Annotated in this window: 56 protein-coding genes and 6 pseudogenes (2 of these 62 cut by a window edge); 39 read left to right on the top strand and 23 right to left on the bottom strand. The window is 71.2% G+C overall.

The features are described from left to right. The 12 genes and pseudogenes from OG524_RS05025 to OG524_RS04970 all read left to right on the top strand — a co-directional run. Nucleotides 1-356 (top strand): annotated as a pseudogene (locus OG524_RS05025) (class II 3-deoxy-7-phosphoheptulonate synthase); its annotated part reaches 994 nt to the left of the window's first position; the annotation flags it as partial. 83 nt (nt 357-439) lie between these two features. Further along, a complete protein-coding gene (locus OG524_RS05020) occupies nt 440-718 on the top strand; it encodes a hypothetical protein (RefSeq protein WP_405392147.1) in 279 nt (92 codons plus the stop codon). After that, entirely contained in the window at nt 715-1,929 is a 1,215-nt protein-coding gene (gene aroC / locus OG524_RS05015; protein ID WP_405392148.1) for a chorismate synthase, read from the top strand. Before OG524_RS05020 ends, aroC begins: the two co-directional genes overlap by 4 nt. After that, complete coding sequence (locus OG524_RS05010) at nt 1,926-2,555, top strand: hypothetical protein (RefSeq protein WP_405392149.1); 630 nt, start codon at nt 1,926-1,928, stop codon at nt 2,553-2,555. Before aroC ends, OG524_RS05010 begins: the two co-directional genes overlap by 4 nt. Continuing rightward, nucleotides 2,552-4,252, top strand: a complete 1,701-nt coding sequence (locus OG524_RS05005) for a GH3 auxin-responsive promoter family protein (RefSeq protein ID WP_405809247.1) — start codon at nt 2,552-2,554, stop codon at nt 4,250-4,252. The genes OG524_RS05010 and OG524_RS05005 overlap by 4 nt, the downstream gene beginning before the upstream one ends. Next, complete coding sequence (locus tag OG524_RS05000) at nt 4,249-5,115, top strand: class I SAM-dependent methyltransferase (protein WP_405392151.1); 867 nt, start codon at nt 4,249-4,251, stop codon at nt 5,113-5,115. The genes OG524_RS05005 and OG524_RS05000 overlap by 4 nt, the downstream gene beginning before the upstream one ends. Continuing rightward, nucleotides 5,112-6,548, top strand: a complete 1,437-nt coding sequence (locus OG524_RS04995) for an FAD-dependent oxidoreductase (RefSeq protein ID WP_405392152.1) — start codon at nt 5,112-5,114, stop codon at nt 6,546-6,548. Before OG524_RS05000 ends, OG524_RS04995 begins: the two co-directional genes overlap by 4 nt. Beyond that, nucleotides 6,545-7,684 carry a hypothetical protein gene (locus OG524_RS04990; protein WP_405392153.1) on the top strand — a complete coding sequence of 380 codons (1,140 nt, stop codon included), beginning with the start codon at nt 6,545-6,547 and terminating at the stop codon, nt 7,682-7,684. Before OG524_RS04995 ends, OG524_RS04990 begins: the two co-directional genes overlap by 4 nt. Continuing rightward, nucleotides 7,681-8,421 (top strand): DUF6182 family protein, encoded by a 741-nt coding sequence (locus tag OG524_RS04985; RefSeq protein ID WP_405392154.1) that lies wholly within the window; start codon nt 7,681-7,683, stop codon nt 8,419-8,421. The genes OG524_RS04990 and OG524_RS04985 overlap by 4 nt, the downstream gene beginning before the upstream one ends. Continuing rightward, the gene (locus tag OG524_RS04980; protein ID WP_405392155.1) at nt 8,422-9,057 is read left to right on the top strand and encodes a LysR substrate-binding domain-containing protein; all 636 of its coding nucleotides are present in this window, start codon (nt 8,422-8,424) and stop codon (nt 9,055-9,057) included. It begins immediately after the preceding gene. Next, a complete protein-coding gene (locus OG524_RS04975) occupies nt 9,054-9,845 on the top strand; it encodes an alpha/beta fold hydrolase (protein WP_405809243.1) in 792 nt (263 codons plus the stop codon). Before OG524_RS04980 ends, OG524_RS04975 begins: the two co-directional genes overlap by 4 nt. 2 nt (nt 9,846-9,847) lie before the next feature. Next, nucleotides 9,848-10,702 carry a class I SAM-dependent methyltransferase gene (locus OG524_RS04970; protein WP_405809242.1) on the top strand — a complete coding sequence of 285 codons (855 nt, stop codon included), beginning with the start codon at nt 9,848-9,850 and terminating at the stop codon, nt 10,700-10,702. A gap of 34 nt (nt 10,703-10,736) precedes the next feature. Here OG524_RS04970 and OG524_RS04965 read toward each other — a convergent pair whose 3' ends face one another. Together OG524_RS04965 and OG524_RS04960 are read right to left on the bottom strand one after the other, a co-directional pair. After that, on the bottom strand, nt 10,737-11,051 hold the full coding sequence (locus tag OG524_RS04965) for an ArsR/SmtB family transcription factor (RefSeq protein WP_405392158.1): 315 nt from the start codon (nt 11,049-11,051) through the stop codon (nt 10,737-10,739). A gap of 145 nt (nt 11,052-11,196) precedes the next feature. Further along, the gene (locus OG524_RS04960) at nt 11,197-11,748 is read right to left on the bottom strand and encodes a nitroreductase family protein (protein WP_405809239.1); all 552 of its coding nucleotides are present in this window, start codon (nt 11,746-11,748) and stop codon (nt 11,197-11,199) included. Between the two features lie 252 nt (nt 11,749-12,000). Here OG524_RS04960 and OG524_RS04955 point away from each other — a divergent pair, with 252 nt between their 5' ends. From OG524_RS04955 to OG524_RS04935, 5 genes are all read left to right on the top strand, one after another. Further along, nucleotides 12,001-13,236 carry a serine hydrolase domain-containing protein gene (locus tag OG524_RS04955; protein WP_405809237.1) on the top strand — a complete coding sequence of 412 codons (1,236 nt, stop codon included), beginning with the start codon at nt 12,001-12,003 and terminating at the stop codon, nt 13,234-13,236. Nucleotides 13,237-13,250: 14 nt separating this feature from the next. Next, complete coding sequence (locus OG524_RS04950) at nt 13,251-14,063, top strand: cyclase family protein (RefSeq protein ID WP_405809235.1); 813 nt, start codon at nt 13,251-13,253, stop codon at nt 14,061-14,063. Between the two features lie 55 nt (nt 14,064-14,118). Then, nucleotides 14,119-14,961, top strand: a complete 843-nt coding sequence (locus tag OG524_RS04945; protein ID WP_405809233.1) for a class I SAM-dependent methyltransferase — start codon at nt 14,119-14,121, stop codon at nt 14,959-14,961. A 262-nt stretch (nt 14,962-15,223) separates the two neighbouring features. Further along, nucleotides 15,224-16,666 (top strand): MFS transporter, encoded by a 1,443-nt coding sequence (locus tag OG524_RS04940; protein ID WP_405809231.1) that lies wholly within the window; start codon nt 15,224-15,226, stop codon nt 16,664-16,666. Beyond that, a complete protein-coding gene (locus tag OG524_RS04935; protein ID WP_405392164.1) occupies nt 16,663-17,739 on the top strand; it encodes a GDSL-type esterase/lipase family protein in 1,077 nt (358 codons plus the stop codon). The genes OG524_RS04940 and OG524_RS04935 overlap by 4 nt, the downstream gene beginning before the upstream one ends. Nucleotides 17,740-17,852: 113 nt before the next feature. Here OG524_RS04935 and OG524_RS04930 read toward each other — a convergent pair whose 3' ends face one another. Continuing rightward, nucleotides 17,853-18,266 (bottom strand): hypothetical protein, encoded by a 414-nt coding sequence (locus OG524_RS04930; protein ID WP_405809229.1) that lies wholly within the window; start codon nt 18,264-18,266, stop codon nt 17,853-17,855. Between the two features lie 328 nt (nt 18,267-18,594). Here OG524_RS04930 and OG524_RS04925 point away from each other — a divergent pair, with 328 nt between their 5' ends. The 4 genes and pseudogenes from OG524_RS04925 (at nt 18,595) to OG524_RS04910 (ending at nt 20,869) form a co-directional block, all read left to right on the top strand. Next, nucleotides 18,595-19,110, top strand: coding sequence for a shikimate kinase (locus tag OG524_RS04925; protein WP_405809227.1), 516 nt, complete (start codon nt 18,595-18,597; stop codon nt 19,108-19,110). Nucleotides 19,111-19,153: 43 nt separating this feature from the next. Next, nucleotides 19,154-19,696, top strand: a pseudogene (locus tag OG524_RS04920) (SDR family NAD(P)-dependent oxidoreductase); the annotation flags it as partial. Nucleotides 19,697-19,887: 191 nt separating this feature from the next. Beyond that, complete coding sequence (locus OG524_RS04915) at nt 19,888-20,319, top strand: acyl carrier protein (RefSeq protein WP_405809225.1); 432 nt, start codon at nt 19,888-19,890, stop codon at nt 20,317-20,319. A 91-nt stretch (nt 20,320-20,410) separates the two neighbouring features. Beyond that, on the top strand, nt 20,411-20,869 hold the full coding sequence (locus OG524_RS04910) for a hypothetical protein (RefSeq protein ID WP_405393428.1): 459 nt from the start codon (nt 20,411-20,413) through the stop codon (nt 20,867-20,869). Here OG524_RS04910 and OG524_RS04905 read toward each other — a convergent pair. Further along, entirely contained in the window at nt 20,803-21,630 is an 828-nt protein-coding gene (locus OG524_RS04905) for an alpha/beta fold hydrolase (RefSeq protein ID WP_405392167.1), read from the bottom strand. The genes OG524_RS04910 and OG524_RS04905 overlap by 67 nt on opposite strands. A 505-nt stretch (nt 21,631-22,135) precedes the next feature. On the opposite strand from OG524_RS04905, the gene OG524_RS04900 reads away from it, so the two are divergent. Further along, nucleotides 22,136-23,023: a LysR family transcriptional regulator gene (locus tag OG524_RS04900; RefSeq protein WP_405392168.1), complete on the top strand. Its 888-nt coding sequence runs from the start codon at nt 22,136-22,138 to the stop codon at nt 23,021-23,023. A gap of 279 nt (nt 23,024-23,302) precedes the next feature. Here the strand turns inward: OG524_RS04900 and OG524_RS04895 are convergent, their stop codons facing one another. Beyond that, nucleotides 23,303-23,662 (bottom strand): hypothetical protein, encoded by a 360-nt coding sequence (locus OG524_RS04895; protein WP_405809222.1) that lies wholly within the window; start codon nt 23,660-23,662, stop codon nt 23,303-23,305. Here OG524_RS04895 and OG524_RS04890 point away from each other — a divergent pair. Continuing rightward, nucleotides 23,661-24,194, top strand: a complete 534-nt coding sequence (locus OG524_RS04890) for a hypothetical protein (RefSeq protein ID WP_405809220.1) — start codon at nt 23,661-23,663, stop codon at nt 24,192-24,194. The two genes, OG524_RS04895 and OG524_RS04890, sit on opposite strands and share 2 nt — an antisense overlap. Before the next feature lie 25 nt (nt 24,195-24,219). On the opposite strand, the gene OG524_RS04885 is transcribed toward OG524_RS04890, so the two are convergent. Beyond that, nucleotides 24,220-25,092, bottom strand: coding sequence for an undecaprenyl-diphosphate phosphatase (locus OG524_RS04885; RefSeq protein ID WP_405392171.1), 873 nt, complete (start codon nt 25,090-25,092; stop codon nt 24,220-24,222). 170 nt (nt 25,093-25,262) lie between these two features. Further along, complete coding sequence (locus tag OG524_RS04880) at nt 25,263-25,985, bottom strand: TVP38/TMEM64 family protein (RefSeq protein ID WP_405809219.1); 723 nt, start codon at nt 25,983-25,985, stop codon at nt 25,263-25,265. A gap of 49 nt (nt 25,986-26,034) precedes the next feature. Between OG524_RS04880 and OG524_RS04875 the strand changes: the two genes are divergently transcribed. From OG524_RS04875 to OG524_RS04865, 3 genes are all read left to right on the top strand, one after another. Beyond that, nucleotides 26,035-26,754, top strand: a complete 720-nt coding sequence (locus OG524_RS04875) for a DNA alkylation repair protein (protein WP_405809217.1) — start codon at nt 26,035-26,037, stop codon at nt 26,752-26,754. A 381-nt stretch (nt 26,755-27,135) separates the two neighbouring features. Continuing rightward, nucleotides 27,136-28,305: an elongation factor Tu gene (gene tuf, locus OG524_RS04870; protein WP_405392174.1), complete on the top strand. Its 1,170-nt coding sequence runs from the start codon at nt 27,136-27,138 to the stop codon at nt 28,303-28,305. A gap of 93 nt (nt 28,306-28,398) precedes the next feature. After that, a complete protein-coding gene (locus tag OG524_RS04865) occupies nt 28,399-29,244 on the top strand; it encodes a spermidine synthase (protein WP_405809214.1) in 846 nt (281 codons plus the stop codon). Here the strand turns inward: OG524_RS04865 and OG524_RS04860 are convergent. Both OG524_RS04860 and OG524_RS04855 read right to left on the bottom strand, forming a co-directional pair. Beyond that, nucleotides 29,206-30,558 (bottom strand): MFS transporter, encoded by a 1,353-nt coding sequence (locus OG524_RS04860; protein WP_405392176.1) that lies wholly within the window; start codon nt 30,556-30,558, stop codon nt 29,206-29,208. The genes OG524_RS04865 and OG524_RS04860 overlap by 39 nt on opposite strands. Nucleotides 30,559-30,624: 66 nt before the next feature. Continuing rightward, entirely contained in the window at nt 30,625-31,680 is a 1,056-nt protein-coding gene (locus tag OG524_RS04855; protein WP_405392177.1) for a hypothetical protein, read from the bottom strand. A gap of 109 nt (nt 31,681-31,789) precedes the next feature. Between OG524_RS04855 and OG524_RS04850 the strand changes: the two genes are divergently transcribed. Both OG524_RS04850 and OG524_RS04845 read left to right on the top strand, forming a co-directional pair. Continuing rightward, nucleotides 31,790-32,227, top strand: coding sequence for a DUF4442 domain-containing protein (locus tag OG524_RS04850; protein WP_405393317.1), 438 nt, complete (start codon nt 31,790-31,792; stop codon nt 32,225-32,227). 141 nt (nt 32,228-32,368) lie between these two features. Beyond that, complete coding sequence (locus tag OG524_RS04845; RefSeq protein WP_405392178.1) at nt 32,369-33,034, top strand: DedA family protein; 666 nt, start codon at nt 32,369-32,371, stop codon at nt 33,032-33,034. A gap of 96 nt (nt 33,035-33,130) precedes the next feature. Here OG524_RS04845 and OG524_RS04840 read toward each other — a convergent pair whose 3' ends face one another. Next, nucleotides 33,131-33,661, bottom strand: coding sequence for a gamma carbonic anhydrase family protein (locus OG524_RS04840; protein WP_405392179.1), 531 nt, complete (start codon nt 33,659-33,661; stop codon nt 33,131-33,133). Between the two features lie 155 nt (nt 33,662-33,816). On the opposite strand from OG524_RS04840, the gene OG524_RS04835 reads away from it, so the two are divergent. Beyond that, a complete protein-coding gene (locus OG524_RS04835) occupies nt 33,817-34,569 on the top strand; it encodes an acyltransferase (RefSeq protein WP_405812428.1) in 753 nt (250 codons plus the stop codon). 7 nt (nt 34,570-34,576) lie between these two features. Here the strand turns inward: OG524_RS04835 and OG524_RS04830 are convergent, their stop codons facing one another. Next, entirely contained in the window at nt 34,577-35,443 is an 867-nt protein-coding gene (locus OG524_RS04830; RefSeq protein ID WP_405392180.1) for an EamA family transporter, read from the bottom strand. A gap of 93 nt (nt 35,444-35,536) precedes the next feature. On the opposite strand from OG524_RS04830, the gene OG524_RS04825 reads away from it, so the two are divergent. Continuing rightward, nucleotides 35,537-36,121, top strand: coding sequence for a helix-turn-helix domain-containing protein (locus OG524_RS04825; protein ID WP_405809211.1), 585 nt, complete (start codon nt 35,537-35,539; stop codon nt 36,119-36,121). A gap of 31 nt (nt 36,122-36,152) precedes the next feature. Then, a complete protein-coding gene (locus OG524_RS04820; protein ID WP_405809209.1) occupies nt 36,153-36,707 on the top strand; it encodes a YbaK/EbsC family protein in 555 nt (184 codons plus the stop codon). A 103-nt stretch (nt 36,708-36,810) separates the two neighbouring features. Here the strand turns inward: OG524_RS04820 and OG524_RS04815 are convergent, their stop codons facing one another. Then, complete coding sequence (locus OG524_RS04815; RefSeq protein WP_405809207.1) at nt 36,811-37,620, bottom strand: aminoglycoside N(3)-acetyltransferase; 810 nt, start codon at nt 37,618-37,620, stop codon at nt 36,811-36,813. Nucleotides 37,621-37,656: 36 nt separating this feature from the next. Continuing rightward, nucleotides 37,657-38,073, bottom strand: coding sequence for a CoA-binding protein (locus OG524_RS04810; RefSeq protein WP_405809205.1), 417 nt, complete (start codon nt 38,071-38,073; stop codon nt 37,657-37,659). Between the two features lie 82 nt (nt 38,074-38,155). Between OG524_RS04810 and OG524_RS04805 the strand changes: the two genes are divergently transcribed. The 3 genes from OG524_RS04805 to OG524_RS04795 all read left to right on the top strand — a co-directional run bounded on the left by OG524_RS04805 (nt 38,156) and on the right by OG524_RS04795 (nt 43,195). Next, nucleotides 38,156-38,791 (top strand): YigZ family protein, encoded by a 636-nt coding sequence (locus OG524_RS04805; protein ID WP_405392185.1) that lies wholly within the window; start codon nt 38,156-38,158, stop codon nt 38,789-38,791. 142 nt (nt 38,792-38,933) lie between these two features. Continuing rightward, nucleotides 38,934-40,100, top strand: coding sequence for an exonuclease SbcCD subunit D (locus OG524_RS04800; protein ID WP_405392186.1), 1,167 nt, complete (start codon nt 38,934-38,936; stop codon nt 40,098-40,100). Continuing rightward, a complete protein-coding gene (locus OG524_RS04795; protein ID WP_405809203.1) occupies nt 40,097-43,195 on the top strand; it encodes an AAA family ATPase in 3,099 nt (1,032 codons plus the stop codon). The genes OG524_RS04800 and OG524_RS04795 overlap by 4 nt, the downstream gene beginning before the upstream one ends. A 42-nt stretch (nt 43,196-43,237) precedes the next feature. Here OG524_RS04795 and OG524_RS04790 read toward each other — a convergent pair. The 3 genes and pseudogenes from OG524_RS04790 to OG524_RS04780 form a co-directional block, all read right to left on the bottom strand. Continuing rightward, nucleotides 43,238-43,473, bottom strand: a pseudogene (locus OG524_RS04790) (Lrp/AsnC ligand binding domain-containing protein); the annotation flags it as partial. 148 nt (nt 43,474-43,621) lie between these two features. Further along, nucleotides 43,622-45,307, bottom strand: coding sequence for a DUF885 domain-containing protein (locus tag OG524_RS04785; RefSeq protein WP_405809201.1), 1,686 nt, complete (start codon nt 45,305-45,307; stop codon nt 43,622-43,624). Nucleotides 45,308-45,469: 162 nt separating this feature from the next. Further along, entirely contained in the window at nt 45,470-46,000 is a 531-nt protein-coding gene (locus OG524_RS04780) for an Lrp/AsnC family transcriptional regulator (RefSeq protein ID WP_405392189.1), read from the bottom strand. Between the two features lie 59 nt (nt 46,001-46,059). Between OG524_RS04780 and OG524_RS04775 the strand changes: the two genes are divergently transcribed. Then, on the top strand, nt 46,060-47,292 hold the full coding sequence (locus OG524_RS04775) for a trans-sulfuration enzyme family protein (protein WP_405392190.1): 1,233 nt from the start codon (nt 46,060-46,062) through the stop codon (nt 47,290-47,292). Here the strand turns inward: OG524_RS04775 and OG524_RS04770 are convergent. The 5 genes and pseudogenes from OG524_RS04770 to OG524_RS04750 form a co-directional block, all read right to left on the bottom strand. After that, nucleotides 47,210-48,616: a GNAT family N-acetyltransferase gene (locus OG524_RS04770; protein WP_405392191.1), complete on the bottom strand. Its 1,407-nt coding sequence runs from the start codon at nt 48,614-48,616 to the stop codon at nt 47,210-47,212. The genes OG524_RS04775 and OG524_RS04770 overlap by 83 nt on opposite strands. A gap of 109 nt (nt 48,617-48,725) precedes the next feature. Continuing rightward, the gene (locus tag OG524_RS04765; RefSeq protein ID WP_405809199.1) at nt 48,726-49,562 is read right to left on the bottom strand and encodes a hypothetical protein; all 837 of its coding nucleotides are present in this window, start codon (nt 49,560-49,562) and stop codon (nt 48,726-48,728) included. Between the two features lie 166 nt (nt 49,563-49,728). Next, a complete protein-coding gene (locus OG524_RS04760; RefSeq protein ID WP_405392193.1) occupies nt 49,729-49,929 on the bottom strand; it encodes a hypothetical protein in 201 nt (66 codons plus the stop codon). Between the two features lie 364 nt (nt 49,930-50,293). Continuing rightward, nucleotides 50,294-51,901, bottom strand: coding sequence for an alkaline phosphatase D family protein (locus OG524_RS04755; RefSeq protein WP_405809197.1), 1,608 nt, complete (start codon nt 51,899-51,901; stop codon nt 50,294-50,296). 196 nt (nt 51,902-52,097) lie between these two features. Beyond that, nucleotides 52,098-52,406, bottom strand: a pseudogene (locus tag OG524_RS04750) (PLP-dependent aminotransferase family protein); the annotation flags it as partial. On the opposite strand from OG524_RS04750, the pseudogene OG524_RS04745 reads away from it, so the two are divergent. The 4 genes and pseudogenes from OG524_RS04745 to OG524_RS04730 form a co-directional block, all read left to right on the top strand. Beyond that, nucleotides 52,402-52,984, top strand: a pseudogene (locus tag OG524_RS04745) (EamA family transporter); the annotation flags it as partial. The pseudogenes OG524_RS04750 and OG524_RS04745 overlap by 5 nt on opposite strands. A gap of 540 nt (nt 52,985-53,524) precedes the next feature. Continuing rightward, nucleotides 53,525-53,977: a hypothetical protein gene (locus OG524_RS04740; RefSeq protein WP_405809195.1), complete on the top strand. Its 453-nt coding sequence runs from the start codon at nt 53,525-53,527 to the stop codon at nt 53,975-53,977. A 223-nt stretch (nt 53,978-54,200) separates the two neighbouring features. Then, a complete protein-coding gene (locus OG524_RS04735) occupies nt 54,201-54,794 on the top strand; it encodes a hypothetical protein (RefSeq protein ID WP_405809193.1) in 594 nt (197 codons plus the stop codon). A gap of 48 nt (nt 54,795-54,842) precedes the next feature. After that, a pseudogene (locus OG524_RS04730) lies at nt 54,843-55,159 on the top strand (Lrp/AsnC family transcriptional regulator); the annotation flags it as partial. Nucleotides 55,160-55,254: 95 nt separating this feature from the next. Here OG524_RS04730 and OG524_RS04725 read toward each other — a convergent pair. Together OG524_RS04725 and OG524_RS04720 are read right to left on the bottom strand one after the other, a co-directional pair. Continuing rightward, entirely contained in the window at nt 55,255-56,145 is an 891-nt protein-coding gene (locus OG524_RS04725; protein WP_405392197.1) for an NAD(P)-dependent oxidoreductase, read from the bottom strand. Beyond that, on the bottom strand, nt 56,142-56,195 hold the end of the coding sequence (locus OG524_RS04720; RefSeq protein ID WP_405392198.1) for an SRPBCC domain-containing protein. It continues 474 nt past the right edge of the window; the window shows 54 of its 528 coding nt (coding positions 475-528); the start codon falls outside the window, past its right edge; the stop codon is at nt 56,142-56,144. The genes OG524_RS04725 and OG524_RS04720 overlap by 4 nt, the downstream gene beginning before the upstream one ends.

Here is a 56,195-nt window from a genome sequence, read left to right as displayed (position 1 = left end):
ACAAGCTGCCCGAGCTGGTCGAGAAGGTCACGGCGTCGGGTTCGACGGTGGCCTGGATCACCGACCCGATGCACGGCAACACGTACGAGGCGGCCTCCGGTCACAAGACCCGCCGCTTCGACGATGTGCTCGACGAGGTCAAGGGCTTCTTCGAGGTCCACAAGGAGCTGGGTACGCACCCCGGCGGTATCCATGTGGAGCTGACGGGCGACGACGTCACCGAGTGCGTCGGCGGCGGCGACGACATTCTCGTCGACCATCTCCACCAGCGCTACGAGACGGCCTGCGACCCACGCCTGAACCACAGCCAGTCCCTCGACCTGGCATTCCTCGTCGCGGAGATGTACCGCCCGGAGGGAGTGGCCGTACGCCGGGCACTGCGCGAAAAGGGCCGTACGCGGGGCGCGTTCGCGCTCCTGGACGAGAAGGGAGCGACCGGATGATGCCCGGTTCGGTCGCCGTGGTGGGCGGTGGCCCGCTCGCGTCATCAGTGGCAGCGGCCCTGAGCCGGCGCGGCGTCGACGTCCAACTGCTCCCCGAGGACCCGGCGGGCGCAGACCTCGCCGTCCTTCTCCAAGCGTTGGACGGAGTCTCGGCGCCGGCGGCCGGGATCAGGGAGCAGAGCGGGAAGCAGCTGCTGCACCTCCTCGAACGCGGCCACGACGGACACGCGGCGGTCTTCGGGCGCGACGGCGGTCAGGCAGGTGGGGTGCGTTGAGCAGGTTGCGCTGGTTGACCGCGGGGGAGTCCCACGGTCCCGCCCTTGTCGCGACGTTGGAGGGTCTTCCCGCCGGTGTGCCGGTCACCACGGAGCTGGTGGCGGACCATCTGGCGAGGCGGCGGCTCGGCTATGGGCGCGGTGCCCGGATGAAGTTCGAGCAGGACGAGATCACCTTCCTCGGCGGCGTGCGGCATGGTCTGTCGATGGGTTCGCCGGTCGCGGTGATGGTCGGTAACACGGAGTGGCCGAAGTGGGAGCAGGTGATGGCGGCCGACCCGGTGGATCCGGAGATCCTGGCCGGGCTGGCCCGTAACGCGCCGCTGACCCGTCCCCGCCCCGGTCATGCCGACCTCGCGGGGATGCAGAAGTACGGCTTCGCGGAGGCTCGCCCGATCCTGGAGCGTGCCTCGGCGCGGGAGACGGCGGCGCGGGTGGCGCTGGGCGCGGTGGCGCGTTCGTTCCTGAAGGCGGCGGCCGGGATCGAGATCGTCTCGCACGTTGTCGAACTGGCGGCGGCGAAGGCCCCCTACGGCGTCCACCCCAAGCCTTCCGACGTCGAGAGGCTGGACGCGGACCCGGTGCGCTGTCTGGACGCGGACGCGTCGAAGGCGATGGTCGCGGAGATCGACCAGGCGCACAAGGACGGTGACACCCTGGGTGGTGTGGTGGAGGTGCTGGCGTACGGCGTACCCGTGGGCCTGGGCTCGCACGTGCACTGGGACCGGCGCCTGGACGCCCGGCTGGCCGCCGCTCTGATGGGCATCCAGGCCATCAAGGGCGTCGAGGTCGGCGACGGCTTCGACCTGGCGCGGGTGCCGGGCTCGAAGGCGCACGACGAGATCCTCGCCACCGCCGACGGCATCCGGCGCGCGACCGGCCGTTCCGGTGGCACCGAGGGTGGCCTGTCCACGGGCGAGCTGCTGCGCGTACGGGCGGCGATGAAGCCGATCGCGACCGTGCCGCGCGCCCTGCGGACCGTCGATGTCGTGACCGGTGAGGCCACGCAGGCCCACCACCAGCGTTCGGACGTGTGCGCGGTCCCGGCGGCCGGCATCGTCGCCGAGGCGATGGTGGCCCTGGTCCTGGCCGACGCGGTCGTGGAGAAGTTCGGCGGCGACAGCGTGCCCGAGACGCGCCGCAATGTGGAGTCCTACCTCGAACACGTGCGCCGGTACGCAAACGATCCGAAGGCAAGGGGAAACAAGTGACAGACCGTCCGTTCTATGTGCTGTTGGGGCCGGACTGCGCAGGGAAGTCTTCGGTGATGGCGGAGCTCTCGGCGGAGCTGCCCGGCTGGCAGACCCTGTCGACCGACGACGGCCTCGTGGCCGGGGAACACGGTCTGATCTCGCGGCTGCGCCAGAACGTCGTCCAGGAGGTACTGCCGGGCCTGGGCTCCACGTACTCCGCCGACTTCCTCGCGAACCTGCTGGGCACCGCCGTCGTGCACCTGAGGGATCAGCTCGAACGACAGAAGCCGGACGTGCCGGTCCTGATGGACTCGTACTACTACAAGGTCCTCGCGAAGTGCCGGCTCGCCGGGCTCGAAGGGCACGCCCTGTACACCTGGTGGCGTTCCTTCCCCCAGCCGCGCAGGGTGATCTATCTGGACGTCTCGCCCGAGACCGCCTGGCGTCGCTCGGGACGGGGAGCGCGGCTCAACCCCCTCGAGTACTTCGGCGACCGGCCCGAGTGGTTCGGCTTCGAGAGCTATCAGAAGAACCTCGGGAAGCTGTTGCTGGAGGAGACGGGACGCCTGCCCGTCACGGTTGTGGAGGAGCGCTCCGGGACGGCCGCGACCGCCGCGGCCGTGCGGGAGGTGCTCGCGGCATGAGCGGGTCTCAGGGCTGGGGCACACCCGGCCACGCCGGCCGCTACCGGGAGCGGGTCTTCGCCGAGCGGGCACGGCTGAGCGCGGACCTCGACGACCTGGCGGAACGACAACGGCGGGTGCTGGCCGACCTGTTGGAGTTCAACGGCGGCACCGAGTTCGGGCGCCGGCACGGCTTCGCCGCGATCCGCACCCTGAAGGACTACCGGGCGGCGGTACCCGTCCAGGACTACGCGGCGCACGCCCCGCTGATCGAACGCATGGCGGCGGGGGAGCCGAACCTGCTGACCGCGGACGCGCCGGTGGTCTACTTCACCAGCAGCGGAAGCACCGGGGACCACAAGAAGATCCCGGTCACCCGCCGCTTCATGAGGACCGTCTTCTTCCCCTTCTACTACGCGGCCTGGGCGCCGTTGATCGAAAGTCTCCCGGAGCTCATGGAACGGCCGGACGCAGTGCTGAACCTCAAGCACGATCCGCTCACTGTTCCTCCCGTCACGACCAGCGGGCGCCCCCATGTGGGCGCCAGCCAGGTCGACTTCGGCACGGCGTTCGGCGAACCGCTCTCGGCCGAACTGGGCACCGCAGCCCCCTGGGCCACCCTGCCCGTGGACGTGGCGCCCGACGACCACCTGGAGAAGATGTACTTGCGGCTGCGGCTGGCGGTACAGAGCGACGTGCGGGGCTTCATCGGGATCAACCCGGCGATGATCGCGGCCGTGCCCTACCAACTGGACCGGTGGTGGCCACGCATCGTCAAGGAGGTGCGCGACGGGACCCTGGGCGGAGTGCCGTACGGGGACCCCGATCCGGAGCACGCCGCCCGGCTGGAGTTCCTCGCCGACCACTTCGGACGGCCGAGCCCGGCCCACGTCTGGCCGCAGGTCCGAGCGTTGTTCGGCTGGACGACCGGCGTGGCCTCCCTGTACATGCCGGGCCTGCGTGAGCGCTTCGGGGCCGGAGTCGGTGTCCTGCCCGCGCCGGTGGCCGCGTCGGAGGGGCCGGTGGCAGTGCCACTCGACCGGCATCCCGCCGCGGGCAGCCTCGTCGCCTCCGCCGCCGTGTACGAGTTCGTGGACGCCGACGACGACATCGGATCCGGCACCGAGACGCTCGTGGCGGAGGAACTCGAACCGCATCGGGACTATCACGTGCTCTTCAGCCACGTCGGAGGCCTCTACCGGTACGCGGTCGGGGACGTCGTCCGGGTGGTGGACCGCGTCCAGGGCGTGCCGCGGGTCCTGTACGCGGGCCGTGCCACCCGGTCGGACGTTGCCGGGGAACGGTTGCGCGAGGCCCAGGTGGTGCGGGCGCTGGGAGAAGCGCTGGCGGGCTCCGGCCTCGCGCTGCGCAACGTGGCGTGCCGAGTGGAAGAAGCGGCGGGGAAGGCACCCCGGTATGTGTTCGCGGTGGCCCCGGAGGCTCCGTGGCTGGAATCTGAGACCTCGCGGTTCGCGCGGCTCGTCGACGCGGCGCTGGCTGCCGAGTCCCCGGGATACGCCAGGGCCCTACGGGAGCGGCGGCTGGATGCCGCGACGGTGCGGCTCCTGCACACCGACACCTTCCAGCGCGAGTGGCACGCCCGCGTGGCGGACGGCGTCCGGCCCACCCAGGTCAAGGACCGGCTGTTCCGGCAGGACGAGAGCCAATGGCGGCGACTGATCGCCGCGTCCGACGCACTACGAGGAGAAGGCACATGACGAACGTCCTGGACCCTGTCGATCCCGTGGAGAAGACCGCCCTGCTGACCGCCGCCCTGCGGGCCGCCGAGAGCCGGCGGGACGATCGGCTCTACACGGACCCTTATGCGGCCACGCTGGTGGGGGAAGCGGGCCCCCGGCTCCTGGCGGAGATCCGTGCCGCGACGTTCCCGCCGGCCCGGCCGCGGAGCGTGCCCAGCACCCCCGACTACAACGCGATCCGCACCAGATTCTTCGACGACCTCCTCCAAGAGGCCGTACAGGACCCGGGGATGACCCAACTCGTCGGGGCACCCGCCGGCATGGACTCCCGTGCTTACCGGCTGCCCTGGCCGCGACACCTGCGGTACTTCGAGGTCGACCGGCCGTCGGTGCTCGCGTTCAAGGAGCAACGCCTGCGCGGAGTCGACCCGCGCGTCGATCACGTCGCCGTCGCCGTCGACCTGACCGCGGACGACTGGGAGGAGAAGCTCGGCGCCTGCGGATACGACCCGGGCCTGCCGTCCACCTGGCTGCTCGAAGGGCTGCTGTACTACCTCCCCGAGAAGGACACCCACCGCATGCTGGAGCGGGTCGCCGCGTTCTGCGCGCCCGGCAGCCGCATCGCCGCCGACCTCGTCAACTCCGCGGCCCTCACTCTCCCGGACATGCGCCCTCTCCTCGACGTCTTCAGCGGCTGGGGCTGCCCCTGGCTGTTCGGCAGCGACGAGCCCGAAGCGCTCTTCGACCGGTACGGATTCGGCGTGGCCGCGGTCCAGCCCGGTGAGCCCGGGGCCCACTTCGGACGCTGGCCGGACCCGGTCCCCGACCGGGCCGTCAAGGACGTACGACGGGTGTTCTTCGTGCACGGCCGGCGCCGGTGACCCGGCCCGTCGTCGTGGTGGGCGGCAGCGTCGCGGGGCTCGCCGTCGGCCTCGCCCTGGCGCTACGGGGCCTGCCTGTCAGGGTGCTGGAGCAGGCACCCGTACCGCCGGAAGGGCCACCGGAGAAGGCGGCCGAGTTGTGGATGAGGCCCACAGTCGCGCAGAGCGGCCACTCCCACGTCCTGACCTCGCTCGGCGTACGGGTGCTGCGGGCCCACGCTCCTCAGGTGCTCGATGCCGCCCTGGAGGCCGGTGCACGCATGCTCGACCTCACGCGGGCACTGTCGGAGCGGGCCGGCGACGGGATCCGCCGGCAGGGCGACGAGGAACTCATGGCCCTCGCCGTGCGCCGCCCGGTCTTCGAGCTCGTCCTCCGCCAGGCGCTGCGCTCGCTGCCGAACGTCACGATCAGCCATGACGTCACGGTCGTCGGCCTGCGCACGACGTCCTCGGGGAACCGGGTGACCGGACTGGTGACCGGCGGCGGGGAGGACATCCCCGCACACGCCGTCGTGGACGCCACCGGACGCCGGGCGGCGTCCCGGTCCTGGCTCACCGCCGCCGGACTGCCCCCGGCACCCGGGAGAACCACCCCCACCCGGATCCGTTGCTTCACCCGTTTCTACCGGCTCAGGTCCCCCGGCATGCTGCCCGGACCGCTCAACCGAGGCAACGCGGCCGGCGGCATCTGGGACCACTACGCGGCGGTCGCGCACCTCGCCGACAACGACACGTACGCCCTGACCATCGGCACACCCGCGGCCGACCCGGCGACGACCGGCCTGCGGCATCCGGCGGCCTTCACCGCGGTGGCCCGCCTCTCGCCGTACCTCGCCGCCTGGGCCGAGCCCGAGGCGGGAGAACCGATCAGCGTGGTGCGCCCCATGGCCATGCCGCCCAACATGCTTCGCCGCGCACCCGACGCCGGCGCCGGACCGATCGCGGGGCTGTACCCCGTCGGGGACGCGGCGTGTGTCACGAACCCGCTCTTCGGACGGGGTATGTCGCTGGCCCTGCGGCACGCGTTCCTGCTCGCGGAACTCCTCGACGCCGATCCGGCGGTGGAGGAGCAGGGCGAGCGCGCCGCCCGCGTCGCCGACGGTGTCTACCGGCCGTGGTACGAACAGGCCGCCGGCGAGGACGCGGCCCGCACGGCCCTGTGGCGGGCGCGGGTCACAGGCGGCCCGCCGCCCCCGGCACCGCGGTCCGGCCGTCCCGCGCTGTCCGCCGTCGCCGGGGCGGCTGCCACCGACGGATCCGTGTGGCGCGGTCTCACTCGTGTGCTGATGGGCCTGGATACCGCCGAGGACGTCTTCGACAACGAGGAGTTCCGGCAGCGGGTGCGGACGGCCCCCGCACCGGCCGCCGCGGCGCCGCGCCCGCCGAGCCGGGAGGAACTGGTCACTGTCGTCCGGGACGAGGCGCGCTCATGACGGGATCGGACCGTCCCAGGTCGGGCCGGCGCAAGGTGCTGCTCGCACCCGTCACGGTCACTCCCGCCAAACCGCTGACGCCCAGTCATCTCAAGGGCCTGCTGTGGACCGACGTCATGTTCCGGGCCACCGCGCCGCTCGCGGACGTGACCTACCACTACAGCCCCACGGCCTACCACCTCACCGAACAGACCCTCGGCTTCTGGGAGTTCCTCGACCGTACCCAGGGAGACCTGGCCTACGCCTCACTCTCCGAGGAGGAGATCGGCGAGCTGTACGTCCGGTTCCGGGCCGGCACACCCGCGCCGGTCGACGCCCTGCGCCCCTACGTACACGAGGTCGAGAGTAAAGGCTGGGTGCACCCGGCGAGCGAACGAGTCCTGCGGCTGTGGCACGCGCACTATCGCCAACTCGGTCTCCACGACCCTGGCCTGATGGACCATCAGCCACCCGGGCTCGGCACGGAGGAGATGATCGAGCGGCTCGTCGCCCTCGGGATGGGCCTCGACCAGCGCTCCAGCGGTGGCCCCGTGTACCTCGACGCCACTCGGCACGGCCTGCCGCTGCGCAGGATCGTGACGGCCGACGGCCGCCCGAACTATCTCGCCTGCGCCCTGCGCGAACTGCTCCCGCTGGCGCCCGCGTACGACGAGGTCGTGCTCCTGTACGACACCGAGCTGGACGCGGACTACCAGCTGCTGCAACGCGTACTGACCCAGCTGGGGCCGCAGGTACACAGGGTCCCGATCGGTCGCGTGCCCATCGACGGCACGATCAGATCGGCCCGTCACGGCGGCTGGCACGCCCACACGGCGGGCGCCCTGCTCAGGGCCGTGGGCACGGACGGCGAGGCGGACGTACGCCGCCTCGGGGTACGGCTGTACTTCGTCGCCGTCCTCGGACCTGGACAGGCTCAGTCCTTCCGCACCGACCTGCTGCACAAGAACCTCGACCGAGCCCAGCGGCTGCTGCGTCGGACGACCGAGCGCGGGCCCGGCGCCCCGGCGCTCGTGGACGACCTGAGCCGGCACCGGCGCGACCACACCCACGTCGATCCCTACCGGCTCACCTCGTCCCTGTTGGCCCGGGGCCGCCGCACCATCGACCGCGACCTGCTCTCCACGGTGTACCTATGACCCTTTCCCCCGAACTGCTGCTCACCATCGCCACCGAACGACTCCGGGCCGCCCGCCCCGACCTTGCCCGTACGAAGCCGGTCACCCCGCGCACCCTGCTCGCGGCGAAGGAACAGATCCAGGACGACGCCGCCGTCGGCCGCAGCGACGGCGCGTCGGCCGTCGCCGTCGTCCGGGACTTCCGGCTCACCTCCTGGGTACGGGAGACCTACGCGTTCGTGCTGTCCCTGCCGCCGGAGCAGGCCGAGGCCTGGCGCCGCTCCTTCACCCGGACCCTCTATCTGGCAGGCCGTCCCGACAACCTGAGCGAGCGGTTCGCCTTCACACACGTCGCCGCCGACGGGTCGGCCGCCTGGGCCGGGCCCCTGCCGGACGGGGCCACGACCGGCCTGCGCAGGCTGCTCAAGACGTTCAGCGGACAACGTCCGCTGACTGCCTGGCGGCCCACCACCGTCGACCTACCGCGCACGGGGGACCACCTTGAGCGCCGGCCGGTCCACCGCGACCTGTACCTCGCCACGGCGCACCTCACCGTCTCCGACGCGCTGGTTCACCTCGGGCACCTGCTCGCGGAGGCGGTCATGGACGGAACGGTCGGACCCGGCGACCGGCTGACCCTGCGTTCCGTACCCCGCCTGACACAACTGCCCACGCCCTACGCCGCCCTGCGCGTCGACACCGACCACCACCGCCCGTACGAACTCCAGGCCTACGCCGGACTGACGCAGGAGACCTGAGTGCCGAAAGCCCCACTCCCCACCGCTGTCCGCCCGCTCCGCATCGGCGTCCACGGCTCGCCCCACCAGGCTCGGCAGATCGTCGCCGCGGCCGGGTACGAGGAGAAGCAGGTGAGCTACCTGCCCTACGACGTCCGGGAGCCCTTCAGGCTTCTGCGCACCGGCGAACTCGACGTCATGCTGGTGAAGTTCGGGCTGCGTGAGCCGGACATCGCCACCAGCGCGGCCGTAGCCCTCGACGGCAGAGCCGCCCTGGTCCGGGCGGGCCACGCACTGGCCGGCCGAGAGTCCGTCTCCGTCGAGGACATCACCGCCTACGACGCATTCCGCTGCCCCGGCGACTTCCCGCCCTACGTCTGGGACCAGGTCGTGCCGCCCCGCACACCACTGGGCGCACCCCTCCGGCGGGTCCATCCGATGGGCACCGTGGCCGACATGGTGGCGATCCTCGAGGGATCGGACTCCGTGCACCTGTCCTTCCGGTCGCTGGAAGGGATCGTGCCGCCCGGGATCAAGGTCGTACCCGTGCCGGACCTTCCGCCCGCCCCCATCTCCCTGGCCCGGTTGCGGGACACCCGGCCGGCCCCGGACCTCGCCGCCTTCCTCGCCGCCGCCGAACGGAGCGCGGCCCGGTGAGCGCCCTCGACGGGACGCCGATCGTCCTGCTGCACGCGCTGCCCCTGGACTCCTCGATGTGGCGGGCGCAGACCCGGGCCCTGGCCGCCCGTGGGCACACTGTCCTGGCTCTCGACCAACGCGGCTTCGGCCAGGAGCCGTTGGGCTCCGCACCGCCCTCCCTCGAAGTCGTCGCCGACGACCTCGCGGCCGCACTGGACCGGCGGGGCATCGGCCACGTGGTCCTCGTCGGCTGTTCCATGGGCGGTTACACCTCGATGGCGTTCCTGCGCCGTCATCCGCGACGCGTCCGCGCCCTGGCTCTGCTGTCCACTCGCGCCACGGCCGACAGCTCCGAGGCCGCCGCCCGACGCAGGCTCTTCGCCCACGGGATAAGGGACACCGCCACCCGCGGCGGTCTCGTCGAGGCCACCACGCCCGCCCTCCTCGGCGCCACCAGCCGGGACCGGCACCCCGCGAGGCTCGCCGAGGTCCTCGCGAGCGCGCGGGCCGCCGACCCGGAAGCGGTCGCCTGGGCACAGGAGGCGATCGCCGCGCGGCCCGACTCCCTGGACACCCTGCGGGCGACAGACGTGCCGGCGCTGGTCGTCGTCGGCGACGAGGACGAACTCGTCTTCGTCGCCGAGGCCGAGGCCGCGGCGAACGCCCTGCCGCACGGGAGGCTCGTCGTCCTGCCCGGCGTAGGCCACCTCCCGCCGCTCGAAGCCCCCGACCCGGTGTCGGAACTGCTCACCGCGCTGCACGACGACGCCACGGCTGTACCGGGCACCATCAGCGAAGGACGGTAAGAATGCTTACGACGGACCACAGCTCCTGGGGCTACCAGGCCTCCACCGGGCTCGGGTTCACCCACGAGGACATTGTCGACGCCCACTTCGAGGCCTGTGCCGGCCCGTACCGGGCGACGCTGGACGCGGTGGGGATCCGGCCCGGGTGGCGCGTGCTCGACGCCGGATGCGGCACCGGCGCCTTCCTGCCCTGGCTGGCGGACGCGGTCGGCCCTGCGGGACGGGTCTTCGCCCTCGACCTCGCCGAGGAGAACGCCGCACGCGCCGCCGGCCGCCTGCGGACCCACGACACACCGTGGGAGCCGGACGTCCGGCAGGGCGACATCCTCGAACTGCCCTATCCCGACGACTCGTTCGACGCCGTCTGGTGCGCCAACACCACGCAGTACCTGAGCGACGAGGAACTCTCCCGTGCCCTGGCCGAGTTCCGCCGCGTGGTGCGCCCGGGCGGGACGGTGGCCGTCAAGGACATGGACGCCGCCTTGATCACCGTACGCCCGGGCGACCCTTTCCGGTTCACGGACTTCTTCCGCAAGGGCGCTGCGAACCCGGGATACGCACGGCAGTTGCTCCGGACCGGCGAGCTGTACCGGTGGCTGGGTGAAGCCGGGCTGACCGGGGTGCGCCAGCACACCGTGCTGATCGAGCACTTCGCGCCGATGTCCGAGGAGGTGTTGCGCTTCTACACGCGGGCGTGCGCCCGCGTGGCCGGGATGGCGCTTGCCACGGGACTCGACGCGGAGTGGCGGGAGTTCCTCGACCCTGACGGCCCGGCCCACCCGTTGCGCGACCCGCACGGATACATCAGAGAGGGCAACACCGTGACGGTGGGCACCGTACCGGGGTCGCCCTCTTGAGCCGGGCGCGGAGCCTTCCGGCGGGAGATCGGGGTCAGCGCGAGGGCACCGGCTCATGGCGCAGGACGACCGCAAGGAGGCCGGGGAAACGGGCTTCCAGGTCCTCGTGCCGCAGGGACATCAGACGGTGGGTGCCCTCGACCCGGGTGTGGGTGACGCCGGCGTCCCGCAGCACCTTGAGGTGGTGCGAGAGCGTCGACTTGGCGATGGGGATGCTGAGACCGCTGCAGGACTGCTCGTGCACGCCGTCCAGGCCCCGGACGATGGCCAGCCGGGTCGGGTCGCTCAACGCGTGGAACACGTCCGTCAGCTGGATCTCTTCCCGTACGGGGTGCTTGAGCGTGCGCACGTCGGAGTACTCCACTGGGTGCGAGGGGAACGGCGATGCTTCCCATGGGCGTCGAATTCGGAGATTTGCATACTATCGAAATAGGGTCTGGAAAGAGGCCGAGCGGCCTCAGCGGGGTACCCCGCTGAAGGGTCGTGCCGTTCGGCTACCACTGGTCCCACTGCGCCACTTCGGCTGCCGGAACCCGCGCGCCCGGCTTGAAGTCGGTGCCGATGGTGTAGGCGACCGGGATCAGGGCGGTCTGGATGACCGTGTCGTAGGGGATGCCGAGGAGTTCGGCGGCTTCCCGCTCGTAGTGGAGGTGGGGGGTCGTCCAGGCGGTGCCGAGCCCGCGGGAGCGCGCCGCAAGCATGAACTGCCGGACTGCCGGAAGAATCGAGCCGTAGATGTTGGCCGACCGGACCGGATACTGCAGCTCCTGCCGGTCCGTCACCCGCACGCAGGGCACGAACAGTACCGGCACCTCGTGCAGGTGCTCGAAGAGGTGCTGTGCGCTGTTCGCGATCTTGTCCCAGCCGTCGGCGTCGCCCCGGTTGATGCCGCCCGCCAATGGCTGGCGGGGGCGCACGAGTCCCATCCGGTAGAGGTCGGCGAGCGCCGCCCGGCGGTCGGGATCGGTCACGAAGACGAAGTCCCAGTGCTGCCGGTTGCGTCCGGTGGGCGCCTGGGTGGCGAGCGTGAGGCATTCCTCGATCACGTCGCGTCGACGGGGCGGGTCAGGTCGAGTCGCCTGCGAACGGCGCGAGTGGTGCTCAGCAGTTCGTCGACTGACAGGTCAAGCGGGGGCATGGCGCTCCGTACTTCTGTCGCTGTTGGGGTGCGGCTGCGCCAACTCGGCCTCGGGAAGCTCTTGTTGTCCAGGCCGAGTCCTTTCTATAGTTCCATAAGTTGCGAACTTACGAACCATCGAACCGGCGAACCACGGTATCGCGGATCACGAGGAGACAAGGTGCCCGAGCTCAAGATCGAGGTCGACCCGGCGGAGGTCGGACTGGATGCCGACCGCTTACGGAGGATCGACCGCCATCTGGCCTCCTACGTAGACGACGGCAGGCTGCCCGGCTGGCAGGTGGCGGTGACCCGCAGGGGGAAGGTGGCACACCTGGCGGAGTACGGCAGACGAGACGTGGAGAACGACCTGCCCAGCGAGGGCGACACCATCTACCGGGCGTGGTCGATGACCAAACCCGTCACCTCCGTCGCCGCGATGACCCTGGTCGAGGACGGCACGATCGGCCTGCAGGACCCTGTCAGCCGTTACATCCCCGCCTTCGAGAACGTACGGGTCTACCAGCGGGGCCCTGCCGCGCGTCCGGTCACCACCGCGGCCGCGAACCCCATCCGGATCCAGCACCTCCTCAGCCACACCTCGGGCCTGACCTACGGCTTCCACCGGGCTCACCCCGTGGACGAGATCTACACGGCCAACGGCTTCGAATGGGCCACGCCGCCCGGACTCGACCTGGCCGCCTGCTGCGAGCGGTGGGCGAGCTTCCCGCTGCTCTTCGAACCCGGCACGGCCTGGAACTACGGCGTCTCCAGCGACGTGCTCGGCCGTGTCGTCGAGGTGGCGTCCGGCAAGAGCCTCGACGAGTTCTTCGCCGAACGCGTCCTGGGACCGCTCGGGATGACCGACACCGCATTCCACGTACCGCCGGAGAAGGCGGACCGTCTCGCCGCCTTCTACACCGCGGACCCGGCCACCGGCCGCGCGACCAGGGCCGACCACTTCGGAGCCGGCGCGCTGCACCCGCCCGCCTGCCTCTCCGGCAGCGCCGGGCTGGTCACCACGCTCGGCGACTACCACCGGTTCACCCAGATGCTGCTCGGCGAAGGCGTCTTCGAGGGGGAGCGGATTCTGGGCCCGCGCACCGTGCGCCACATGCTGCGCAACCATCTGCCTGGCGGAGGCGACCTGCAGTCGGTCGGCCGGCCGGTCTTCTCGGAGATGCCGACCGCAGGCGTCGGCTTCGGGCTGGGTTTCGCCGTGGTCCAGGATCCGGCGGCGGCCGGAGTGCCGGCCGGCGCGGGGGAGTACGCCTGGCACAGCGCGGCCGGGACGATCTTCTGGGTGGACCCCGTGGAGCAGCTGACCGTCCTGTTCTTCACCCAGCTCATGCCGTCCAGCGCGCATCCGCTGCACAGCCGTCTGCGCCAGCTGGTCAACCAGGCCCTGATCGACTGAGGGAGCGATTCGTCATGTGTGGTCCCGAAACCATGCTCGGTGCGGCGTCGTCGGAGCCGCCGCAGCAGCAGACATCCAGCACCCCCGCGCGGCAGCCCGAGGCGGCCGCGACCGCCGCGTCCTACGTTCCGCGAGGCGTCGTGCGTGACCTCACCCACGTTCTGGGCACCGACTGGCCGGTCTTTGAGCTCTACGTGAAACCCATGGAGATCACGCGCCTGGCCAATCTCGCCGAGCACGAGTACAACGCCTTTCAGCTCACCTTCAACGAGCACATCGGCACCCACATCGACGCCCCCACCCACTTCGACGACGACGGCCTGTCCGTGGAGCGGATCCCGGCCGAGGCACTGGTCGCTCCGCTCGCGGTCGTCCGCGTCGGCGAACGGGCCGCCCGGAACAACGTCACGGAGCTGACGGTGGACGACCTGCTGCGGTGGGAGAGTCGGCACGGCCGCATCCCGGACGACGCGGTGCTCGCCGTGGACAACGGCTGGTCCGACCGCATCAACACCCCTGGTGCCTTCCTCAACTTCGAGGAGAAGGACGGCCACTACCGCTTCCCCGGCATCTCCGTGGCAGCCGCGCACTTCCTGGTGGAGGAGCGCTCGGTGGTCGGTGTCGGCATCGACACGCCCAGCCTGGAGCCGGGCACCCGACCGGCCGACCCGTTCACCCACCGCGTGCTGATGCCCGCAGGCAAGTACGGCATCGAGAACCTGGCACACCTGGACACCGTTCCGGACATCGGCGCCACCGTCGTGGTGGGTGCTCCCAAGCACGCCGGCGGCACTGGCGGCCCGGCGCGTGTCCTCGCCTTCGTATGAGCGCTCGTCACGGGTTGCCCCGCTCCCGAGTTCGAACCGATCAAGGAGAACGCAGATGACCGCATCAACCGGTACGGCTGCCCCCGCGGACGGGTCCAAGGAACGCTGGGAGTGGAGCGAGGAGCGGTACAGGGACGGGGTGTTCAGCCACGCCGTGTCCAGCGAGCGGGAGCGGTTGCGGTTGCTGGAGTCCGTTCTCGACGAGCACACCCGCGGACACTTCCGGCGCCTGGGTCTGACCTCCGGGCACCGCGTCCTGGAGGTGGGCGGTGGCGGCGGGTCGGTCGCCCGCTGGCTGGCCGAGCAGGGCGCCGAGGTGACCGTCACCGACCTCGACACCACCTACCTCGACGAACTCTCCGAGGCGGGGGTCCAGGTGTTGCGGCACGACGTCTACACGGACGACTTCCCCGAGGGCACCTTCGACTTCATCCACACCCGCTACGTCGTCATCCATCTCCCGGACCCGGAGAAGGCCGTGGCCCGTCTTGCCCGATGGCTCAAGCCCGGTGGCGTTCTGCTGCTCGAAGAGCCCTCGTTCTTCCCCATCAAAAACTCCCCGCACCCGGCGTACCGCAAGGTCATGCGGGCCTTCCGCAGCCATCTGGAGAGTGCCGTGGGCACGGACACGGAGTGGGCGCGCAACCTTCCGGTGCCCCTACAGGGCAAAGGGCTCGACGACATCGGCTACGACGCCCGCTTCCAGCGGATCGCAGGTGGCGACAACGAGTCCGAGTGGTGGCGGCTGACGCTGGAGCAGACCCGGGCGGCCGTGGTCGCCGAGGGCCTCGCGACGGACGAGGAGTTCGAGGCCGCCTACCGGGAACTGGCCGACCCCGGCTTCCACGACCTCTCTCTCGCGGTCTTCACGGCCTGGGGGCACAGGCAGGGCAGCTGACGCGGACCACCGAACGGCCGGTGTCGCACCGGGGCACCCAAGCCCCGGCGCGACACCGGCCGTCCTGTTCCGCCGACGGTGGGTCAACCCCCTTTGTCCCTCCATCGGTTGCGGCGAAAGTTTGAGTCCAGATCGTTTGACTGCAGATGATTGTGTGCTACGTTTGCGATCCAATCGTTGGCATGCAGATTGATTTCTGCAAGATGAAATGGCGGGGAAGATGTCGGATCGGCAGTCGGAAGCTCTAGCGGCGACGCCGGGGATGAGTGCGCGCAAGAACCTCGTACTCCTGGTGCTGTGCGCGCAGCTCTTCCTGGACTCCATGGATGTCTCGCTGATGGGGGTCGCCCTCCCTGAGATGCAGGACGACATGGGCCTCAGCGCCGAGCAACTGCAATGGGTCATCTCGGGTTACGCCGTCGCCTACGGCGGGTTCCTGCTCCTGGGCGGCCGGGCGGCCGACCTGTTCGGACGGCGCCGGATCTTCTTCTGGGCCACGGCGTTGTTCGCCGTCGTGAGCCTGGCCGGCGGCCTGGTCACGGACGGGGGCCTGCTGATCCTCACGCGCGTGATCAAGGGCGTCGCCGCGGCGTTCATCGCGCCCGCGGCGTTGTCGATCATTACGACGACGTTCCCCGAGGGGCCGGAGCGCAACCGGGCGATGGGAATGTTCGGCCTCACCGGCGCGAGCGGCTACGCGGCGGGCCTGGTGTTCTCCGGACTCCTCACCTCGCTGAGCTGGCGGCTCACCTTCTTCGTGCCGTTCGTCGTGGCGACCATGGTCCTGCTGGCGGTGCGCGGTGTGATCGCTCCCGACGAGGAGCGGACCGGACGGCGCCCAGGTTTCGACGTCTTCGGTGCGGTCACCGCGACCGGTGGTGTTCTGCTGCTGGTCTTCGCGCTGACCCGGGCCCCCGAAGTGGGCTGGGGCTCCGCGGCCACCGTGGGCAGCCTGGCGGTGTCCGTGGTGCTGCTCGTCGCCTTCGTCGTGATCCAGGGTCGGCGTGCGGACCCCCTGGTCGACCTCTCGATCTTCCGCTCGCGAACCCTGGCCACCGCCAATGTCGTGGGTGTCGTCTGGGCCTGCGCCACCATCGGCTGGCAGTTCATCGCCCTGCTGTACCTGCAGAACACGCTCGGCTACAGCGCCCTGAAGGCCGGCATGGCGATCGTGCCGATGGCCGTATCCATCCTGATCGCGGTCAACATCGCCCCTCGCCTCATCGGCAAGGTCGGTCTGCGCGTCCCGGCCGTGATCGGCCTGCTGCTCCAGGGCCTGGGCATCCTGCTCTTCCTGCGGGCGGACGAGGACGCCTCCTACGCCGCCGTGCTGCTGCCGGCACTGATCATCCATGGGCTGGGCAACGGCACGAGTTTCCTGAGCTTCAACATCGCGGGCGTCAGCGGGGTCGCCAACGACAAGCAGGGCCTCGCGGCCTCGCTGATCCAGTCAGCCGTGCAACTGGGCGGCGGCCTCGGGGTCGCGGTCGGTGCGGCCGTCCTGGCCGCGGGGTCGGCCGACGTCGGGATGAGCGCGTACCACCGTGCCTTCCTCGCGGTCGGCATCTTCTCGCTCGTGGGCGCGGCCGCCTCGGCGCTGGGCCTCGGGGCGTCCGGTCCGTCCGGGGGCGCTGAAGAGGACTCGAGCGCCGGTGAGGCTGTGCAGTCCCACCCGAACGCCGGGCTCGAGAGCGGGCGATCGTGAGTGGGCCTGCGGCGTCCGTGGCCGGAGCGGGCGGCACGGAGTGGCTGTCGCCCGACGATCCCCGGCTCTCCTGGGACGGGGTCGCGCAGGCGGAATGGTCCAAGGAGGGCTGGCTGCCCCGGCGGATCCCCAGGGACCGGCTCGCCACCACGCTGTCGCCCAACTTCGCGCGCCTCGCGGCGATGCCCGCCGGCATTCGGTGCGGTGTCCGCACAGACGCGGAAGAGCTGGTCCTGCGGCTGATCGGGGAGGCGGGCAGCGCCCCCGTGGACATCCGGGTCGACGGAGTCCTCGTGCGGCGCGCCGAGGTCGCCGGGGAGCGGGAGATCACCGTCGCGCTGACGCCGGCCGCGGGCGCGGCCCCGTCGGCGAACGGCGCGGACTCGGCGCTCCGGGCCGTCGAGGTGTGGCTGCCGAACCTGGGTTTCGTGCTCGTCGCGAAGATCGGTTTCCGCGGGCACGGCACCCTGCTGTCTGCGCAGCGCCCCGGCCCGCGCTGGGTGACGTACGGAAGCTCCCTCACGCACAGCATGTTCGCCGCCGGTCCGTCGGAGACCTGGACCGCGCTGGTCGCGGCGGGGCAGGGCTGGCGGCTGCACAACCTCGGCTTCGCCGGCGAGGCGCACCTCGATCCGCTGGTCGCGCGGACGATCAGGAACCTGCCCGCCGACCTGATCTCGCTGGAACTGGGGATCAACGTCTACACGCGGGACACGTTCTCCGCGCGCAGTTGGGCCCCGGCGGTGTGCGGCTTCATCGACACCATCCGGGACGGGCATCCCGACGTGCCGATCGCGGTGATCACCCCGCTCTCGTCGCCGGACCGCGAACGGGCGGCGAACAACGTGGGGTTGACGCTCGAGCAGGTGCGCGCGTACACGGCGGAGGCAGTGCGGGTGCTCGAAGGACTCGGTGACAAGAACCTCTGCACCGTGGACGGACTCTCCGTCGTCCCGGTCTCGGAGGCGGCCGAGGTCTTCGCCGACGGACTGCATCCCACGGCGGCCGGCGAGCACGTCCTGGCCGACAGGATCGGCTCGGCGTTGCGCAAGGCCCTGTTGTCGCCGGTCTGACCCTGACAAGGGCCGGAGGGGCGGGCCCACGAGCAACCCGCAGCGGCGGACGGGTACATCCCCCGGCCCGATCTGCCGCTGCAGGTTTCCGCACGTCCCGGTGGCGCCGTATGTCAGGCGGCCTCGTAACCGAGCCGGGCGAGCACGCCCCACCGTCCGTTCTGCCGTGTCACGACATAGATCGAGTCGAAGACGCCGAGCGGACTTCCCTCGGCGTCATGCCGGCTGAACCGCACCTGGGCGTGCACATGGTCGGCGGAGACCTGCGGGAACTCGACCTCGTCCCAGGTGCTGTGGTGCCAGCCGGATGCGAGCAGCGCCTCGAGTTCGGCCTGCGAACTCCGTATGTATTCCTCGGGATTCTGCCAGGTCGTCACTGCCCCTTCGTGGACACGGATCTGGGGAAAGTGCAAGGTGCTGGTCCATTTCTCCAGATCATGACTGTTGAGGCCGTCGAGAAAAGCATCGAGGGCGGCGCGGGCCTCCTTCACTACATGGGTGAAATCGTGGAGAGAACGTGCAGTCATGGTGAGCCTTTCGGGCGCGATTCAAGCGGCGAATGCCGAAATTCTAACCCGAACCGGTCGACCGGGAGGGAAATTCCCGGCGCCTCGGTGTACGGCGGATTGTCGTGCGGATTTCCTGGTCTTGAGACCAGGAAAAGACTGGACGCCGGACCGAAGCCGAAGGAGATCCAAGTGCGGGAAAATCGAGTGCATTCCGGTCGGCCGGATGCGCGGGAGCTACGTCGGTAACTAATTCCGGCCGGCCGGAATTCAGCTGATCGAGTGGGCGAAGGGACGTCATGATGAGCTTGGCTGAGCGGTCGACGGTCGCCGGACCGCAGTGGGTCCGGTGAGCGGGCCGCACATCGTCCTCGTCGGTCCCATGGGCGTGGGCAAGTCCACGGTGGGCGCGCTGCTGGCCGGGCGGCTCCACTGCGGATTCCGGGACACGGACGACGACATCGTCGCCGCTCATGGTCGGTCGATCAGGGACATTTTCGTCGACGAGGGCGAACCGTACTTCCGTGACCTGGAGAAGCGGGCGGTGCGGGACGCGGTCGCCGGGCACGACGGGGTGCTCGCGCTCGGCGGCGGTGCCGTCCTGGACACCTCGACCCGTGCCCTGTTGCTCCCGCACCCCGTCGTCCACCTCACGGTGGAGCACACGGAGGCCATGCGGCGCACCGTGGTGGACTCCACCCGGCCGCTGCTGGCCCTCGACCCGCGTCGGCGCTGGCGCGAGTTGATGGATGCTCGTCGGCCCCTGTACTCAGAGGTGGCCAGAGTTGTGGTGGCCACCGACGGCCGTAGCCCCGAGCAGGTCGCCGAAACGATCCTTCGGGTCTTGGAGTTGAGCGACGCATGACCAGCCGGACGCGTAGCGGCTCCCGGGGCGGGGCCGGCTGTCGGTGCCACGCCTCCTGCCGACCGAGAGGCGCGACGGGCGCCCGGCGGTGTCCGCCCCGGACGGCACCGTCCTCATCACCGGCGGCACCGGGGCACCCGGCGGGCTCGTGGCGCGGCACCTCGTCACCGAGCACGGTGTGCGCCACCTACTGCTGGCAGGCCGCAGCGGCCCGGCTGCGGAGGGCGCGTCGGAACTCGCCGCCGAACTGTGCTCCCTGGGCGCCCAGGTCACCCTCGCCGCGTGCGACGCGGCGGACCGGGAGGCCCTGGCCGCTCTCCTGGCCATCGTGGAGCAGAACCATCCGCTGACCGCCGTCGTCCACGCGGCCGGTGTCCTCGACGACGGCACCCTGGAGGCGCTGACGTCCGAGCGCGTGCACCGCGTCATGGGACCCAAGGCCGACGCCGCCTGGCATCTGCACGAGCTGACACGGGACATGGATCTGTCCGCCTTCGTCCTGTTCTCCTCGGCGGCCGGTCTGCTCGGCGCCCCCGGACAAGCCAACTACGCGGCCGCCAACGGCTTCCTGGACGCCCTCGCCGTCCACCACCGCCGCCGCGGACTGGCCGCCCACTCGCTGGCCTGGGGCCTGTGGGAGGGCACGCGCCACCGGGCATGGCGGCGGGACTCGACGGACCCGCGCACCGCCGACTGGCGGACTCGGCATGCGGCCCATCCCCGCAGCGGAGGGCCTGGCGCTGTTCGACGCGGCCCCTGGCCGGCCCCGAGCCGGTCGTGGCGCCGCTCCACCTGGACCCGCGCCGACTCGACGGCGCCACCACACCGGCGCTGCCCGCGCGGCAGCGGCGCGCCGCCACGTCTCCCGCCGAGCCGGGGACCACCGCCGGCCCCGCCCAGCGCCTCGCCGCACTGCCCGAGGCCGAGCGGCTGCGCGAGCTCACCGAGCTGGTGCGGGCCGAGGCCGCGGCGATCCTGGGCCACGACAGCGCACGGGACGTCCCGGACGACCGCACGTTCTCGGAAGAGGGCTTCGACTCGCTCGCCGGGATCGAACTGCGCAACCGGCTCAGCGCCCTCACCGGCCTGCGGCTGCCGACGACCATGGGCTCGGCGGGCCCGACGAACCCGCCCAGGCCGCCCTGCCCTTCTCCTGGCGTGGCGTCCGGTTGCACGCCACCGGGGCACGGACACTCCGGGTGCGCCTGACGCCGGCCGACCCCCCGGCACCGTTGCCCTGGAACTGACCGACCCCACCGGAGCGCCGGTCGCCTCCGTCGAGGCACTGACTCTGCGTCCGGTGTCTGCCGTCCCCGGCGTCGGGGACCGCACGCTGCTGCGCGTCGACTGGACGCGGCCGGAGGATCTGGCGTTCTCCCCGGAGCCGGACACGCGCGCGTGGACCGTGGTCGGGGTCGCGCCCCTCGGTTCCTACGCGCGGGCCGACGGCCTGGCGCTGGTAGGAGAGGACACCGATACCGTCCTCGCGCCGTTCCTGGCCGCGCGGGATCCTCTGGACCCGGAGCCCGTCCACCGGGCACTGGACCTGATCCGGGCCTGGCTCTCCGGGAGCACCCTGTCGGGGAAGACCACCACCGCGGACCGACATCACTGCTTCTTCGGCATGGTGCCCCGGTCCTGCGGCGAGGCGGTGGCGGGGCCGGTGCCGTCCCGCGCGTCGAACTGGGAAAGTCAGGAGGACAGCGTGGCCAGCCAGCAGTCGATCTCGGAGTTCACGTATCCGGGGATCTCCTGGTGAAAGAAGTGCCCGGTGCCCGAGATCGCGACGGCCCTGCTGTCTGGGTGGGCGAAGGACCGTTGATCGGCTCGCATCCGGGCCGGATCGCGGTGAAGGGCCAGCATCGGCTGAGGCCGTCGGCGGAGCCAGGCGTCGGCTTCGGGCCGGAACCGGATACTGCCCGGGTGGAAGGCGTTGTGCCGGAAGATGCGCGCCCGGTTCTCCGGCGACAGCCACATGGCGGCCAGTCGGTGCCATTCAACGAGGTGCGCCGGAGTGTCCGGTCCTGCTGTCAGGTCGGAAACAATCTTCAACGCGGTGGCCTCGGCCGATGGGCCGTCGAGTTCGTCGGCCAGCGCCCGCATGCGAGCCCGGTTGCTGTCGGTGCCGGCGTAGTCCGGGTCGATCGAGACCAGGGCGTGCACGAGGTCGGGTCGGCGAGCCGCCAGTACGGTGGCCACGGAGGCTCCCATCGAATGTCCGATCAGGACCACTGGACCGGGCACGAGCCGTTCGATGAAGGCTTCGATGTCGCTGGCATGACGGATCGTCGAGTACTCGCTGTCGGACGGCCCGGTGCGGCCGTGCCCGCGCAGGTCGACGGCGAGCGCGCGGCAACGAGCCCGAATATGGGGGAGCTGGTGGATCCAGGTGTCGGCGCTGTCCCACATGCCATGGATCAGCACGGTCGGCATGCTGAGGGCACCTGTGTGTGAGGCGCCGGCCAGGGGCGGGACGTCGATGTAGAACAGCCTCGCCTCGGGTAGATCGATGAAGGACATCACGGATGCTCCCGCCTCGCATGTGCAGGATGGTGCGCTGTCGGGATGTCAGGACGCTGCCGCCGACAGACCGCCCATCCGTGTGGTCAGGTCACGTTCTGAACGGCGGCGAACCGTGTGGTGCTCGCGTCGGAGATCGCAGCAGCGTGCTCCGCCGTGCGTAGCTGGATGGCACCTGGGCTTCTTGTTTCCGTTCCGCCCCGGTTAGCTTTCCGGGCTCTGCTGAGTGACAGAGCGGACGGCGGCCGCCGCAAGGAAGACGGTGCACCGCTTGTCGGCAAGTGGAGGCTCCTCGGCCGCGGGAGGGATCGCCCGGTCCGGCACCAGATCTGGAGCGCCGGCAGTATCGCCCGGCCTCATATCCCCGCCCTCCGTTCGACGCCCCGCTGCACGGTTCGTGGCCAGGTCGCTCTATTAGAGACCGGCGTCCCATCCACCGTCCAAGTCCTCTCGAGCAGACCAGATATGCTCACCAGGCATCACCAAGAGGTGTACGGGAGACCGGATGGAATTGCGTCACCTGCGCTACTTCGTGGTGGTTGCTGAAGAGGGCTCAGTAAACCGTGGAGCCCAGCGATTGCTGCTCTCTCAGCCTTCCCTCAGCCGTCAGATCGTCCATCTGGAGCGGCTGCTCGGGCAGCGTTTGCTGCAGCGGACCTCGCGGGGCGTCGAGCTCACACCGGCTGGCCACGCACTGCTGCCGCACGCCTACCAGCTGCTCGCGATGGCAGACGCGACCAGGGAGAAGGTGGCTGGTGCGAAGGCTGTCCGCCAGGCGGTCACCGTCGGGGTCCCGCCGGGAACCGACGGCTTCTGGCTGATCGACATCGTCGACACCATCCGGGCCCGGGTCCCCCATGCGGCACCGGACTACGTCGAAGCCAACAGCTTCGAACAACTCCGCCTGCTCAGACAAGGACGGCTGGACATCTGCATCGTTCACCAGCCTCCGCCCGACGGCCATACGGTGCGGGAAGTGCGGCGGGACCCGCTCGGAATCGCCGTCCGGCCGGACCATCCCCTGGCGGCCAGGGGGACGTACCGGCTGAGCGACCTCGACGGGCTGCGGATCCTCCTGCACTCTCAGGACCAGGTTCCCGAACGGCAGCACGGGCTCATCGCGACCGCGCAGGCCACCGGCATCCGGCCTCACTGGCACTTCTCCCAGTTCACCGAACACGTCCTCGCACACGCCTACGCGACCGAATCCGACGCGGTGCTGGTGGCCGCCCACACGGCGGCGTCCCAGCTTCCGGCCTGGCGCTGGGAGCCGCTCAGCGACATGCCACTGATGATGACGACCTGGCTGGCGACGGAATCCGACACCCGCGTGGTCGTCCGAGAGGTCGCGGAAGCGATCACCGCCCTTTCCCCTGACGACGGCGTCACCTGAGTCACCGACGACGGTGAAAGGAGGACATACGCCGACGGCAGCAGCCTCCGGTCGAAGTTCGCTCGGAGATGCGACTCGGGCCAGCACAGGCGGCAGTTGCCGCTCGTCCGTACCACCACAGAGAACCCCAGGCACAACCAAGATCCCCGACCGTAAGGATGCGGGAGGCACCGCTCAAGGGTCTGACCCGATCCCCGATTGACGCTCCGGCTGTCCTCACTCTGAATCGTCGACCTGCCGAGCGGTGCCATTGCGCGTACCGGCTCGGCGATCGTGACCTCATAGGAGCTTGACCGATGCGGTCCCATCACAGTCGTGTCCGTCCGCTGAGCCGGTACGCGCGAGCTCACACGACCTTTCCACGCGCTGGCGGGCCGGCAGTTGGACATTCTGTTCGTCAAGCGCCGGGGTGGTGCGCCGGTCTTCGTCGCCCTGCCGCCAGTGGATGTCGGACAAGGCCAGCGCGGCGACCTCTCCGGCCCGCAGGCCGAGGCGAACGAGCAAGGTCAGGATCGCGAAGTCCCGGCATCCGGTCGTCGAACCCCGGTCGCAGGAGGCCAGCAGCGCGGTGACCTGCTCGTCCGGCAGCCCTGGGGGAGACGTCACGAAGGAACTCGCGGACGTCATCGTGACGGCCATGGTCGCCCTGGACACCGTGAGCGGGGCCGGCGCGGCGGTGGTGGAGCACCAGATCGAGGGCCGCGCGCCGGATGAGATCACGGAGGCCGGGGACATCCGGCTCCTCCAGGTCCGCGCGATCAACGGGGACATGGGGAAAGGTGCCATCGCCGTACACGGGGCACTGGGCACGGGTCCGCACGGTGAGGCAGTCGAGGTGCCGCACACGTGGGAGGACGTGGAAGCGCACCTCGACCGGCTCGGCCTCACTGCCGCCGCCGCGCTGGATGACCTCACCGGCGATGCCTGGGACACGGCGGATGAGCGGCTGCGTTTCCTCGTGGCGAGGGTCGCGGCCTGGGCCGGACATGAACCTCAGCTGACCCGCTCCACCCTCTGTATGGAAGGGCCCGCACGCCGTGCGGGCCCCTCCCATGTCACCCCTTGCTTTGCGGACGCACACACCCTAGGGGGTGCATCCCGCCTCCCAGGTGGGAGACGAGTGGGAGATGATCATGGCGTGGTGATGCAGTCAGGCGCTAGGAAATGCTAGGTAGCGCTACATGTGTGCACTGCGTCTAGCCGGCGGACTCACCCGCGTGCGGGCTCAGCACGCCCGCGCCGATCAGGATGAACAGAACGATGCCCAGGATCACGCGGTAGATGACGAACGGCATGAAGCTCTTCGTCGTGATGAACTTCATGAACCACGCGATGACCGCGTAGCCGACCACGAACGCGATGATCGTCGCGAAGATCGTCGGCCCCCAGGAGACGTGCCCCTCGCCCGCGTCCTTCAGCTCGTACGCGCCCGAGGCCAGCACCGCCGGAATGGCCAGCAGGAACGAGTAGCGTGCCGCCGCCTCGCGGGTGTAGCCCATGAGCAGACCACCACTGATCGTGGCACCCGAGCGGGAGACACCCGGGATCAGGGCCATCGCCTGGCAGACGCCGAAGATCAGGCCGTCCCGGACACCGAGCTCCCGCAGGGACTTGCGCTCCTTGATCGCACGGTGCTTGCCACCGGTCTCGTCGCGGGCCGCGAGCCGGTCCGCGATGCCGAGGACGATGCCCATGACGATCAGCGTCGTGGCGATCAGGCGGAGATCACGGAAGGGACCCTCGATCTGGTCCTTGAGCGTGATGCCGAGCACACCGATGGGAATCGAGCCGATGATGACCAGCCAGCCCATCTGGGCGTCGTGGTCGCCGCGCATCGAGGAGTCCCTCAGCGACCGGAACCAGGCCGAGACGATCCGGACGATGTCCTTGCGGAAGTAGATGAGGACCGCTGCCTCGGTGCCGATCTGCGTGATGGCGGTGAACGCCGCCCCCGGGTCGTGCCAGCCCGCGAACGCGGCGGTCAGCCGCAGGTGCGCGCTGGAGGAGATCGGCAGGAACTCGGTCAGTCCCTGAACGAGGCCCAGGACGAATGATTCGAACCAGCTCATGGGGCTTTGGCCATCCCGGAGGTGTTCATGCAACGGCCGACGGACAGGAAGGCCGTCGGCAACGTGCGGATGTGGTCAGAAAGGGGACGGGACGCCACGGCCCCGGACATCCTCTGTCGGTCGCGCGCAGCGTATCGCCTGTAGGTGAACGGACTCCCCGGTGCCCCCGGTTACGACGCCTCGCCCGCCTCGCCCAGCCGGTGACGCCTGCGCCACGCCAGCAGCACCGCGCCCGCACCGGAGAGCACGATGAAGCCCGTCGCCGCCAGGAACGCCGGCGACGTCGGAGAGGACGCCTCGCTGCCCGCGATGACGTAGGCCGCCGTGTTGGGGATCGAGCCGAGCCCGGTCGCCAGCAGGAACGGCGGATACCCCATCCGTGAGGTGGCCGCACAGTAGTTGGCCGCCGCGAACGGAACCCCGGGGAACAGCCGCAGTGCCAGCATCGAGCGGAATCCGTGCCGGCTCAGCAGCCCGTCCGCGGCCTTGAGCCACTTGCCGCGCAGCAGCGTGCGCAGCGCGTCCTGCCCCAGCACCCGGCCCAGCATGAACGAGACCCCGGCCCCGAGCACGGTGCCGGCCAGGGCGGCGGCCAGACCGGTCTGCGCGCCGAAGAGCGCACCGGCGGCGAGATTGAGCAGCGGACGCGGCACGAACGCCACCGTGCATACCCCGTACGCGACGCCGAACAGCATCGCCGCGGCCGAACCCGTCAGATGAGGTGGCCAGCCCGAGGCCAGCAGCCGCTGTGGTTCGAACAGCAGCATCGTGGTGCCGGCCGCCAGCAGCACCGCCACGAGCAGGGAGAACCGGGACCAGGGGGAGAGCAGTACCCTCGTGCAGCGCACTGCGAGACCGCCGGCGGGCCGGGCGGCGGGGACGGGGTCGAACATCTGGGGAGACTAACCGAAACAGGCGTGTGATCGCCGTAATGTGCACGGCATGAGTCCCTCGGCGCACACCGCCCCCACCGTGCCGGACAGTGCGTGGGCCGACACGGTGCTGGAGCGGCTCACCACCCTGTACCCCCGGGCGGCCGACCCGGAACGGGCCGCCTCGGCAGCCGCCTACATGAAGAACGTCGCCCCCTTCCTCGGCATCGCCACCCCGCAGCGACGGGCCCTGTCCCGGACCGTCCTGGCAGACACCGGACGGCCGGACGAGGCGGACTGTACGGCGATCGCGCTGCGCTGCTGGGAGTTGCCGGAACGCGAGTACCAGTACTTCGCCGCCGACCTCCTGCGCCGTCACGTGGCGCGGTGCTCCTCCGGATTCCTCCCCGTCCTGCGCCATCTCGTGTCGGCCGTCCCCTGGTGGGACACCGTCGACGTGCTCGCCGTCCATGTCGCGGGACCGCTCGTGACGGCCGATCCGCGGCTCGGACGCGTGATGGACCGGTGGATCGAGGACGACGACCTCTGGATCGCCCGGACGGCCCTCCTCCACCAGCTGCGGTACAAAAAACGGACCGACACGAACCGGCTGTTCGGCTACTGTCTCGCCCGCGCCGGCCATCCCGACTTCTTCATCCGCAAGGCGATCGGCTGGTGCCTGCGTGAGTACGCCAGGACCGACCCGGACGCCGTACGCGGCTTCGTCGACGGAGCGGGGGACCGGCTGTCCCCGCTCTCCGTGCGCGAGGCGCTGAAGAACATCGGCTGAGACCCGGCGGCGGATCCGTCGACCGGGCTCCGCCACGGCGGAACGCCGTCCTGCCCACCGAACAGCTCGTGCCCGCCCGAAAACTCGCTCGACGTGGGTGTGCGGCTGAGTCATGATCAGGGCATGTTCCGGTACGCCTTCCTCGCAGCGCAGTCCGCAGTCGCGGACACGCCGAAGGCTGCCGTGAACCCCACGGTCGCAAACGCGGCAGTCGCGACGGCAGCTGCGGCAGCAGTCGCCGCAGCGTTCACCGCTGCGGCAGCACCCTTCGGCGGCGCCCGAAGCTGACCCTCCCCCGACAGTCCGGCGGACCCCGTGAGGGGAGGGTCGGCAGGGCCCTGGGGTCTTCTTTTCTCAGCTTCGAATTCCAAGGAACGAGCCATGCCCAAGACGGCATACGTGCGCACCAAGCCGCACCTGAACATCGGCACCATGGGCCACGTCGACCACGGCAAGACCACCCTGACCGCCGCCATCACCAAGGTCCTGAGCGACCGCGGGACCGGCACCTTCGTGCCGTTCGACCGGATCGACCGGGCGCCCGAGGAGGCGCAGCGCGGCATCACCATCAACATCTCGCACGTCGAGTACGAGACGGACACCCGTCACTACGCGCACGTCGACATGCCGGGCCACGCCGACTACATCAAGAACATGGTCACAGGAGCGGCGCAGCTCGACGGAGCGATCCTCGTCGTGTCCGCGCTCGACGGGATCATGCCGCAGACCGCGGAGCACGTCCTGCTGGCCCGTCAGGTCGGTGTCGACCACATCGTGGTGGCCCTCAACAAGGCCGACGCGGGCGACCCCGAGCTGACCGACCTGGTCGAGCTGGAGGTCCGCGAGCTGCTCTCCGCGCACGGCTACGGCGGCGACACGGTGCCCGTCGTCCGGGTGTCGGGGCTCAAGGCGCTGGAGGGGGACCCGCGCTGGACGGCGGCCATCGACGGGCTGCTGGACGCGATCGACACGTACGTACCGATGCCGGTGCGCTACACCGACGCGCCGTTCCTGCTGTCCGTGGAGAACGTGCTCACCATCACGGGCCGCGGCACCGTCGTCACCGGTGCCGTGGAGCGCGGCACGGTGCGTGTCGGGGACCGGGTGTCGGTGCTCGGCGCGGACATCGAGACGGTCGTGACCGGCCTGGAAACCTTCGGCAAGCCGATGGAGTCCGCCGAGGCCGGGGACAATGTCGCGCTGCTGCTGCGCGGGGTGGAGCGCGACCGGGTGCGCCGCGGCCACGTGGTGGCCGCTCCCGGCAGCGTCAGCCCGAGCCGGCGCTTCACCGCGCAGGTGTACGTCCTGTCGGCCAGGGAAGGAGGCCGCACCACGCCGGTCACCACCGGGTACCGGCCGCAGTTCTACATCCGTACGGCTGACGTGGTAGGCGACGTCGACCTCGGCGACACGGCCGTGGCACGGCCGGGCGAAACGGTCACCATGACCATCGAGCTCGGCCGTGACGTCCCGCTGGAGTCCGGCCTCGGCTTCGCGATCCGCGAGGGCGGCAGGACCGTCGGCGCCGGTACGGTCACCGGCCTGCTCTGACCCAGGAACCGCGGAACCCGCCTCCCACCCTGCACGGGGGGGGGGCGGGTTCCGTGTGTCCGGCACGCCTCGGAAAGGGGGAACAATGGGCGCGTGAACGAGCCGATACCCGTCATCCGCACCACCGACTGCGGCACCGCCCGGCTGCTGCCCGATGTGGACCGGGACCGGGCCTGGCTGCTCACGGTCGACGGAGCCCCGCAGTCGTACGTGGACCTCGACGACCCGGAGTACCTCGAATTCGAGTACGTACGCCGGCTCGCCCACGTCGTGGACCGGGCGGGCGAGCCCGGTGCGGCGCTGGACGCCGTGCACCTCGGCGGCGGCGCGCTCACCCTGCCCCGCTACGTCGCGGCGACCCGCCCCGGCTCCCGGCAGGACGTCGCCGAGACGGACCGGGGACTGATCGAGCTTGTCCACGAACATCTCCCGCTGCCCGAGGGGGCCGGGGTCACCGTGCACGGCACCGACGCCCGGGGCTGGCTGGAGCAGGCACCGGAGGATTCCGCCGACCTCCTGATCGCCGATGTCTTCGGCGGTGCGCGGGTACCGGCCCAGCTCACCTCCGTCGAGTACGCGCGGGCTGCCGGGCGGGTCCTGCGCGCGGACGGAATCTACGCGGCCAACCTGGCCGACAGCGCGCCCTTCGGCTTCCTGCGCCCGCAACTCGCCAACTTCGCCGAGGTCTTCGGTGAGCTCGCGCTGATCGCCGAGCCGGCCGTGCTGCGCGGCCGGCGCTTCGGCAATGTCGTGCTCGTCGCTTCGCGGAGCCCGCTCGACATCGCACCGCTGACGAGGCTGTGCGCAGCAGACGCGTTCCCCGCCCGGGTCGCCCACGGGGAGGCGCTGACGCGGCTCATCGGCGGTGCCCGGCCGGTACGGGACGAGGAGGCCGTCGCGTCACCCGAGCCCCCCGACGGGGCCTTCGGTATCGGCTGACGCCTGCGCGGGTGCCTTCGCCGACGGCTGCGCGGGCGTCGGCGCCGGGACCGTGGTGCCGGCCGTTTTCACGGTGCCGGTGCCGCGCCGCGTCAGATTCCGTACGTCCGGGACGAACAGCACCCCCACCGTGACCACCACGATCAGCACGGCGCAGCCCCACAGGGCCTCGCTGCGTCCCACCAGCGTCTCCACCGGACCGGCCGCCGCCGTCGCGAGCGGCACCATCGCGACCGATCCGAACCAGTCGTACGCCGAGACCCGGGACAGCTTCTCCTCCGGGATCTCCTGGTGGAGGGCCGTCATCCAGGAGACGCCGAACACCTCGATGGCGACCCCGGTCACGAACATCACGCCGCACAGCGCCGTGACCGGCAGGGGGATCGCGAGGCCGGCCGACGGCAGGGCCATGGGGAACACGCAGAGCGTTCCGGCCAGCAGCAGCCTCCGGGGCTTCCAGCGCATCATCAGCAACGCCCCGCCCAGTGTGCCGACCCCGAACGCGGCGAGCGCGAACCCCCACGGACGCGCGCCCCCGAGCTCGTCCCGTGCCACCAGCGGGCCGTACACCGCCTCGGCGGCCCCGACGACGGCCACGACCACGGAGAACTGCAGCACGATGGCCCAGAGCCAGGGGCGCCCCGCGACCTCCCGCCAGCCGTCGCGCAGATCGGCGAGCAGCCCGCCGCCCGGTTCTCGTACGGGGATGTGGCTCACGTCGAGGAAGGCCCGGAGCGTACCGGCGACGGCGAACGCCGCCGCGTCGACCGCCAGGACCCAGCCGGGATCCATGGCCGCGATCATCGCGCCGCCGAGCGCGGCGCCGCCGATGGCCGCACCGTGCATGGACATCCGGAAGAAGGCGAAGGCGCGCGCCGCCTGGTCACCGCTGACGCTGGACATCAGCATGCCCTCGGCCGCCGGGTTGAAGAAGGCCTGCCCGGTACCGCACAGCGCCGTCAGCAGCATCATCTGCCACAGCTGGGGGTCGCCGGCCAGCACGAGCCAGGCGAACACCGCCTGGGACCCGCAGTTGAGCGCGTTCGCCGCCACCATCACCCGGTGCCGCGGCAGCCGGTCCGCGATCGCGCCGCCGATGAGCAGGAAGAGCACCAGCGGTGCGGTGCGTGCGGCGGCTACCAGGCCCACGTCGCCACCGTCGCCACCCGACTCCAGAACCGCGAAGGCCGCCGCGATCAGCGCGCCATGGGTACCCAGGCTCGTGATGATCGCGGCGGCGGTCAGCAGTCCGTAGTTGCGGCCGGTCCGCAGGGGGCGGAGCGCGGGGGGCGGGGAGGCGGCGGCGGAAGTCACCGAAGGACTATCGCCGCCGCGGCCCCGTACTGCCAAATGGATTGACCCGGGCGCGGACGCCCGAGGTCAGGACGCGCTCTCGGCCAGCCGGACGGTGCTGAGGATCTTCTGGATGGTGGTGTCCGGGAGTTCGTCGTCGACTCCGGCGTTGGCGTAGAGGATCCAGGACGAGTACTCGTCCTTTGCGTTCTTGAAGGTGAACGCGATCGACTTGCCGTCCGTGTCGCACTTGTTCTTGTTGGCCAGCCCCGTGGCGGTTGCCGTCACGACGCTGCCGGAGAGACCGGACTTGGTCGTGTACGGCTTGGGCTTGCCGATCTTGACCTTCTCCTTCGGGTCCTCCTGGGCGTACGCGGCCCACACCCAGTTGGCGGCCTCGTTGGTGGCGGCCTCGTCGGTGCTCTTCGCGCCCTGGCCGCCCTTGGTGCCGACGCCGGCCAGACCGGTGTCCTCGTCGCGGCCGTCCTTGTCGGAGTCGTCGACGCACCACTTGCTCTTGTAGTAGGCCGGTGCGGAGAAGCCGACGGCCGGCTTGCCGGTGGGGTTCTTGACGTCCTCGAAGCCGGCGAACACACCGCTGCCCGAGACCTCCCAGTCACCGGGCACGTCGAACTGCGTGCCCCACTTGGGGTTGGTCACGACCTTCCAGCCGGGAACGGTCGGCGCGGCGTCCTCACCGCCCCGCGGATTGGCCGCGGGGGAGGAGGCGGCGTCGGAGGGCTTCGCCGAAGGTGACGCCTTGCCGCCGCCGGTGACGGTCGTGCTGCCCTTGTCGTCGTCCTTGTTCATGACGACGACGCCGGTGACGACAGCCGCCACGACGACCGCGGTGGCGGCGACGATCGCGACGATCGTCGTCTTCTTCTTGTCGTCCGGCTTCGGACCGCCGGGCTGACCGCCCGGCACCGCGTACTGCGGCACGGTGGGCTGCTGGTACGGATTGGGCTGCGGGTAGCCGGGCTGCCCGCCCTGCTGCCCGGGCTGGCCCTGCGGGTAGCCCGGTTGCTGATATCCCGGCTGCTGATAGGGATTCGGCTGCTGGTACCCCGGCTGCTGGTACGGGTTCTGATTCTGGTCCTGCGGGTTTTGCTCGCCCCCGGGCGGCTGCTGTCCTGGCCACATGGCCAGTAACCATAGAGGGGTGCGGGCCCCGCTGCTACGGCCGCCCCTGTGAGGGGATGGTCAAAGAGTGCTACTCGCTAGTAACGTAACGGCCATGAGCACGGATGAGATGACAGTCGGCGACATGCTGTCCGCGAGCGTTCCGATGGTGCGGACCCTCAACCTCGAGTACCTGGAGACGACCGCGGAGCGTGCTGTGCTCTCGCTGCCGGACCAGCCCGAATACCACAACCACCTCGGCGGACCCCACGCCGGAGCGATGTTCACACTGGCCGAGTCGGCGAGCGGCGCGATAGTCGTCGCCGCGTTCGGCGACCAGATGGCGCGGGCCGTTCCGCTGCCCGTCACCACGGAGATGGCGTTCAAGAAGGTGGCCATGGGCCGTCTCACCGCTACGGCCACACTGGGCCGCCCGGCGGCCGAGGTCGTCGCCGAGTTGGACGAGGGCAAGCGGCCGGAGTTCCCCGTGGCCGTCGAGATCCGGCGGGCGGACGGTGCGGTGACGAGCGAGATGAGCGTGGTCTGGACACTCCGTCCGAACCGCTGACCCGGCAGCCGGCCCGGCATCTGCCTTGACCCGGCCCGTTCGCGCGGCCGGGACGGGACTTCCACGCCGGCCGGCCCGGTAGGCTGCCCGCCGTGCACCTGTGGTGCACGGCGGGCAGATTCTTAGCGGGAGGAACAGGCGTTGCACGTCCAGGAGTGGCTCGAGACCGTCCCCGCGGTCAGCATTTACCTCCTGGTGGGGGTCGTCATCGGACTTGAGAGCCTGGGCATTCCGCTGCCGGGCGAGATCGTCCTCGTCAGTTCGGCGCTCCTCGCCTCCCAGCACGGTGACATCGACCCCGTGGTACTCGGCGCCTGCGCGTCGGCCGGAGCGATCATCGGGGACTCGATCGGTTACGCCATCGGCCGCAGGGGCGGACGTCCGCTGCTCGCCTGGCTCGGGGGCAGATTCCCCAAGCACTTCGGGCCCGCCCAGATCGCCATGGCGGAGCGGTCGTTCGAGAAGTGGGGCATGTGGGCGGTCTTCTTCGGCCGCTTCGTCGCACTGCTGCGGATCTTCGCAGGACCCCTGGCCGGTGTCCTGCGCATGCCGTACTGGAAGTTCCTCATCGCCAATGTGTTCGGCGGCATCCTCTGGGCCGGAGGCACCACGGCCGTCATCTACTCGGTGGGGGTCGTCGCCGAGGCGTGGCTCAAGCGCTTCTCGTGGCTGGGCCTTGTGGCCGCGGTGCTGATCGGGCTCACCTCGATGCTGGTGCTGAGGAACCGGGCCAAGAAGGCGGAGCAGCAGTCGGCGGAGGAGCCGCAGCGGCCGCCCGAGCCGGCCGCGGTGGCCGTCGCGGACTGACTCCGGATACGTCCGGGGCTTTGCCGCCGGGCTGTCCTGGGCGCGCGGGAAGGCCGGTGCCGGTAGGGCGCCGGGGAGCAGCCTGTTCCCCGGCGGTCAGGCCTCGTGCGCGGCGCGGTGTGCCTTCGCCAGCTCCGCGTATCCGGCCGCGTTGAAGGCGATACCCTCACGCTCCTCGGCCGTCAGCTCCCGCTTGACCTTGGCCGGGACACCCGCGACGAGAGAGCCGGGCGGGACCCGCATCCCCTGCGGCACCAGAGCCTGTGCGGCGACGAGTGAACCGGCACCGATGTGCGCCCCGTTGAGCACGGTCGCGCCCATCCCGATCAGGACGTCGTCCTCGATGACGCAGCCGTGCAGCACGGCGTTGTGGCCGACGGAGACTCTGGCACCCACGACCAGCGGGAAACCGGGGTCCGTGTGCACGCTGCAGTTGTCCTGGATGTTGCTCCGGGGGCCGATCGAGATCGGACCGCAGTCGGCACGCAGCACGGCCTGGTACCAGACGCTGGAACCGGCGGCCAGTGAGACCTCACCCAGGACGACGGAGGTGGGCGCCACGAAGGCGTCCGGGTCGACGTCCGGCTCCTTGCCACCGATGCCGGTGATCAACGCCTGCTCTGCCATCGCCTGCTCCTCCGCTGCGGGGGTGGTGCGGTCGCGCGCCCACGGGTGTCCTCAGGTGAACGGTAGGCGACGCGTTCCTCGTCCCGGAGGGGGGTGGGGTGAACATCACAGCCGGTCCCGGGGATCCGCTCGTCACGGCCGACTACCGTGAGCGGGTGCCGAAGAACAGAAACACGTTCTCCTTCCCGCTGGCCCGTTGGCGGCGTCGCGTCCTGTCCCGGGCGGTCCACCGGGGCTGGGACTGGGTGCGGGAGACGGGGGCGGTCACCGCGCAGCATCCGGGCCGGCTCAGATTCGGCCGGATCGGCACGGGGACCCGGCTGGCCTTCCCGCAGGGCACCGTGTTCGGCGAGCCGTGGATCGAGCTCGGAGAGCACTGCATCATCGCGGAGCAGGTGACGCTCACAGCCGGACTGATGCCCGATCTGGACCTCGGTTCGGACCCCATCCTGACCCTGGGCAACGGAGTGGTGCTCGGGCGCGGAAGCCATGTCATCGCGGACACCACGGTGACGATCGGCCCGGACACGTACTGCGGCCCGTACGTCTACATCACGTCCACCAACCACAGCTACGACGACCCGGACCAGCCTGTCGGCAAGCAGTGGCCGCGTATGGAGCCGGTCGTGATCGGCCCGGGCTGCTGGATCGGCACCGGAGCGGTGATCCTCCCCGGGGCCAGCCTCGGCCGCAATGTCGTGGTCGCGGCGGGAGCCGTCGTACGGGGAGAGGTGCCCGACCACGCGGTGGTGGCGGGGGCGCCGGCCCGTGTCGTGCGGAGCTGGGACCCGGAGAAGGGCTGGCAGCCGCCCCTGCGTACGCTCGCACCGGTCCCGATCCCCGAAGGGGTCACCCCTGAACAGCTGCAGGCCGTGGCGCACCTGCTGGAGGACACCCCGCAACCCTGACCGGCGTCTATCCGGCGGCCAGCAGGACCGTACCCACCAGGGCCAGGCCCGCACCGGCCGCCTGGACGCCGCGCAACCGCTCGCCCAGCACTCCCCGTGCGGCCAGGGCCGTCACCACGGGGTAGAGCGAGGCCAGTACGGCGGCGACAATGACCGGGCCGTTCTGGGCGGCGATCGCGTACGTACCGTTGGCCGCGACATCGGCGAGGCCGACGAAGGCCAGAGCCGGCAGCGCGGCGAGCACCACGGCCCGGCCGCCGTCCTCGGGCAGGGCACGGCCCCCACGGCGTACCGAGACGTACAGCGCCGTGCCGCCGACCGCGATGTTCGTGACGCGCTGGACGAAAAGCGCCAGGAAGAGCCCGGTCACCGTCATCGACGCCTCCGCGATCAGGGCCATGACCGCGCCGAAGCCGAACGCGGCCAGCAGGGTCAGGACGATCGCCTGACGCTGCACCGGCGCCCCGCGCAACTGCGGGCCACCGGCCAGGACGACGCCCGCGACGGCCACGGCGATCCCCGCGAACTGCGGCAGCCCCGGCCGCTCGCCGACGATCAGCCCGACCCCCACCGGCACGGCGACGCCCAGGGACCCGAGCGGGGAGACCACGCCCATCGGGCCCAGGGCCAGGGCCTTGTAGAAGCCGAGCATCGCGACCGGGCCGACGGCACCCGCCGCCACCGCGAACCAGAGCAGGTTCCCGGCCTCGCTCCAGGCGCCCGTCGCGATCACCACGACGCCCAGCACGAGGGCTGCTATGCACTGCGAGACCACCACGACCGTGAGAGCGGGCATACGTCGGGTGAGCAGTCCGCCGCCGAAATCGGCCAGCCCCCACAGGAGGCTCGTGGCCAGGGCGAACAGTGCTGTCATCGGGTGCCTCGCAGTACAGTGCGGTGGTCGGGTGGGTGCACCACACCGTAGTGCAGTATTTTCAACCCTGTCATTCAGACTATTGGACGGAATGTGTCTGACCTCGATCAGCTCACCCAGTCGCTCGCACGTAATCTCAAGCGCTGGCGGGGCGAGCGCGGCTTCACGCTGGACGCCCTCGCGGCCCGGGCCGGGGTCAGCCGCGGCATGATCATCCAGATCGAGCAGGCCCGGACGAACCCGAGCGTCGGCACCACCGTCAAGCTCGCGGACGCCCTGGGTGTCAGCATCACCACCCTGCTCGACTACGAGCAGGGGTCCCAGGTGCGGCTGGTGCCCGAGAGCCAGGCCGTCCGCATGTGGTCCACGGAGGCCGGGAGCTCGACGACGCTGCTGGTGGGCGCAGAGGCCCGGGGGCCCATCGAGCTCTGGTCCTGGCACCTGATGCCCGGCGACAGCAGCGCCTCCGACCCGCACCCCGGAGGAACGGTGGAACTCCTCCACGTCACGGCGGGTGAACTGACCCTCGTCGTCGACGGCGAGACCCACGCCGTACCCGCCGGCAGCTCGGCGACCTTCGAGGCGCACGTCCCGCACAGCTACCGCAACGACGGCACCGAGCCTGCCGAACTGACCATGGCCGTCTCGATCCCGCCGGTCCGCCGGGACAGTAAGTGAGCACGCTCCGGCGGCTGTTGGCGTGACACGCATGCGCCCACCCCTGGGTACCTTCGACAACGCCGCTCCCGCGGCCGAGCGGCTCGACCTGCTCACACCGCCCGTGGCCGAAGCGGTCGCGGGCGGCTGGGGCGGATTCGCCGCCGACCGGATCGTCTACGTCGACACGGACCCGGCCATCGCCGACACCGCCGTCTTCGTCGAGCACCACGGCCCCGGGCTGCTCGACCGGCCGGCGAACTGTGTGGTCGTCGCCGGCAAGCGGGGCGGCGAGGTCACCCTGGCCGCGTGCGTGGTCCTCTCGCGCACGCCCGTCGACGTCAACGGTGCGGCACGCAGACACCTCGGGGCCCGCAAGGCGTCCTTCGCCCCGATGGACACAGCGGTCGACGAGACCGGCATGGAGTACGGCGGAATCACCCCGATCGGTCTTCCCGCCGCCTGGCCCCTCCTGCTCGACCCCGCCGTGGCCGACGAGGAATGGGTCCTGATCGGCAGCGGGCGCCGTCGCGGCAAACTGATCGTTCCCGGCAAGGCGCTGGCGGCACTGCCCGGCGCGGTACTGGTCGAGGGCCTGGGCATCTGACCCCACGGCTCTGAAGTCCCCTGTCCCCGCCTCTGCCCTTGCCCTTGCCCGCGGAGAGGCAGGCGCAGGGACAGTCGCGAGGGGCACGTTCAGGGAGAGACGCTCAGCCACCGCCGGTGCGATGCTCCCCGAGCCAGCCGACGGCGAAGTCCACGGCCGCGCGCAGACGGACCAGGCGGCTGCGGGCCGCACCCACCGGCCCCGTGCGTACGGCCCCGGTCGTACCCGCGTGTTCGAAGGCGTGCCCCAGCACCGAGAAGTCGCCGTCGTCCAGCGCGACGTCCTCGTACTCCCACCACCGGCGCCTGCCCTCCGGTGCCACCACGCAGCGGTAGAGGCGGCGCGGCGGGGCGGGCAGCCGGTACTCGGCGAGGTGGAACGCGGTGCAGGTGTCGAAGCCTGTGCCCAGCAGCAGGATGCGCGCATCGGCTTCGTACAGCCGGGCGAGGGGGGAGTCCTCGCCCAGATGGCAGTCCGGGCGATGCCGGGCGAGCAGCTTTCCCGCTGCTGGACCGATCGCGGTGAACGAGGTCTGCGGATGGGCGCTGCGCTCGGCACCAGGGGTCAAACGCACCGTCTCGGCCAGCCGGCCCATGGCGGGCGCGGGTGTGACCACACGGTCGAAGGGCGGCATCGCCGCACGCACGGCCCCACGCGCCTCGTCGCTCAGCCCGCGGACACGGTTCAGATACGAGGGGGAGGTGTCGGAATTCTCCGGGGTGAAGGAGGGCACGACCAGCGTCCCCTCCGGTCCGAGGGCCGTCCGCAGAGCCTTGGCCATGGCCCCGGCGTCCCCTCCTGCGGCGCGCATCGACGCGTGCACGAGCAGGACGCCGCCCCGCTCCACGCCGAGTCCGGCCAGCTGCGCGACAGTTCGTTCACCACTGACGAGGTGCTGTGTCACGGCGGACATTCTCCCGCCCAGGAGCCGGGAGCGACACCACGCCTGTCAGGAGCGGCGGCCCAGGCGGGGTATCTCGATCGCCGGGCAGCGATCCATGATCATGTCGAGGCCCGCCGCGCGTGTCCGCTCGTACGCCGCCTCGTCGATCACGCCGAGCTGGAACCAGACCGCCTTCGCTCCGGCGGCCACGGCCTCGTCCGCCACCCCGCCCGCGAGGTCGCTGTTGACGAAGACGTCCACCACGTCGACCGGGAACGGGACGTCCGCCAGTGAGACGTACCCCCGCTCGCCGTGCACCGACTCGGCCTTGGGGTGCACCGGGACCACCCTCTTGCCGAAGAGCTGGAGGACCTCGGCCACTCCGTAGGCCGCCCGCGAGCTGTTGCCGGACAGGCCGACCACCGCCCAGGTGTCACCCGTGTCCTGAAGAATCCTGCGAACCGTCTCGTCGTCTGCGTACATGCCCGGACAACGGACGGCCTTCCCGGACCATTCCCCACGGGAGGGTGAACGTGGCCCATGGACCGGCACATAGGGTGGGCTGATGCAGGAGCAGTACCGGACAGTCGCCCGCACGGGCGTGCACGAGACCGAGATCAACCGATCGCGCTTCCTCTGCGCGCTCGCCCCCGCCGCCACCGAGCAGGAGGCGCAGGAGTTCGTCGCACGCGTTCGCAAGGAGCACCCCACCGCCACCCACAACTGCTTCGCCTACGTGATCGGCGCCGACGCCTCCGTACAGAAGGCCAGTGACGACGGGGAGCCCGGCGGAACCGCGGGGGTGCCCATGCTGCAGATGCTCATGCGGCGGGAGGTGCGGTACGTCGTCGCCGTCGTCACCCGCTACTACGGAGGTGTCAAGCTCGGTGCCGGAGGGCTGATCCGGGCGTACGGGGGATCGGTCGGGGAAGCCCTCGACGCGCTGGGCACGATCACCCGGCAGCGGTTCCGGCTGGCATCGGTCACCGTCGACCACCAGCGGGCGGGCAAGCTGGAGAACGATCTGCGTGCCACCGGCAAGGCCGTGCGCGAAGTGCGGTACGCGGAGGCCGTGACGATCGAGATCGGTCTGCCGAACGCCGACGTCGAAGGGTTCAGGGCCTGGCTGGCCGACGCCACGGCCGGCACGGCGACACTCGATCTGGGTGGCGAGGCGTACGGAGACGTCCCGGCCGGATGAGGGGTCGGGAGGCCCGTGGCATTAGCGTGGTCGGGCAGGCTGCGGCAACCCGCGGCGGGCGAGGTGCGGGGCCGGTGCGGACCGGGGGGCGGAGGAAGCGGAACATGCAGGTCGGAGCGTTCGGTGCCGTCGGAGTGATGTCGTGAGGATTCTGCACACCTCGGACTGGCACCTGGGGCGGTCCTTCCACCGCGTCCCGATGCTCGAAGCCCAGGCCGCCTACCTCGACCACCTGGTGGAGACCGTGCGGGAGCACGCGGTCGACGCCGTCGTCGTGGCCGGTGACGTCTACGACCGGGCCGTGCCCTCCCTCGCCGCGGTCCAGTTGTTCGACGACGCGCTGCACCGGCTCGCCGCCGCCGGGGTACCGACGGTCATGATCTCCGGCAACCACGACTCGGCCCGGAGGCTCGGCGTGGGCGCCGGGCTGATCGCACGGGCCGGCATCCATCTGCGCACCGACCCGGCCGACTGCGCCACTCCCGTCGTACTGTCCGACCCCCACGGCGAGGTCGCGTTCTACGGGCTGCCCTACCTGGAACCCGCCCTCGTCAGGGACACGCTGGGCGCCACGAAGGCCGGGCACGAAGCCGTCCTCTCCGCGGCGATGGACCGGGTACGGGCCGATCTCGCCTCCCGGCCGGCCGGTACCCGCGCCGTGGTCCTCGCGCACGCCTTCGTGGCCGGTGGCGAGCCCAGCGACAGCGAACGCGACATCACCGTCGGCGGCGTCGCCGCGGTTCCCGCCGGAGTCTTCGACGGCGTCGACTACGTCGCACTCGGGCACCTGCACGGCTGCCAGACCGTCACCGACCGTGTGCGCTACTCGGGCTCCCCGCTCGCCTACTCCTTCTCCGAACACGCCCACCGCAAGACGATGTGGCTCATCGACCTGGGCGGTGAAGAACAGTTCACCGCCGAACGCGTCGGCTGCCCGGTCCCGCGCCCCCTCGCCCGGCTCCGTGGACGCCTCGACACCCTGCTGGACGACCCCGCCCTGGAACGTCACCAGGATTCCTGGGTGGAGGCCACCCTCACCGACCCCGCCCGGCCGGACGAGCCGATGGCCCGCCTCCTCGAACGCTTCCCGCACACCCTCAGCCTGGTCTTCGAACCCGAACGGGCCCCGGAGGACCCGCTCGCCTCGTACGCCCAGCGGCTCAGGGGACGCGACGACCACCAGATCGCCGAGGACTTCGTGGCCCACGTGCGCGGTGGCAGCGGCCCCAGCGAACAGGAGCGCACGGTGCTGCACGCCGCCTTCGACGACGTACGGGTGAACGACGGCGTGACGGAGGTGGCCCGTTGAGACTGCACACGCTCGCCCTCACCGCCTTCGGCCCCTTCGGCACCACGCAGGAGGTCGACTTCGACGCGCTGTCCTCGGCGGGGCTCTTCCTGCTCCACGGCCCGACCGGCGCGGGGAAGACCTCCGTCCTCGACGCCGTCTGCTACGGGCTCTACGGAGCGGTCCCGGGCGCTCGGCAGAGTCCCGGCACCTCCCTGCGCAGCGACCACGCTCCGGTGGATCTCCCGACCGAGGTCCGCCTGGAGCTGACCGTCGGCGGACGCCGGCTGGAGATCACCCGGAGTCCGGCCCAGCCCCGCCCCAAGCGCAGGGGCGGCGGCTTCACCACGGAGAAGGCGCAGAGCCTGCTGCGCGAGTACGACGCCGCGAAGGGCTGGCAGGCGCTCAGCCGCTCGCACCAGGAGATCGGCGAGGAGATCGGCCGGCTCGTCGGCATGAGCCGGGAGCAGTTCTGCCAGGTGGTGCTGCTGCCCCAGGGCGACTTCGCGCGGTTCCTGCGCGCGGACGCCGAGGCGCGCGGCAAGCTCCTCGGCAGGCTCTTCGACACCCGCAGGTTCGCCGCGGTCGAGGAACGGCTGGCCGAGCTCCGCCGCACGGCCGAGGCCAGGGTCCGGGCGGGCGACGAGCAGATCCTCGCCCTCGCCCAGCGGATCGCCCAGGCCGCCGGACCCGCGGCGGGCGAGGCGCCGCTGCCCGAGGACCGGCCCGGCGAACCCGGACTCGCCGAAGGCGTACTGGAATGGGCCGCCGTCGCACGCAGCGGCGCACACGAACGGTCCGACATCGAGCGGTCCGCCCTCGCCGCGGCCGAGAGCCGGCACGCCGCCGCCCGCCACGCACTCGACTCCGAGCGCGAGCTCGCCCGGCTCCAGCAGCGCTACGAGGAGACCCGCCGCCGCTCCGCCGGACTCGAGGAACGCCGCTCCGAACACGACCGGTGCCACGAACAGCTGTCCCGTGCGCGCAAGGCGGACCTGGTCGCCCCCGCGCTGGAGCTGCGGGACGAGGCCGAACGGGCCCACCGCACAGCGAGCGAGGCCCGCGAACGGTCGAGGACCGGGCTGCCCCGCGAGCTGGCCGACGCGGGCGCCGAGCAGCTCGCGGACCTGGAGCGGGGAATCCGTGCGGAGCTCGGCGCACTCGACGCCGCGCGCCGCGCCGAACAGCGCAGCCGGGAGATCGACGCCGAACGGGCAGGGCTGGAACGGCAGTCCCGCGCCGACGACGAGACGATCCGGGAGGCGGCCGACTGGCTGGCCGGATGGGACGGCGTCCACCGGGACCTCCAGGAGCGCATCGAGACGGCCCAGGAGGCCGCGACCCGGGCGGAACAACTGGCCGGGCAGCTGGCCCCCGCGCGTAGACGCCTGGACGCGGCGCACCGGCGTGACGCGCTCGCCGTGCAGGAGGAGACCGCCCGAGGCCGGCTGACAACGGCCCGCGAGCACGCGGTGGCCGCGCACGAGACCTGGCTGCGGCTGCGCGAACAGCGGCTGCGGGGCATCGCCGCGGAGCTGGCCGCGCAGCTCGTCGACGGCGCCGACTGCGCCGTGTGCGGGTCCGCCGACCACCCGCGGCCCGCCCTCGCGGGCGACGGCCATGTGGACCGGGCGACGGAGGAGGCGGCACTCGCCGTCCATCGGCGCGCCGATGTGACCCGCGCGGACGCGGAACGCGAGCTGGAAGTGCTCCGCGAACGGCTGGCCACGGCAGGCGCCGAGGCGGCGGGGATCACCGGCGGACCTACGGACACCGGACCCACGGGCACCGGGGACAGCGCCCACGAAGCGGTCACCGACGACGGGGCCTCCCGCCCCGCCTCCTCCGTGGCCGAGCTCACCGTGTTCGTCGACCGGCTGACAGGGGAGCACGCGGACGCCCACCGGCTGGCCGCCGGGACGCACGGGGCCAGAGAAGCCCTCGCCGCAGCCGAGCGGGAGCACCTCGGACGGCTCGACGACCGGCAGCAGGCCGAGCGGCGGGCCGCTGCCCGTACCTCGCAGCGGGAAGCACTCGACCGCGAACAGGCGGCGCTGGAAGCAGAGTTGGTGAAGGCCCGCGGCGATTCGGCGTCCGTCGCCGAGCATGCCGCACTGCTGGGACGCAGGGCCGTGCTGCTCGCCGAGGCCGCGGAAGCCCTCCACGCCGAACAGAGTGCCGCGCGGCAGCGGAAGGAAGCCGACGGCCGGGTCGCCGACGCCGCCTTCCGCGCGGGCTTCGACACCCCGCAGGCCGCAGCCGCGAAACTGCTGGGCCAGACCGCGCAACGCGAGCTCCAGCACCGGATCGACACCTGGCAGGCGGAGTCCGCCGCAGTCGCCGAACGGCTGGCCGAGGAGGACGCCCGGGCGGCCTCGGAGCACCCGCCCGCGACGCCCGACGCCGCGCAGAGGGCGTACGACCTGACCGCACGGCATGTGCGCGACCGTGCGACGGCGCTGGCCGCCGCGCAGGAGCGCCGCACAGAGCTCGGCAGGCTCTCCCGGCGGGCCGAGGACGAGGTGCGCAGGCTGGGCCCCCTGCGTACCGAGTACGAGCGGGTGGCACGCCTCGCCGGGCTGACCGCGGGCACCTCCGCCGACAACGAGCGCAGGATGCGGCTGGAGGCGTACGTACTCGCGGCCAGGCTCGAACAGGTGGCCGCCGCGGCGACCGCCCGTCTCCGGAAGATGTCGTCGGGCCGCTACACCCTGGTCCACTCCGACGCGCGCAGCGGCGGCCGGAGAGCGGGACTCGGCCTGCACGTCGTGGACTCCTGGACGGGCCGGGAGCGCGACACCGCGACCCTTTCGGGCGGCGAGACGTTCTTCGCCTCGCTCGCCCTGGCGCTCGGTCTCGCCGATGTCGTCACGGACGAGGCGGGCGGCGTGCGGCTGGACACGCTCTTCATCGACGAGGGTTTCGGCAGCCTGGACGAACAGACCCTGGACGAGGTGCTCGACGTCCTGGACTCGCTGCGTGAGCGGGACCGCAGCGTCGGCATCGTCAGCCACGTGTCCGACCTGCGCCGCCGGATCCCCGCACAGCTGGAAGTGGTGAAGGACCGGCACGGATCGGTGGTGCGCCACCGGGTGACGGGCACCCTCGGCGGCTGACCGCCCGGCACGCGGCGGTGTCCGCCGCCCCGGTGCCGGCCAGCGGCTGATCGGCCGGCAGGGCAGGGGCGAGGAGTACACGATGCTGGTGGTCAAGGAACCGAGGGTGCCGATCCTCCCCGTGACCTCCTCCAGGCGACGCATCGACCTGGCTGTCACCTTCAGTACGAAACAGTCGTCCCCGGTCACATGGTGGCCTCCACGATCTCCGGCGTCGTGTCGGTCAGATCATGGAACGGCTTGTAGTTGCCGCTGGGACAGCGCAGCCGTACGAGGGCAGAACAGGAAAGAGGCCGGTGCCATGCGGAACTCACTCTTCGGGCCGTGGGGGAGTGGAGGACGGCGTAGGGGAGGGGAGGGGACGGCATGGGGGGGGGGGGGGGGGGGGGGGCGGGGCCGGTGTGCCGGCCCCGCCCCCGCTCGGGATCAGAGCCTGGACAGCTCGTCCACCAGGTCGTCCAGGCCGAGCGAACCCTGCGAGAGGGCGGCCATGTGCCAGGCCTTGAGGTCGAACGCGTCACCGTGCGCCTTGCGGGCGTTCTCCCGGCCCAGCAGCCAGGCGCGCTCGCCCAGTTTGTAACCGATGGCCTGCCCCGGCATCGACAGATAGCGGGTCAGCTCGCTCTCCACGAAGTCGGCCGGCCGGCCGCTGTGGCTGCCGAAGAACTCCTGGGCCAGGTCCGGCGTCCACCGCTCGCCCGGGTGGAACGGCGAGTCCGCCGGGATCTCCAGCTCCAGGTGCATGCCGATGTCCACGATCACCCGGCAGGCGCGCATCATCTGCGCGTCCAGGTAACCGATCCGGCGCTCCGCGTCGGGCAGGAAGCCCAGCTCGTCCATCAGCCGCTCCGCGTACAGCGCCCAGCCCTCGGCGTTGGCACTGACGTGGCCGATCGACGCCTGGTAGCGGGAGAGGGTGTCCGCCACGTGCGTCCACTGCGCGATCTGCAGATGGTGGCCCGGCACACCCTCGTGGTACCAGGTGGACACCAGGTCGTACACCGGGAAACGGGTCTCGCCCATGGTGGGCAGCCAGGTGCGGCCGGGGCGCGAGAAGTCCTCGGAGGGGCCGGAGTAGTACGGAGCGGCGGCACCGCCCGGGGGAGCGATCCGGGACTCCACCTTCCGTACGCGCTCGGCGAGTTCGAAGTGGGTTCCGTCGAGCGCCTCGATGGCTTCGTCCATCAGGTCCTGCAGCCACACCCGGACCTCTTCCACGCCCTCGATGTGCTTACCGTGCACATCGAGGTGGGCGAGCGCCTCCCAGGGTCCGGCACCAGGGAGGATCTTCTCGGCTTCGGTCTTCATCTCGGCGAGCAGCCGGTGGTATTCGGACCAGCCGTAGGCGTACGCCTCGTCGAGATCGAGGTCCGTGCCGTTGAACTGGCGGGCCCAGCGGGCGTAGCGCTCGCGGCCCACGGTGTCGGGGGCGCCCTCGATCGCGGGGGCGTACACCTCGCGCATCCACTCCCGCAGTGCGAGCAGCCCCTCGGCCGCCTTCCCCGCGGCCTCGTCCAGCTCGCCGCGCAGCGAGTCCGGTCCCGAGGACACGAAGTCCTGGAAGAATCCGGGCCCTTCGCCCCCGGCCCAGGTGCCGAGCTGCTCGATGAAGGTGGCGGTGGGGCGCGGACCCCCGTACAGCTTCCGCTCCAGGCCGAGCGCCAGCGAGGCGCGATACCCCTCCAGCGCGGTGGGGACGGCCAGCAGACGGTCCACGACCGCGGCCCAGTCCTCGTCCGTCGCGGTCGGAGTCGCCGTGAACACCTCACGGATGCTGTGGACCGGCGAGTGGATGTTGGAGACGGCCCGCAGGCCCTCGTCGGCCTCATGGATGGCGAGATCGGCCGTCAGGCGCTCGCGCAGCAGCCGGGCGCAGCGCTGTTCGGACTCGGTGTCCGCGCCCGGTACCTGTTCGGCGGCGTCGAGTTCCACGAGCGTCCTGCGGATCAGCTCGGCCGTGGCCGCCTGCCCGGCGGGCGAGAGATCGGGCAGGCTGCGAGAGCTTTCTGCGACACCGAGATAGGTACCCGTGATCGGGTCGAGTGCGATGTATGCGTCGACGTAGGCGTCGGCAACCTGGCGTGGCAGTGCGCTGCTCGATGTGTCTGACATGTGGACATCTTCGTACGGCGGAGGCCTTCTCGTCACCGGTATATGTCGTTCGGACCCGGTGCGGGCGTCGAGGTGGCCCGGATTCGACGCCCGCACCGGGCCATGGCCCGGCGGGAGTTCGGCACCCTTGAGGCCCGGGGTGGTCCGTCACGGCGCGGTCCGTCACGGCGTGGTGGCGTCCGGGTGGGCCGGGCGTTCCGGGCGTGACTCATGTGCGCCCGTGGCGGGAGGCAGGAGGGGACCGCACTCCCACTGCTGGAAGATCAGCCGGGTCTCCACCCGTGCGACCTCACGGCGTGAGGTGAACTCGTCCAGGACCAGCCGCTGCAGATCCGCGGTGCCGGCGACGGCCACATGCACCAGGTAGTCGTCGGGGCCGGTGAGGTGGAACAGTGCGCGGGATTCCGGCAGAGCCCGGATCCGGTCGACGAACGGACCGATGAGCTCGCGGCGGTGCGGCCGGACCTGCACCAGGAGCAGCGCCTCCAGACCACGGCCGAGCCGCGCCGGATCGAGCCGCAGCTGGTGGCCCAGGATCACACCGGAACGGCGCAGCCGTGCCACCCGGTCCAGGCAGGTGGAAGGGGCAACCCCGACTTCGGCGGCGAGCTCCCGGTACGTCATCCGTGCATCGTTCTGCAGGAGTCGCAGAATATGCAGATCCACCGGGTCGAGAGCGACGGATTCAGCCATCGGCCGAACGTAGCACGGGTCTTTCCCGCATCTTCCCGTTCACTGTTCAGAGTGGTGACATGGACACCGAATCCTCCGCGCTGACAGCACCGGCACCCACCCGGTCCAGGGCGCTCGCCACCGAAGCCGTGCACGCCGGACGCGACGATCTCGCCCTTCTCGGTCTGCACGCCGCACCGATCGACCTGTCCACCACCTATCCGTCGTACGACTCCCGGGGCGAGGCCGAGCGCATCGACGCCTTCGCCGCCACCGGAGCGAGGCCGGACGGGCCGCCCGTCTACGCAAGGCTCGACAACCCGACGACGGCCCGGTTCGAGACGGCACTGGCCCGTCTGGAAGGTGCCGACAGCGCCGTCGCGTTCGCCAGCGGAATGGCCGCGCTCACCGCCGTGCTGCTGGCCCGCGCGAGCAGGGGACTGCGGCATGTGGTCGCGGTGCGGCCGCTCTACGGCTGCAGTGACCACCTGCTGGGCGCCGGGCTGCTCGGCACCGAGGTGACCTGGACCGACCCGGCGGGCATCGCCGACGCGATCCGTCCGGACACCGGCCTGGTGATGGTCGAGACGCCCGCCAACCCGACGCTGGCCGAGGTCGACATCAAGGCCGTGGCGCACTCCTGCGGGTCCGTACCGCTGCTCGTCGACAACACCTTCGCCACGCCCGTACTGCAGCGCCCCCTCGAACACGGGGCGCGGATCGTGCTGCACAGCGCGACCAAGTACCTCGGCGGGCACGGGGACGTGATGGGCGGAGTCGTCGCCTGCGACGAGGAGTTCGCCGCGACGCTGCGGCAGGTGCGCTTCGCCACCGGTGGCGTACTGCATCCGCTCGCCGGATACCTGCTGCTGCGCGGCCTGTCCACCCTCTCCGTGCGGGTCCGGGCCGCCTCGGCCAGCGCCGCCGAACTCACCCGCAGGCTCTCCGCCGACCCACGTGTCGCGCGGGTGCACTACCCGGAGCTGGGCGGGGCGATGGTGTCCTTCGAGGTGTACGGGGATCCGCACCTGGTGATCGCGGGAGTCCGGCTCATCACGCCGGCGGTGAGTCTTGGCAGCGTGGATACGCTGATCCAGCATCCGGCCTCCATCAGCCACCGCATTGTGGATGAGGGAGACCGGCAGGCGGCCGGGGTCAGTGACCGCCTGCTCCGCATGTCGGTCGGTCTCGAGGACGTCGAGGACCTGTGGGCCGATCTGTGCCAGGCGCTCAGCGACGGATCTGCGGGTGCTGTTCCGTCTGCTCGTGCGCAGGGACCGGCCGGACGGGAGACGCAGCCAGCCGGGCGGTGATCACCAGCGTGCCCTCCTCGATCTGGTAGTCCAGGGGCAGCGCGAGTGCGCGCATGGCCGCGACCATGCCCGTGTTGTGGGCCTGGGTGACGGCGTACACGCTCTCGCAGCCGGCCTCGACGGCCAGGGCCACCAGCCGGCTGAGGAGCTCGGATCCGATACCGCGGCGCTGCCAGTCGTCCTCCACCAGGAGGGCGACCTCGGTCTCGTCCCCGTCCCAGAGCAGGTGGCCGAGTGCCACCAGCCGGCCGGAGGCCGTCTGTACGGCGAGCGTGCGGCCGAAACGAGGGCTCAGAAGGTGGTCCAGGTAACGGTCGGCGTCACGGACCGGGCCGTGGTAGCGCAGCCCGAGAGTGTGCTCGGAGCAGCGGTCGTGCATGGCGCGGGCGGCGGCGAGGTCGCTGCGGTCCGCGCGCCGTACGGTGATCTCGTTGCCCTCGGGGAGGGTGAGGACGTCCTCGCTGCGAGGCACGCGCGGGCCGAGCCGGGCGTCGAGCTCGACGAGGGCGCGGGCACGGGCGAATTCCGTCGGGGTGAACGGAAGATACGGGCGCTCGACCGTGATGACTCCGCCCGAGGGGTCGCGCAGCCTCATCACGGTGTCCTCCAGGACACCCTCCACGGGCGCGCTCTCCCCGGTGGGGCGCCCGGTGATCGACAGGGCGGGCAGCGAGTGGATGGTGCACCGTCCGAGGAGCTGGCGGAGCGCCAGCGGGAGCTCGGCCGCGTCCAGCGCCGTACGGGTGGCGAGGCCGATGACCCGGGTGGGGGTGTCCACCAGGTCGTGGGCGTCGGCGCGCTCGATCCAGGTGGAGGTGCCCCCGGCGGCGGCGATCTCCCGGCTGAGCTGCTGGGCAGGAAGGGCCGCGGGTGCCCGGAGCAGGAACTCGTCGACGGTGCCCTCCGCCAGCGGATGCGTCTGCAGGGTGAGGATGTCGATCTTGTGCCGGGCGAGCGCGATGCAGAGGGCGGCCAGGGTGCCGGGGGCGTCCTGCACCGTTGTCCGCATGCGCCACAGCACCGTTTCCATGACCTCGTCGGCGCCGACGGAGGCGGGCTCCGCGTCCGTGCCGACGAAGGCCACGGCGGTATCCGGGGGCGGGGCGTGGCTGTGCCGCCGAGCCCACCACGTGTGGAACGCGGCCGTGGCCACCAGGGCCACGGCCGCGGCGATGAGCAGGTACGGGCCGTCCGGCTGGTGCCCGATCAGGTTGGCGATCGCGTCGGCCACGGCAACCGCCGTGAAGAGAGCGGCCAGTTCGATCAGGTCCCGCCGCCAGTGGTGCGGACGGCGGGCACTCTTCGTGGATGTCACATCAGTCATGTCCTCACTGTGACCGACCGGTGTTGCCTGACCACGAACGCATTGTGACTGATGGGTTACGTGTGGATCTGGTCGCCTATCAGTACCTTTTGGCCGTCCCGGTCGCTGGTCAGGTGTCGAGAACGGTGAAGGCGACCGCCGGGAAGCGACGGCCGTTGATCTGGAGGGCGAGGGAGTAGGAGCCGGGGGAGACCTTCCACGGTGCGGTCGAGCGCAGCGGGTGCGCCTTGGCGAGCCGCAGCTCGTGGCCCGGCTCGACGGTGGCGCGGCGCACGAAGGCCACCTTCTCCCGCGGCCGGCCGCTCGGCCCCGTGGTGGCGATGACGATCATCACGTGGACGGGTGCGGTCGCGGTGAGAACGGCGGAGAAGTTCATCGTGTCGCCGGCGCGGAGTTCGGTGCGCTCCAGGACGAGTGGAGTGAGGGTGACAGGTGCGTCGTGGGCGTAGCCGAGGAGAGCGTAGACGGGCGGCCGGCCCTCCTTCAGCCGGTTGCTCAGGGCGTTGCGTGCGAGGAGGACGAACTGATCGCCGGTGACCCTGCCCGAGGCTTTCCACCGCTGGAGGGTGGCCGGCACGAGGTCGGGCCGGTGGCGGCGATGTCCCCCAGGTGGTCGGCCACGGAGGTGCGGACGTAGAGGTGCGGGTCGTCGTAGAGGATCTCGAGGACGGGCAGGCCCGTGTCGGCGGAGAGCGCGATCCGTGGGGCCCAGGGCAGCAGGGGCCGGGTGGCCTCGCTCGCCGGCCGGGCGTAGCCGGAAGTCCTCGTCGCGGGTCCACGCGGCGACGGCCTTTATCGTCTCGTCGGGGAAGTCGGCGAGAATGTGCCGCACCGGGAGCCCGGCGGAGAAGTACCCCGTCATGCGGGCCAGCGCGGCGAGCGACTGGTCCAGGTGCTCGGCGGTGCGCAGGTGGCGGGAGACGTAGGACGGTGATGGCGGCCGCATCCCGTCAGCATCAGGAGCTCAACGACGAGGCTGAACTCTCCGAGATCTTCAAGTAGATCGCTCGTCATCTGCAGAATCTGGTCAACAGCACCATCGCCGTGATCTCCGAGATCGAAAGGAACATCGAAGACCCGGAACTGATGGCCGTCCCAGGTCAGACAGCTCCCTACGAACAGTGCAGCGCCGGGTCCGGCACCTGATGGACGTCGACCTCCCGCGATCCGGAATTCACCAGGGCGGCCACCTCCTCGACGAGCTCGGCCACCGTCCCCGGGGCGGGTCCGAGGAGACGCGCGGCCGGTACCGGAGGCAGCGACTCCTCGTAGGGCTCCTCGGCAGCTCCCTCGGCCGGCAGGTCCCCGAACACCTCATGGCGGCGCCCCGGTGTATCGGTCCCAGCTGTGCCGCGGCAAGAGCGAGATCCTCACGCACGGCGTCGCCCACCGCTCGGAGGTGGCGCGCCGTCAGCTTGAGGGCCCGCTCCTGGATGCCCATGTCCTCGTGCCCGAAGGCCTCGGCGACGAAAGAATCGCGGGTGCGCCTCGGCGTCGCGCGGGGTGAGACCGCCCGCGGTCTCCAGGCCGAGCAACTGCCCGGCCTGCGAGGACTCCAGGAACGACGGGCGTGAGTAGGCCAAGGCCTGAACGGATCGGGTCATGGGAAATCCGTAGGACCCACCACTGACAACGGCCCCGGACACGAGCCCGGGGCCGGTCCTCAACGACGCCCGCTCACTGCCCCGTACGCCCCGGCTGCAGCACCTTGCTGAACAGGACCGTGCCGCCCTGAGCCCGCAACCGCACCGTCAACTCCCCGCTCCCGCCGTCGATGTCGACCTCACCGAAGAACTGCGGCGACTCCATCGGCGACACGTTCGCCCGGTCCGGTGCCTGGACGAAGACCCGCTCGGGTCCGAACGTGCCGTCGAGCGCGTTGGCCGGGAACCCTCCTGCCGCCAGCGGCCCCGACACGAACTCCCAGAAGGGCGCGAAGTCCTTGAACGCGGCTCGTTCGGGGGAGTAGTGCTGCGCCGAGGTGTAGTGCACATCGGCGGTCAGCCAGACGGTGCCCGTGATCCGGCGGTGCTTGACGAAGCGCAGCAGCTCGGCGATCTGCAGTTCCCGGCCGAGGGGTGCGCCCGGATCCCCCTGCGCGATCGCCTCGAAATCCGTGGCGCCGTCCGGGACGACCAGCCCCAGCGGCATGTCGGCCGCGATCACCTTCCACACCGCCCGGGACTGCGACAGTTCGCGCTTGAGCCATGTCAGCTGTTCGGCACCGAGGATGCCCGTCGCGTCGTCGGGCTGCCGGCCGGGGGAGTTCGCGTTGCGGAACGACCGCATGTCCAGGACGAACACATCGAGCAGCGGACCGTGGCGCACGACGCGGTGCATGCGACCCTCGGGGGACGAGCGGTGCAGCGAGGAGCTGTGCGGGGAGGAACCGTGCGACGACACCGGGAAGTACTCGCGGAACGCCCGCATCGAACGCGCCGCCAGGAGGTCCACGTTCTTCTCGGTGTAACGGGCGTCGTCGAGGATCTGTCCCGGGTACCAGTTGTTGCGTACCTCGTGGTCGTCCCACTGGATGACGGAGGGAACCTGCGCGTTGAACGCGCGCAGGTTGTCGTCGAGCAGGTTGTACCGGAAGTTCCCCCGGTACTCGTCGAGGGTCTCGGCGACCTTCGACTTCTCCGGGGTCGTGATGTTGCGCCAGATCCGCCCGTCCGGAAGCGTCACGCTGGGCTCCAGCACCCCGTCCGCGTAGATGTTGTCGCCGCTGCACAGGAAGAAGTCCGGGTCGAGGCGGCGCATCTCTTCGTACACCAGGTAGCCGCCGATGTCGGGATTGATGCCCCAGCCCTGGCCCGCGATGTCGCCGGACCACAGGAAGCGCACCCCGTCACGACGCCCGGCAGGGGCGGTACGGAAGGTCCCGTACACCGGCCTGCCGGTACGGCGAGGGTCGTGCGGGTCCGAGAGCGTGACGCGGTAGTGCACCTGCTCGCCGGCCGCCAGCCCGTACAGGGGCGTCGTCCCGGTGAAGTCCGTGCGCGCGCCGATGAGCGGACCGTGCCACCTGCGGGCCCGGCGGAAGGACTCGGTCGCCGAGGTCTCGACCAGCATCCGTGCCGGACGGTCGGATCGCACCCACACCAGCGCCGACGACGCCGTCACATCACCCACCTGCACGCCCCACGCGGCACTCGGCCTGCCTGACAGAGCGAAGGCGGGAGCGGCGGTGACAGCGGAAGGAACGGCGAAGGCGGCCGATGCGACGAGTGACCCCCGCAGCACGCTGCGTCGGTCCGGGGCCGGAATGCGAGGACGGTTCGACATCGATGCGCCTCCAGGGGCGACGGGGCAGGCGGACTGCCGTTACGACCGGGCGGTCTTGGCTGAGTGCCGAGTCATGCCTAGTGCCCGGCGGCGGCGGGCATGCCAACCCCAGATGAACAGCGGGGCCGTACCGGTCAACTCGTCGCCGTGGCAACGGCCCTGCCCGCGTTCGATCCATGGCGACTGCCGGTCTCCATCACGCGGTACCTGGTTCGTTCGCCGCTCCGACCGCCTCGGACAGCAGGTGGATTCCGCGTGCGATCTCGGCCGGGACCAGATGCGCGTACCCGAGCACCAGCCGGACGGTGAGGTCGTCGGCGTCCGCCGTCCCGTAGTCGCTCAGCGGACGCAGTGCGATGCCGGCCGCGTCCGCCCTTCGCAGGAACTCCGGCTGCGGGCCGAAGCGCTGGGGCAGCCGGGCGATGATGTGCAGGCCGGCGGTGATTCCGCTGACCTCGGCCCCGGGAAAGTGCTCGGCGAGCGCCGCGGTCACGGCGTCCGTTCTCGCCGCCATCGGCATGGTCGGCTTCAACCTGGCCGTGCTGGCCGCGGAACGATCGGCCGAACCAGCCGTCCCGGGAGTGCTCGTCGGCTGCGCGCCCATCGTCGTGAGCCTCCTCGTCCCCTTGCGGGAGGGACGCCGCCCGGCCAGGACGGTCCTGATCGCGGTCGGCCTGGTCGCCGCAGGGGCGTTCGTCGTACAGGGCTGGGGCCGGACCGACCTGGCCGGCATCCTCTTCTCCGTGGGCGCGCTCGCCGGTGAGGTCGGCTTCGCGGTACTCGCCGTGCCGGTGCTGCGCCCGCTCGGCCCGAAACTGCTGTCCGCGACCGTCTGTGGCATCGCTGCCGTGGAGTCGGCCCTGCTCGGCGTGCTCCTCGGCGGGGAGGTGTTCCTGCGGGTGCCCACGGTGGAGGAAGGGCTCGCCCTGCTGTGGCAGGCGGCCGTCGTCACCGTGATCGGGTTCGTCTGCTGGTACAGCGGGATGCCGGCGCATCGGTGCCGAGCGAGCCACGCTCTTCTCGGGGCTGATCCCCGTCTCGGCCACCCTCACCGCGCCACTCGTCGGCAACGGGTCCTACGGAGCGACTGCGAACGGGACCGATGTGGCCATGCCGCTCCCCGGGACGGTCCGGCCCGAGTGGGCGGGAAGGTGGTAGAAGCGCCATGTCCGGGTGCTGCGCGAGTTGGGCGCACTGGCGTGGTGGCGGCATGGGAGCAAGCGCAATCTCCGGCTCCCCGGTCGCGCGTACACGGCCACGGCCACCATCTACCCCGCGGTGATCCCCCCGGTGTACGACGACGCGATGGGGCACCGACTCGCTGGCTCCGGTTACGAAGCCCGGGTCTGCGGAGTGACTGAGGCCGGCGGGGAACGTGCCGTCACGGCGTCGGCCGCACACAGTTCGCAGGGTGGTCTCCCTGTGGACAACCTGCCTGTGGATAAGTCCAGTTCAGGGGCGCGTGAGCCCCATTCTCCTGGTCGGTACCACCCATCACCTGAAGCTGAGGTTGAGAGTGGTGGTGACTACACCTCGCGCCAGCGCGCGAGCCGCGACACCAACTCCCCCGCCCCCGAAAACAGCAGCAGCAAGACCCGCGGGGCCCGACGGACCGCTCGTCAGGTGCAGCGCGGTATCTGGATCACCCGACAGGTGCGGGCCCGGGTTCAGTGGACCCAGGGCGTGCGGCTGCGGCGCCTGGAGTACGTACTGCGCCCGCTCCTGGACGCGGGGCTGGATGCCGACACGATCGCGGCGGAACTGCACTCCTGGATGCTGACCTGGCGCCCGACCCGCCCGGCGGAGTACATCCGGGTCCAGCTGGCCAAACAGGTCTCGAGCGAGCACACGGCGGACCAGTGCGAGGCCGCTGAGGGCTGGAACGAGGAGGAGGCGTCCGGAGCGCTGGCCGCGTCCAGGCCCGACCTGGTGCGCAGTGTCCTGGACGGCCTTGCCGCGGGACTGGCTGCCTACTCCGCGACCCAGGCCGAGCGGGGCCTGGACGACCTCGGTGACCACGATGCTGCCGGCGACATCGCCGAGTTCCTCAGCGGCTCGACGGGAGTTCCGGCATGACGGAGACCACCGCATCCGGTGTCGACCTGGCCCGAGCCGCTTACCGGGCTGCCCGGGCCGCAGCGAAGGCTGCGCCCCAGCCCAAGCGCCGAACCGGTGCAGCCGCACCTCGCCGTCCTCGGGGCGCGGGCCGGGATCCGCTGTCCTTCGGCGACGCAATCAGTCGGATGGTTGTCGAGCGGGGGTGGGAGCTGGCTGCGGCCGGCGGCAGTGTGCTCGATCAGTGGCCCTCGATCGCCCGCATCTCGTCGGCAAGGTGGCGGCTGTGGGCTGTGACCCGGAGACCCGAACCCTGCAGTTGCTGCCCTCCGTCTCCGCTTATGCCACGCAGCTGAACCTGTACCAGCGCGACATCGTGGCCAAGATCAACGAGGTGATCGGCTCGGACACTGTCCGCACGCTGAAGGTTCTGCGACCTGCGGCTCTCACCGGTCCTCGGTCACCCGACGCGGCGGCATTCGACGCTCCGGCCGAGCCGTTCTCCGCTGAGCCGGCCTCAGACGGGCCGGTCGCGGCCAGTCGCTCCGAGTCTCCGGCCGGATACCGCGCGGCGCTTGCCGCGCATCGCGCTACCTGGACGTCGTCGAGGTCGGTGGATCCGCAGGTCAGCGTTGCGGCGCAGCGGCAGGTCAGCGAGCGGATGCGGGAGCCGGAGGAGCGTTTCGGGGACGGGCTGAGCGAGGTGGGCAGAGTGCGGGCCAGATCGATGACTGAGGGCCGCGCAAGGTCCAGTGACGCCGCACGGGCGCGAGCGCTGAAGAAGCTGGCCGAGGAGCGAGAGGGGCATCACCGCGGGCCTGTCCCCGGCCGATCCTGACGGCGAGGGACGGCTACCGACAGCATGACCGCAGATCGCACTCGTCGAGCGATCCGCGGCTACCGGGCGGTGGTGGACCCTGCCGCCGTGGGCTCCACTTCGAGACCTTCGTCTTCGCCACCCTGCGCTGGGAGGCACCCGACACCGTCACCGCCTTCGAGGAAGCGGTGGCCGCCATCCCGCACGTCATGCAGGCCCAGCGCCTGTTCGGCGAACCGGACTACCTGCTGCGCGTGGCCACCGCCGACCTGGCCGCCTTCCAGCAGCTCTACGACCAGCAGCTCGCCCGCCTTCCCGGCGTCCAGCGCCTGACCTCCACCCTCGTCATGAAGCACGTGATCGAAGACCGCCCCCTGCCCGCATGACACCACCGCCCGCTTGGGGAACCCGTCCCCGGGCCCTGGTTCCCGGACCTCGGTGAAGACCGGCTGAACGTGCGGGCAGGGCCGTTGTCACGGCTTCAGGACGTCGGCGGCGTGTCAAAGCTGGCGAAGTACGCGGCGGCCATGTCCTCGTCGCCGTGTCCGGCTGCGGCGGCGCGCTCCAGGCGGTCGGCGCTCGCGGCGGCGACGTCGAGCCGGACACCGTGCCGGCGCCCCGCCTCGACGATGAGGCGGGCGTCCTTGGCAGCCGTGTCCACGGCGAACTGGGCCGGGGACAGCCGGCCATCGAGGACGAGGCCGGCCTTGGCGCGCAGATACGGCATGTCGAGGCCGCCGCCCGCGATGGCGTCGAAGAAGCTCTGCGGGTCCACACCCAGGGCCTGAGAGAGGGCAAGGACCTCGCCGGCCGCGTTGGTGGCGGCGATGACCCAGCTGTTGGCCACGAGCTTCAGCCGGGTGGCGCTCCCGGCGGCCCCGTCCTCGCCGGTCCACACGGTGCGAGCGCCGACCGCGTCGAAGACGGGGGTCACGGCGCCACGGTGATCGCTGGGTCCGGCGGCCAGAACGGTCAGCTGCCCGGCTTCGGCGGGCTGCCGGGTGCCCAGCACCGGAGCGTCGTAGAAGACGAGCCGGTGCGCACGGGCGAAGCCGGCCAGGTCGACGATCGCCTCGATCCCCGCGGTCGTCGACTGCACCCACGCCGTGCCGGGACGCAAGGCTTCGGCGGCCTGTTCCATAACGCCGAGGACGGCAGGGCCGTCGTACAGCATGGTCAGGACGACATCGGCGCCGTTGACGGCCTCGGCCGGGGTCGCGGCGACCTCCACACCGTCGGCGGCGAGGGGCTCGGCTTTGCCAGGGGTGCGGTTCCAGGCCCGCACCGTGTGTCCGCAGCGGGCCAGGGTACGGGCCATTGCGGCCCCCATGATCCCTGTGCCGAGGACACCGACGGTGCGCCTGCCGGTCATCGATCCGCCTTCCCGTACGCGGCGTTCACGAGGCCGTCCAGCCATGCCTG

Origin of the sequence: Streptomyces sp. NBC_01520 (genome assembly GCF_045040375.1) — a bacterium.
GTDB lineage: Bacteria > Actinomycetota > Actinomycetes > Streptomycetales > Streptomycetaceae > Streptomyces.
Note: the sequence above shows the minus strand (reverse complement) of the source record. Positions and strands in the feature narration are given on the sequence as shown.

Coding starts and splice junctions, on each gene's coding strand:
- OG524_RS05020 (WP_405392147.1), top strand. CDS start 440: ATGATGCCCGGTTCGGTCGCCGTGGTGGGCGGTGGCCCGCTCGCGTCA.
- OG524_RS05005 (WP_405809247.1), top strand. CDS start 2,552: ATGAGCGGGTCTCAGGGCTGGGGCACACCCGGCCACGCCGGCCGCTAC.
- OG524_RS05000 (WP_405392151.1), top strand. CDS start 4,249: ATGACGAACGTCCTGGACCCTGTCGATCCCGTGGAGAAGACCGCCCTG.
- OG524_RS04990 (WP_405392153.1), top strand. CDS start 6,545: ATGACGGGATCGGACCGTCCCAGGTCGGGCCGGCGCAAGGTGCTGCTC.
- OG524_RS04985 (WP_405392154.1), top strand. CDS start 7,681: ATGACCCTTTCCCCCGAACTGCTGCTCACCATCGCCACCGAACGACTC.
- OG524_RS04970 (WP_405809242.1), top strand. CDS start 9,848: ATGCTTACGACGGACCACAGCTCCTGGGGCTACCAGGCCTCCACCGGG.
- OG524_RS04950 (WP_405809235.1), top strand. CDS start 13,251: ATGTGTGGTCCCGAAACCATGCTCGGTGCGGCGTCGTCGGAGCCGCCG.
- OG524_RS04945 (WP_405809233.1), top strand. CDS start 14,119: ATGACCGCATCAACCGGTACGGCTGCCCCCGCGGACGGGTCCAAGGAA.
- OG524_RS04940 (WP_405809231.1), top strand. CDS start 15,224: ATGAGTGCGCGCAAGAACCTCGTACTCCTGGTGCTGTGCGCGCAGCTC.
- OG524_RS04930 (WP_405809229.1), bottom strand. CDS start 18,266: ATGACTGCACGTTCTCTCCACGATTTCACCCATGTAGTGAAGGAGGCC.
- OG524_RS04905 (WP_405392167.1), bottom strand. CDS start 21,630: ATGTCCTTCATCGATCTACCCGAGGCGAGGCTGTTCTACATCGACGTC.
- OG524_RS04900 (WP_405392168.1), top strand. CDS start 22,136: ATGGAATTGCGTCACCTGCGCTACTTCGTGGTGGTTGCTGAAGAGGGC.
- OG524_RS04890 (WP_405809220.1), top strand. CDS start 23,661: ATGGTCGCCCTGGACACCGTGAGCGGGGCCGGCGCGGCGGTGGTGGAG.
- OG524_RS04895 (WP_405809222.1), bottom strand. CDS start 23,662: ATGGCCGTCACGATGACGTCCGCGAGTTCCTTCGTGACGTCTCCCCCA.
- OG524_RS04885 (WP_405392171.1), bottom strand. CDS start 25,092: ATGAGCTGGTTCGAATCATTCGTCCTGGGCCTCGTTCAGGGACTGACC.
- OG524_RS04880 (WP_405809219.1), bottom strand. CDS start 25,985: ATGTTCGACCCCGTCCCCGCCGCCCGGCCCGCCGGCGGTCTCGCAGTG.
- OG524_RS04875 (WP_405809217.1), top strand. CDS start 26,035: ATGAGTCCCTCGGCGCACACCGCCCCCACCGTGCCGGACAGTGCGTGG.
- tuf (WP_405392174.1), top strand. CDS start 27,136: ATGCCCAAGACGGCATACGTGCGCACCAAGCCGCACCTGAACATCGGC.
- OG524_RS04855 (WP_405392177.1), bottom strand. CDS start 31,680: ATGTGGCCAGGACAGCAGCCGCCCGGGGGCGAGCAAAACCCGCAGGAC.
- OG524_RS04850 (WP_405393317.1), top strand. CDS start 31,790: ATGACAGTCGGCGACATGCTGTCCGCGAGCGTTCCGATGGTGCGGACC.
- OG524_RS04840 (WP_405392179.1), bottom strand. CDS start 33,661: ATGGCAGAGCAGGCGTTGATCACCGGCATCGGTGGCAAGGAGCCGGAC.
- OG524_RS04830 (WP_405392180.1), bottom strand. CDS start 35,443: ATGACAGCACTGTTCGCCCTGGCCACGAGCCTCCTGTGGGGGCTGGCC.
- OG524_RS04820 (WP_405809209.1), top strand. CDS start 36,153: ATGCGCCCACCCCTGGGTACCTTCGACAACGCCGCTCCCGCGGCCGAG.
- OG524_RS04815 (WP_405809207.1), bottom strand. CDS start 37,620: ATGTCCGCCGTGACACAGCACCTCGTCAGTGGTGAACGAACTGTCGCG.
- OG524_RS04810 (WP_405809205.1), bottom strand. CDS start 38,073: ATGTACGCAGACGACGAGACGGTTCGCAGGATTCTTCAGGACACGGGT.
- OG524_RS04805 (WP_405392185.1), top strand. CDS start 38,156: ATGCAGGAGCAGTACCGGACAGTCGCCCGCACGGGCGTGCACGAGACC.
- OG524_RS04785 (WP_405809201.1), bottom strand. CDS start 45,307: ATGTCAGACACATCGAGCAGCGCACTGCCACGCCAGGTTGCCGACGCC.
- OG524_RS04780 (WP_405392189.1), bottom strand. CDS start 46,000: ATGGCTGAATCCGTCGCTCTCGACCCGGTGGATCTGCATATTCTGCGA.
- OG524_RS04775 (WP_405392190.1), top strand. CDS start 46,060: ATGGACACCGAATCCTCCGCGCTGACAGCACCGGCACCCACCCGGTCC.
- OG524_RS04770 (WP_405392191.1), bottom strand. CDS start 48,616: ATGACTGATGTGACATCCACGAAGAGTGCCCGCCGTCCGCACCACTGG.
- OG524_RS04765 (WP_405809199.1), bottom strand. CDS start 49,562: ATGCGGCCGCCATCACCGTCCTACGTCTCCCGCCACCTGCGCACCGCC.
- OG524_RS04755 (WP_405809197.1), bottom strand. CDS start 51,901: ATGTCGAACCGTCCTCGCATTCCGGCCCCGGACCGACGCAGCGTGCTG.
- OG524_RS04725 (WP_405392197.1), bottom strand. CDS start 56,145: ATGACCGGCAGGCGCACCGTCGGTGTCCTCGGCACAGGGATCATGGGG.